The 57,671-nt window shown below is 50.9% G+C and carries 48 protein-coding genes and 1 CRISPR repeat array (1 of these 49 only partly in view); of the genes, 24 read left to right on the top strand and 24 right to left on the bottom strand.

What is annotated here, in order from left to right; all coding sequences use genetic code 11:
- Positions 1–73: 73 nt before the first annotated feature.
- Positions 74–1,792: a restriction endonuclease gene (locus BN3279_RS03045; RefSeq protein WP_059049178.1), complete on the bottom strand. Its 1,719-nt coding sequence runs from the start codon at positions 1,790–1,792 to the stop codon at positions 74–76.
- A gap of 524 nt (positions 1,793–2,316) precedes the next feature.
- Between BN3279_RS03045 and BN3279_RS03040 the strand changes: the two genes are divergently transcribed.
- Positions 2,317–2,898 (top strand): hypothetical protein, encoded by a 582-nt coding sequence (locus tag BN3279_RS03040; protein WP_059049177.1) that lies wholly within the window; start codon positions 2,317–2,319, stop codon positions 2,896–2,898.
- On the opposite strand, the gene BN3279_RS03035 is transcribed toward BN3279_RS03040, so the two are convergent.
- The 13 genes from BN3279_RS03035 to BN3279_RS02975 all read right to left on the bottom strand — a co-directional run bounded on the left by BN3279_RS03035 (position 2,867) and on the right by BN3279_RS02975 (position 16,171).
- Positions 2,867–3,082, bottom strand: coding sequence for a hypothetical protein (locus BN3279_RS03035; RefSeq protein WP_059049176.1), 216 nt, complete (start codon positions 3,080–3,082; stop codon positions 2,867–2,869). The two genes, BN3279_RS03040 and BN3279_RS03035, sit on opposite strands and share 32 nt — an antisense overlap.
- A gap of 26 nt (positions 3,083–3,108) precedes the next feature.
- Positions 3,109–4,170: a sensor histidine kinase gene (locus BN3279_RS03030; RefSeq protein ID WP_059049175.1), complete on the bottom strand. Its 1,062-nt coding sequence runs from the start codon at positions 4,168–4,170 to the stop codon at positions 3,109–3,111.
- A complete protein-coding gene (locus tag BN3279_RS03025) occupies positions 4,167–4,868 on the bottom strand; it encodes a response regulator transcription factor (protein ID WP_148466802.1) in 702 nt (233 codons plus the stop codon). The genes BN3279_RS03030 and BN3279_RS03025 overlap by 4 nt, the downstream gene beginning before the upstream one ends.
- Positions 4,869–5,047: 179 nt before the next feature.
- Positions 5,048–5,707 carry a CPBP family intramembrane glutamic endopeptidase gene (locus BN3279_RS03020; protein ID WP_059049174.1) on the bottom strand — a complete coding sequence of 220 codons (660 nt, stop codon included), beginning with the start codon at positions 5,705–5,707 and terminating at the stop codon, positions 5,048–5,050.
- A gap of 223 nt (positions 5,708–5,930) precedes the next feature.
- Entirely contained in the window at positions 5,931–6,791 is an 861-nt protein-coding gene (locus BN3279_RS03015) for a helix-turn-helix transcriptional regulator (protein WP_059049173.1), read from the bottom strand.
- Positions 6,792–6,862: 71 nt separating this feature from the next.
- On the bottom strand, positions 6,863–7,915 hold the full coding sequence (locus BN3279_RS03010; protein ID WP_316245742.1) for a glycoside hydrolase family 53 protein: 1,053 nt from the start codon (positions 7,913–7,915) through the stop codon (positions 6,863–6,865).
- Positions 7,916–7,941: 26 nt separating this feature from the next.
- Entirely contained in the window at positions 7,942–8,784 is an 843-nt protein-coding gene (locus BN3279_RS03005; RefSeq protein WP_059049172.1) for a sugar ABC transporter permease, read from the bottom strand.
- A gap of 1 nt (position 8,785) precedes the next feature.
- Positions 8,786–10,054 (bottom strand): carbohydrate ABC transporter permease, encoded by a 1,269-nt coding sequence (locus tag BN3279_RS03000; protein ID WP_059049171.1) that lies wholly within the window; start codon positions 10,052–10,054, stop codon positions 8,786–8,788.
- The gene (locus tag BN3279_RS02995) at positions 10,051–11,343 is read right to left on the bottom strand and encodes a sugar ABC transporter substrate-binding protein (RefSeq protein ID WP_059049170.1); all 1,293 of its coding nucleotides are present in this window, start codon (positions 11,341–11,343) and stop codon (positions 10,051–10,053) included. The genes BN3279_RS03000 and BN3279_RS02995 overlap by 4 nt, the downstream gene beginning before the upstream one ends.
- Positions 11,344–11,557: 214 nt before the next feature.
- Complete coding sequence (locus tag BN3279_RS02990; RefSeq protein ID WP_059049169.1) at positions 11,558–13,198, bottom strand: glycoside hydrolase family 53 protein; 1,641 nt, start codon at positions 13,196–13,198, stop codon at positions 11,558–11,560.
- Between the two features lie 191 nt (positions 13,199–13,389).
- On the bottom strand, positions 13,390–14,055 hold the full coding sequence (locus tag BN3279_RS02985) for a ribulose-phosphate 3-epimerase (protein ID WP_059049168.1): 666 nt from the start codon (positions 14,053–14,055) through the stop codon (positions 13,390–13,392).
- Positions 14,052–15,008 carry a ribokinase gene (locus BN3279_RS02980; RefSeq protein WP_059049167.1) on the bottom strand — a complete coding sequence of 319 codons (957 nt, stop codon included), beginning with the start codon at positions 15,006–15,008 and terminating at the stop codon, positions 14,052–14,054. Before BN3279_RS02980 ends, BN3279_RS02985 begins: the two co-directional genes overlap by 4 nt.
- On the bottom strand, positions 15,008–16,171 hold the full coding sequence (locus tag BN3279_RS02975; RefSeq protein WP_059049166.1) for a hypothetical protein: 1,164 nt from the start codon (positions 16,169–16,171) through the stop codon (positions 15,008–15,010). Before BN3279_RS02975 ends, BN3279_RS02980 begins: the two co-directional genes overlap by 1 nt.
- Positions 16,172–16,459: 288 nt before the next feature.
- On the opposite strand from BN3279_RS02975, the gene BN3279_RS02970 reads away from it, so the two are divergent.
- The 7 genes from BN3279_RS02970 to BN3279_RS02940 all read left to right on the top strand — a co-directional run bounded on the left by BN3279_RS02970 (position 16,460) and on the right by BN3279_RS02940 (position 25,806).
- Complete coding sequence (locus BN3279_RS02970) at positions 16,460–17,656, top strand: ROK family transcriptional regulator (protein WP_059049165.1); 1,197 nt, start codon at positions 16,460–16,462, stop codon at positions 17,654–17,656.
- 51 nt (positions 17,657–17,707) lie between these two features.
- Positions 17,708–19,477 carry an L-fucose isomerase gene (locus BN3279_RS02965; protein ID WP_059049164.1) on the top strand — a complete coding sequence of 590 codons (1,770 nt, stop codon included), beginning with the start codon at positions 17,708–17,710 and terminating at the stop codon, positions 19,475–19,477.
- Positions 19,478–19,578: 101 nt separating this feature from the next.
- Positions 19,579–20,877 (top strand): ABC transporter substrate-binding protein, encoded by a 1,299-nt coding sequence (locus BN3279_RS02960; RefSeq protein ID WP_059049163.1) that lies wholly within the window; start codon positions 19,579–19,581, stop codon positions 20,875–20,877.
- 129 nt (positions 20,878–21,006) lie between these two features.
- Complete coding sequence (locus tag BN3279_RS02955) at positions 21,007–21,882, top strand: carbohydrate ABC transporter permease (protein WP_059049162.1); 876 nt, start codon at positions 21,007–21,009, stop codon at positions 21,880–21,882.
- A complete protein-coding gene (locus BN3279_RS02950) occupies positions 21,879–22,727 on the top strand; it encodes a carbohydrate ABC transporter permease (RefSeq protein WP_059049161.1) in 849 nt (282 codons plus the stop codon). Before BN3279_RS02955 ends, BN3279_RS02950 begins: the two co-directional genes overlap by 4 nt.
- Positions 22,728–22,957: 230 nt before the next feature.
- Positions 22,958–24,235 carry a glycoside hydrolase family 125 protein gene (locus BN3279_RS02945; RefSeq protein WP_059049160.1) on the top strand — a complete coding sequence of 426 codons (1,278 nt, stop codon included), beginning with the start codon at positions 22,958–22,960 and terminating at the stop codon, positions 24,233–24,235.
- An 80-nt stretch (positions 24,236–24,315) separates the two neighbouring features.
- On the top strand, positions 24,316–25,806 hold the full coding sequence (locus tag BN3279_RS02940) for a DUF1266 domain-containing protein (protein WP_148466800.1): 1,491 nt from the start codon (positions 24,316–24,318) through the stop codon (positions 25,804–25,806).
- 92 nt (positions 25,807–25,898) lie between these two features.
- Here BN3279_RS02940 and BN3279_RS02935 read toward each other — a convergent pair whose 3' ends face one another.
- Together BN3279_RS02935 and BN3279_RS02930 are read right to left on the bottom strand one after the other, a co-directional pair.
- On the bottom strand, positions 25,899–26,759 hold the full coding sequence (locus tag BN3279_RS02935) for a hypothetical protein (protein ID WP_089153419.1): 861 nt from the start codon (positions 26,757–26,759) through the stop codon (positions 25,899–25,901).
- 132 nt (positions 26,760–26,891) lie between these two features.
- Complete coding sequence (locus tag BN3279_RS02930; RefSeq protein ID WP_059049158.1) at positions 26,892–27,806, bottom strand: LysR family transcriptional regulator; 915 nt, start codon at positions 27,804–27,806, stop codon at positions 26,892–26,894.
- A gap of 171 nt (positions 27,807–27,977) precedes the next feature.
- Between BN3279_RS02930 and BN3279_RS02925 the strand changes: the two genes are divergently transcribed.
- The 5 genes from BN3279_RS02925 to BN3279_RS02905 all read left to right on the top strand — a co-directional run bounded on the left by BN3279_RS02925 (position 27,978) and on the right by BN3279_RS02905 (position 36,131).
- Positions 27,978–29,003, top strand: a complete 1,026-nt coding sequence (locus BN3279_RS02925) for an ABC transporter ATP-binding protein (protein ID WP_059049157.1) — start codon at positions 27,978–27,980, stop codon at positions 29,001–29,003.
- A 24-nt stretch (positions 29,004–29,027) separates the two neighbouring features.
- Complete coding sequence (locus BN3279_RS02920; protein WP_089153421.1) at positions 29,028–30,110, top strand: ABC transporter substrate-binding protein; 1,083 nt, start codon at positions 29,028–29,030, stop codon at positions 30,108–30,110.
- Positions 30,111–30,149: 39 nt separating this feature from the next.
- Complete coding sequence (locus BN3279_RS02915) at positions 30,150–31,835, top strand: ABC transporter permease (protein WP_059049155.1); 1,686 nt, start codon at positions 30,150–30,152, stop codon at positions 31,833–31,835.
- The gene (locus BN3279_RS02910; RefSeq protein WP_232436737.1) at positions 31,835–33,148 is read left to right on the top strand and encodes an MBL fold metallo-hydrolase; all 1,314 of its coding nucleotides are present in this window, start codon (positions 31,835–31,837) and stop codon (positions 33,146–33,148) included. The genes BN3279_RS02915 and BN3279_RS02910 overlap by 1 nt, the downstream gene beginning before the upstream one ends.
- A 262-nt stretch (positions 33,149–33,410) precedes the next feature.
- The gene (locus BN3279_RS02905) at positions 33,411–36,131 is read left to right on the top strand and encodes an endo-1,4-beta-xylanase (protein WP_059049153.1); all 2,721 of its coding nucleotides are present in this window, start codon (positions 33,411–33,413) and stop codon (positions 36,129–36,131) included.
- A 129-nt stretch (positions 36,132–36,260) separates the two neighbouring features.
- Here the strand turns inward: BN3279_RS02905 and ahpF are convergent, their stop codons facing one another.
- From ahpF to BN3279_RS02875, 6 genes are all read right to left on the bottom strand, one after another.
- Complete coding sequence (gene ahpF, locus BN3279_RS02900) at positions 36,261–37,790, bottom strand: alkyl hydroperoxide reductase subunit F (RefSeq protein ID WP_059049152.1); 1,530 nt, start codon at positions 37,788–37,790, stop codon at positions 36,261–36,263.
- Positions 37,791–37,802: 12 nt separating this feature from the next.
- Positions 37,803–38,366: an alkyl hydroperoxide reductase subunit C gene (gene ahpC / locus BN3279_RS02895; RefSeq protein WP_018751773.1), complete on the bottom strand. Its 564-nt coding sequence runs from the start codon at positions 38,364–38,366 to the stop codon at positions 37,803–37,805.
- A 404-nt stretch (positions 38,367–38,770) separates the two neighbouring features.
- Positions 38,771–39,631, bottom strand: a complete 861-nt coding sequence (locus tag BN3279_RS02890; protein WP_232436745.1) for an IS3 family transposase — start codon at positions 39,629–39,631, stop codon at positions 38,771–38,773.
- Positions 39,632–39,642: 11 nt separating this feature from the next.
- Positions 39,643–39,960, bottom strand: a complete 318-nt coding sequence (locus BN3279_RS02885) for a transposase (protein ID WP_059049151.1) — start codon at positions 39,958–39,960, stop codon at positions 39,643–39,645.
- 323 nt (positions 39,961–40,283) lie between these two features.
- Complete coding sequence (locus tag BN3279_RS02880) at positions 40,284–41,123, bottom strand: YitT family protein (protein ID WP_059049306.1); 840 nt, start codon at positions 41,121–41,123, stop codon at positions 40,284–40,286.
- Between the two features lie 214 nt (positions 41,124–41,337).
- The gene (locus BN3279_RS02875) at positions 41,338–41,703 is read right to left on the bottom strand and encodes a DUF2185 domain-containing protein (RefSeq protein WP_198343564.1); all 366 of its coding nucleotides are present in this window, start codon (positions 41,701–41,703) and stop codon (positions 41,338–41,340) included.
- Between the two features lie 202 nt (positions 41,704–41,905).
- On the opposite strand from BN3279_RS02875, the gene BN3279_RS02870 reads away from it, so the two are divergent.
- From BN3279_RS02870 to licT, 11 genes are all read left to right on the top strand, one after another.
- Entirely contained in the window at positions 41,906–42,904 is a 999-nt protein-coding gene (locus BN3279_RS02870; protein ID WP_059049149.1) for a beta-ketoacyl-ACP synthase III, read from the top strand.
- The gene (locus BN3279_RS02865; RefSeq protein ID WP_059049148.1) at positions 42,894–44,324 is read left to right on the top strand and encodes an ATP-grasp domain-containing protein; all 1,431 of its coding nucleotides are present in this window, start codon (positions 42,894–42,896) and stop codon (positions 44,322–44,324) included. Before BN3279_RS02870 ends, BN3279_RS02865 begins: the two co-directional genes overlap by 11 nt.
- A complete protein-coding gene (locus tag BN3279_RS24440; RefSeq protein ID WP_392396824.1) occupies positions 44,321–44,851 on the top strand; it encodes an NAD-dependent epimerase/dehydratase family protein in 531 nt (176 codons plus the stop codon). Before BN3279_RS02865 ends, BN3279_RS24440 begins: the two co-directional genes overlap by 4 nt.
- The gene (locus tag BN3279_RS24435; protein WP_392396831.1) at positions 44,758–45,357 is read left to right on the top strand and encodes an NAD-dependent epimerase/dehydratase family protein; all 600 of its coding nucleotides are present in this window, start codon (positions 44,758–44,760) and stop codon (positions 45,355–45,357) included. Before BN3279_RS24440 ends, BN3279_RS24435 begins: the two co-directional genes overlap by 94 nt.
- Positions 45,351–46,253: an MBL fold metallo-hydrolase gene (locus BN3279_RS02855; RefSeq protein WP_059049147.1), complete on the top strand. Its 903-nt coding sequence runs from the start codon at positions 45,351–45,353 to the stop codon at positions 46,251–46,253. Before BN3279_RS24435 ends, BN3279_RS02855 begins: the two co-directional genes overlap by 7 nt.
- A complete protein-coding gene (locus tag BN3279_RS02850) occupies positions 46,175–47,677 on the top strand; it encodes a F390 synthetase-related protein (protein ID WP_232436736.1) in 1,503 nt (500 codons plus the stop codon). The genes BN3279_RS02855 and BN3279_RS02850 overlap by 79 nt, the downstream gene beginning before the upstream one ends.
- A complete protein-coding gene (locus tag BN3279_RS02845; RefSeq protein WP_059049145.1) occupies positions 47,674–48,966 on the top strand; it encodes a hypothetical protein in 1,293 nt (430 codons plus the stop codon). Before BN3279_RS02850 ends, BN3279_RS02845 begins: the two co-directional genes overlap by 4 nt.
- A gap of 288 nt (positions 48,967–49,254) precedes the next feature.
- Positions 49,255–50,118, top strand: coding sequence for an SDR family oxidoreductase (locus BN3279_RS02840; protein ID WP_059049144.1), 864 nt, complete (start codon positions 49,255–49,257; stop codon positions 50,116–50,118).
- 275 nt (positions 50,119–50,393) lie between these two features.
- Positions 50,394–52,313: a beta-glucoside-specific PTS transporter subunit IIABC gene (locus BN3279_RS02835; RefSeq protein ID WP_059049143.1), complete on the top strand. Its 1,920-nt coding sequence runs from the start codon at positions 50,394–50,396 to the stop codon at positions 52,311–52,313.
- A 116-nt stretch (positions 52,314–52,429) separates the two neighbouring features.
- Positions 52,430–53,830: a glycoside hydrolase family 1 protein gene (locus BN3279_RS02830; protein WP_059049142.1), complete on the top strand. Its 1,401-nt coding sequence runs from the start codon at positions 52,430–52,432 to the stop codon at positions 53,828–53,830.
- A 50-nt stretch (positions 53,831–53,880) separates the two neighbouring features.
- The gene (gene licT / locus BN3279_RS02825) at positions 53,881–54,717 is read left to right on the top strand and encodes a BglG family transcription antiterminator LicT (RefSeq protein WP_059049141.1); all 837 of its coding nucleotides are present in this window, start codon (positions 53,881–53,883) and stop codon (positions 54,715–54,717) included.
- Between the two features lie 77 nt (positions 54,718–54,794).
- On the opposite strand, the gene BN3279_RS02820 is transcribed toward licT, so the two are convergent.
- Positions 54,795–55,661, bottom strand: coding sequence for an alpha/beta fold hydrolase (locus tag BN3279_RS02820; protein ID WP_059049140.1), 867 nt, complete (start codon positions 55,659–55,661; stop codon positions 54,795–54,797).
- Between the two features lie 34 nt (positions 55,662–55,695).
- Complete coding sequence (locus BN3279_RS02815) at positions 55,696–56,028, bottom strand: hypothetical protein (RefSeq protein WP_059049139.1); 333 nt, start codon at positions 56,026–56,028, stop codon at positions 55,696–55,698.
- A gap of 318 nt (positions 56,029–56,346) precedes the next feature.
- Positions 56,347–57,671: direct repeats of the CRISPR family, unit length 32 nt; unit sequence ATTTCAATCCACGCACCCGCGTAGGGTGCGAC; it runs 40 nt beyond the window's last position.

Here is a 57,671-nt window from a genome sequence, read left to right as displayed (position 1 = left end):
GCTGTTACAGTTTTCCCCTTGTTGCTTTTGTAGGTTGTTCTATCATAAATGAAAAGGGCCCCTTAGGACCCTTTCACTTTTCAGCTAAGATTTTTTTAGCTTCTCTTAAATCAATTCTTGCATGGTGGCCGTGCTTTTCCAATAGATGAAGTAAGTTAGAACCGTTAAGTAAAGTTAAGGGCTTAGCTTTAGCAAATTCATATGCATCAGGTCCATAGTCAGCAGTAGAAACAAGAATTCCTTTGGTCGCACCCTCATTGACTACCGAACCGTACAGGTCTCTAACGGCAGAGACGCTCACTGTATTTGTATACCTCTTAGCTTGTATAATTATTTTCCCTCCCCGAATTGGATCAGGATCAAAGGCAATCGCATCGACTCCACCATCTCGACTTGCTTGAGTTACCTTAACTTCACCACCATTAGTCTGAAATTCTTTCTCAAACAATTCACGAATAAGGTGTTCAAATTCTTCCCAATCCATTGCAGCAAGGTTAGTTGTATTATCAAGAGAGCCAACAACAGTATGACTCTCAACAAATCTTTTATCATCTCTACTAATTTGCAATATAGGTTGAATCGGGGTTAATGTACTTAATTTACTACTAGCTACACCTTTGAGATTTTTAAAACATATTTTAGGGTCAACATTTGATAAATCTATTTCATTAAATTCAATTTTATTTGTCTGAATGCTGAGGATACAGTTATTCTCTTCTTTACCTGTTGCTTTATTTATTGATTCAACCCAACCATTAAAGGAAACAGCATCAATGGCATTAGCCACGTCTGATTCAAAGATTTCATGTATCGTTCGCAAGGAAATTTTATACATAGATTCATCAAACATTTTTAATTTTTGACTATCAGAGATATAAAATTCTTTTAATTCTTTTTTCGAAGTCATATACTTAACTTCTTTTAGAGTTGGAAAGCACTCTATGGAGGGCAATTGATATTCTATAATTAAAATTTTGTTCTCTGGATTATATTCCAATTCATAATTTTTTGGAAAATCCCCTGGATACATTGAGTTATCAAGTACCATATCGCAATATTCAACAATAGAATCCGTATGAAGGTTAAAATACATTTGTTTCAACTCATCAATTTTTTTATTATATTCATCTTGTTCATTAATAAATGTATTTCTGTCATTCTCCCAATCTTGAACCTCCACCTCCCATTGTTTCAATTTCTCCTCATATTCACGTTCTACCAAGCTATTATGATCCTCTATTAATTGTTTTTCTTCTTCCCATTCTAGAATCATAGCAGCATTAATGGCATTATAATGAGCTACCTTTTGTTGTTTTCTAGATTTAAAAACCTTATCTATTATTGTAAATTTTGGTTTTTCTTCTTCTGGTGAATTGGGATATTCTTTCTTCTCTCCGTGAATCGGCTTAATTGGTGAACTCTTGGGGAAAGTATCCTTCTTCTTCAAAGTATCCCAATCTACAACATCATTAGTTGTTAGAGTATGTATTAATAAATTTTCAATATCTTGCAACTCCATATCGGCTTCTTCTGTTCTTCTATTCGCTTCTTCAATACTAGCTTCTACCTCTTCAGCGGCTTGACGCTTCTGAACAAAGACTTCCCATTTGTCTTGCCATTTCCTCATTTGCATGTCAATTTTGCTTTGAAGTATATCCTCATCAGGTGCTGAAATTAATTTATGGTCATGTAAACCATTATGTGCAATCTCTATGGTGTATTTTAAAATACGAGTTCCTGCAGAATTCCAAATAGCTTGAACATTACCAAAAGTAACATTCCTATCCCACATATTTGTCTCCTCCAATCAAGTATCCAGCATAAAGCAAGTCCTATATGCTATATTTTATTCAATTAAATGTAGTTCATTCCTCCTATATTCTTTGATATATATTCAATTTTCTTCTATTTCAAACAAATTTCGAAGATATAAGCTATTTTTCTATAAAATCCGGAACTTGCACCAAATTGCACACCCTTTTGAAAGATATTTATATTATGAAAAATTAAATTTTAGTTGAGGTATATTCTAATAATCGAAATAAACGATCTATATAGTCCTTTTCAACCCCATGACTAAAATCATATTAGTTCTTAAAGGATTGTTTTCGACGAATTTCAGGAAAATCCTCCCTAATCTGCACAACTGAAGTAAAATGCTAAGTCATTTAATTTATATTCTTATCAGTGGCGCTAATACAGCTCTTAACTTTGAACTAACGACAAAAATATAATCTTTAAATCTATATATATCGTTTTTAATGTACAATTAATCCATATCTAGTATTCTATTTTAAAACCCGGAGTTGATCTTCCATGATACGATCTCAAAAAAATCGCTATCTACTTCCAGGCTTGGGAATGCTGTTAATTGCTCTACTTATCGTACTTGTTCCGTTCTTGCAAAGGGACTCGTATAGCAAGATTTCTGATCTTCATATTCAGCAGCTCAGCGAACTTGAGGTTCTAGAGGTATTGGATTATAAAATTAACAACGAGATGGACAAACCTATTGCTTATATCTTCTACAAACGGGGTGTGAAGGTCGGAGCATATTGGCTAAGAATCAAGAATGATGAAATGGAGTATGGCGCTGATCTGATGCAGAACGAGAACAAGGAGAAATCCGTTCAGGTCTTTGGAGTTCGGACAGGCTTCCCATATCTGATGATTCAGATCCATGATAAGCAACTACTCCAAGAGGGGAAGTACATCTATGCTACCTTCAATCAGAAGACATGGTATCGGCTGGACATCGAGGAGGGAAAACGAGCCTATACCTTGGCTGGCAACTATGATGAAGGAGCCGAGGGCAACTCCTTCGTCCTTATTTACAATCAGGAGCAACAAATCATCTACGAATGGCCTACTCCTCCTCCAACCTCTCCACGGCCGTGAAAAAAACATCCAGCAGCTCCGTGCCGAACTGAGCACGTACATATTCAGCAATTGCGTCCAATTGGTCAAGGTGCTGGTACTCCAGGCAAGGGCGCCCTTCGCTCCATAGAACCCGACAGGCGAAGTCCTCCAGCACGCGCTCAAGAATATAGTCCATATCTACTGCCTTTTGGGGAATGGTCATGCTCAATAATGCCTCCTGTCTGTATACTAGGGCTGAATTTCTATAATCGGTAAGGTAAAACAAAACGTAGCACCACCACCCGGTGTATCCTCAGCCGTAATCTCACCACCGTGATTTCGAATGATTTTGCGACAAATTGCCAGGCCTAGTCCGGCTCCGCCGTAGGCGCGGGAACGAGATTTCTCCGCGCGGTAGAACTGATCAAAGATGTAAGGCATGTCCTCCGACGAGATTCCTGGCCCGTTATCAGCTACCTTCACCCGCAAATATTGAGAATTTGCTGTGGCCTGCACAGCGATTACTCCTCCTTGCTCACGCAACACGCTTCTGGCATTACTGATCAAGTTATCGAACACCTGGGCAAGCCCTTGTTCATCGGCAAGCAGTGAGACCGCAGGAAAGGGCCTTTCCACCTGTAGTCTCACGGGCTGATCAGCCAACTCAAGCATGATCGGCTGAATGATTGAATCCAGCAGATGCTGCGAATCCCAGGTGCGCAAATCAGCGTCCAGCGGCTTGAGATCCAGTTGGGTATAGTGGAAGAGACTGTCGATCAAGCGGTCCAGACTTTCCGTTTTATTCTTAATCACCGCAATGTAGCGGTCGAATTTGGCTTGATCATGAACGACGCCATCCTGCAAGCCCTCTACATAGCCACGAATGGAGGACAGCGGCGTACGTAGATCATGAGAAATACTGGCCATCAGTTCCTTACGAGAACGCTCAAGCAGTGCCTGCTTCTCCAGAGAAGCCTTTAATTGTGTACTCATCGCGTTGAAGGCTACGCATAAATCTCCCATTTCATCACGTTTGCTATAGTGAAGAGCAGCGTCAAAATTCCCCTTGATGATCTGCCCTGTGGCATGATTAAGCTCCCGCAACGGGGTTAAGATGCGAACGACCAGAAATCGCCCTACTAAGAGAGCACATAAGACAAAGGGGACGAACATCGCCAGAATAAGCGAGAGAACAGGGCCGGAAGATATCCCCTCGGGACTACTCACCCCTGCCAGAAGCACAACTCCTGCAGGAACAAGCAGCATGGCAGAGAACCCGGCCATCACACCTCCTAGCAATCCGATTCTCATCCTTCACTACCTCCAAACTTATAGCCAACGCCCCACACGGTTTTGATATACCTTGGGGAAGCTGGAATGTCCTCTATCTTCTCCCGAATTCGCTTGATATGAATAGTTACCGTATTCAAATCGCCATATTCGGTAACGCCCCAGACCTGATCGTAAATTTGCTGACGCGTCAAGACCTGATTGGGATGACGGGCAAGCAGCCGCAAGACCTCGAACTCCTTGGTCGTCAACTCCACTTCCTCTCCCCTTAATGTTACGGCATAAGCCTTTGGATAAATATTCAACGGGGGAAAGGACATCACATCCTCCTTCTGTTCCCGGACAGAAAGAAGATTGACCCGCCTTAATTGAGCCTTCACCCGAGCCACAACCTCTCCGGGGCTGAACGGCTTCACAACGTAATCATCCGCACCCAGGCCCAGACCCAGAATCTTGTCCCCCTCAGACTTCTTGGCACTTAGCATAATGATAGGGACTGAGGACTCAGAGCGAAGAATTCTGCACACTTCCATACCATCAAGGCCTGGTAACATCAGGTCAAGAATGACCAGCTGCGGCTGATATTCCCGGAACAACTCAAGGCAAGACAGGCCGTCGTGGCTCATCCTCACCTCGTAGTGTTCCCTTTCCAGATAATCCTGCAAAAGTTCGGCAATTTCCGGCTCATCATCTACTACCATAATCCGAATGTTCTTCAATTCCAAACTCCTTTCAACTCATTCCCTCCGTCACCGTTGACCTCAGCGACTCTCCGTGCTCCTGAATGGAACAGGTCACTACATCTACTCCCTATCTTAGCAAATAAATGCACTCTGACGTAACGGGAGGAACGCGTCGATAGCGGGTGGGGCCGGTAGTTCGTTGTTCCCTCAACCCGTCAGTACAGGAGTACCGGAATTAATCCGCTAAGATTATTGAAAACATGGAACAAGATGGGGAGCAGCAAATTATAGCGGGATTTCACATACAGCGTTCCCAGGACAAGCCCCATCACCATATACGGAGTCACATGGACCAGGTCGGCAAGATGATGGATATGAAGCAGCCCGAACAGCGTGCTCGACAATAAGACACAAAGCCACACCGACAAACGCGTAGATAAGCGTCGAATTAGAAGATAGCGGAAAATAAACTCCTCAACGACAGGTCCCATTACGCCCAAGATAGGCAACGTCAGATAAGGCGGCAGTGTAACCATCAGCTCATATACCTTGAGGTCGTTGACGCTTCCCTCGTTCACAGGCGAATCGAATAGCATATAGGTCAGGGAACTAATCAATACGAAGGCTAAGTAAACGCCAGCAAGCAGCAACAAGTTGCGTAAGATGCGCCCCTTAAGCTGCCCCCAACTGTCAAGCAAAGGCTTTCTGAACACAAACAGGCCCATAAGAAACAAAGCCGGGTATACCGCGTATCTGGCCGAAGCAAATCCGTCCAGCCAAGACCCCACTACAGGTAGCTTTCCGAGCAGGATAAATAATAAATATAGAAGCAAATAATACAGATTCCAGCGAGGTTGATGCGTCTTCAAGTTCATGTTGGTTCCTCCCCCATAGTCTTGGTCAAAGTCATTTTTCTTAGTATGAAGGAAGAACATGAACCCCCGATTCTATAAAAATAAACAGGCGATAGTATAAATATGAACAAACGATAAACAGTAGCTATTCCCGGCAATGATATGAACACTAGAAAGCACCGCCCCAAGAAAGGGCGATGCTCATAATATAAATCTATAAAGTTGGTTCACTTCTTCTGATATTCTATTCTCCGTCTCCCGCCTGTTCCGCGGTCACATGGAGCTCCCGGTACTTGCCGGGCGTGATGCCTTCCTTCTTGCGGAAGGTCGCTACAAAGTGGCTGACATCGTTGAAGCCGGTCTGCTCCGCTACCTCGCGCAGCGCAAGGTCGGGATGAAGCAGCATAATTTTCTTCGCCTCCCGCAGGCGCAATTGAATCAGATACGAGTAAGGACTCATGTCGAAGGCTTGCTGGAACAGCTCGTGCAGCGCATTCGTGCCAATCTGAGCGTGCTCGGCAATCTCCGGCAGGCCGATATTTCCAGCCAAGTGCTGCTCCATGAAGTACATGATAGGCTGAAGCTTACGGTAGTATTGAGACAACGACGGACCGTTGTTCAGCATGCCGAACTTGCGAAGCTGCATAAGGAAATAGTAAAGGTCGGTAGACACTTCGACATCATTATGAGACTCAGCTTGATCAATCCGCCGGAAGAGATCATTGAATAATGCGCCGAAGGATTGATCATCATCCTCTTCATACAGGATCGTCTCATCCATGTTCAGGGCTTCCATAATCGATGCGGCCGAAGCACCGCCAAATGTAATATAAATCGTGGACCAGCGGTCCGACGCCGGATAATAGCTATGGGGCGTGAAGGGCTTGAGCAGGACACCTTGTCCCTTGGTCAGCCTGACGGATTCGCCGTGCAGTTCAAAGCGTCCCTCTCCCTCCAGCGTATGCAGCCAGTGATAATAGGGATAACCTTCAGGTCGCTGGAAGATGCGCTCCCATGCGCTATAACCGATGGATTCCAAATATAGCGGCAACGAACGTTCAAGTGAAGAGAATACATATCGGATATTATCATTTCCCCAGTCCATGAGCTACCACCACCTCGGTGTTGATAGCTCTATTATGAAGGATAGCTTGCCAACTGTTCAATGAGGAAGCCCTACTTCTCCAAAAATACATTCAGAGAATCGAGCTTGTTGCCTTGATAATCAAATAGCGTCAGATTCGACCAGTTATTCTCATGCCCCACCGACCACTCCGGCTTGGACGGAATCCAGCACGGCTCCCAGTAATATAACCCAAGACCAAGGCCGTTCGGAACTTCCCGAATGCGCCGCATCAGCTCTGCCAGCCATTGCCGCTGCCCCTCCACCGTTGGCGGATAGCCTGGATACACCCACTCTTCCTTGTTGAAAATCAGCGGCTGCTCATCGGGCGGGGTCATCGTCCAGGGATAAGCCACTTCTACGACCACAATGGGCTTGCGATAGTGAACAGCCAGGTCATGCATATTATCGGTAAACTCCTCCAGCGTGCCGTGCCACCATGAATAATAGGAAAGCCCGATGATATCATAATCAAGATCAAACTCTACCAGCTTGTCGTAAAAGAATCGGCTGCCCGCGTTATCACCGCCACGGTCGATATGGATCATCACCGGGATTTGCCCGGACTCAGGGGTGGCCTTCCGTACTCCGCGAACGCCCGCAGCGATTAACGCAGCCAGCTTCTCCCACTGCTCGGGCGTATTATGGTCGCCGTCGACCCGGCCAGCCTCCCAGATCATCCCGTTCGTAATCTCGTTCCCTACCTGAACCATATCGGGCAAGGCGCCTGCTGCTGCCAGATCTCGCAAGATCGAAGCCGTGAAAGCCTCTACCTCCTCAACCAGCTTCGGGAACTCAAGACCTTCCCAGGCCTTGGGCATATGCTGCTTGGCCGGATCAGCCCAATAATCGGAATAGTGGAAATCGAGCAGGAAGTGCAGTCCCTTCTCCTTCACCCGCTTCGCCATCTTAATCGTCTTCTGCGGATTACAGTAGTCAAACGTAGGATTGTTCCACAAGCGCAGGCGCGCTGAATTTACTCCGCTGTCCTTCAGGATATCCAGCACATCCCGGGCCTGAACCTGCTCATAAAAAGCCCCGCCCTCACTTTCGATTTCGTCCACAAATGAAATATCCGCGCCTTTAATAAAATCCAAATTCATCATGATGATCCACTCCTTTGTCTCAGCCGTTAGCCTTTCGTGCCTCCCGCTGCAAGTCCTGATATGAAGTATTTTTGCAAGAATAGATAGATGCCAGCGATAGGAACCGCGATCAGAATCGCACCCGCCGTAAACACCGTAAAGTTACTGGAATATTTCTCGGTGACAAAATGGTACAAACCGACCGCCAGCGTGTATTTGCTCTTGTCATGCAAAATGATCGACGGCAAGATAAAATCAAAAATCGGCAACATAAAGTTGGTCAGAGCGACTATCGCCAAAATCGGTGTAATCAGCGGCAGCAGAATTCGGATGAACAGGCGAATCGGCCCCGCTCCATCAATCTTCGCCGCATCGTCCAGTTCCCGGGAGATCGTATCCAGATACCCCTTCACCAGCCAGGCGTTAAAAGGAATCTGACCGCCCACATAGATCATAATGAGTCCGATCAAGGTGTTCAGCAGGCCAATCAGGTTCAGGAAAATATAAATCGCCACCATCGCCATCATGACCGGGAACATCTGTAGCAGCAGGAAGGCGTACATCCCGCTTTTGCGGCCGACGAACTGAAATCTAGACAGCGCGTAAGCCGTCATCGAGGTGAACAGGATGGACAGTACGCTGCTGACCGTCGAGACGTACAGCGTATTTCTATACCACGTCAGATAGTTGCTCTCCGGACTGGTGAACAGCCAGCGGTAATGCTCCAGCGTAGGCTCTTTGGGAATCATGCTGGACGAATACAGGCTGGTCCCCGCATTGAAGGATAAGCCGACCGCCCAAGCCAGCGGATAACAGATCACGACCGTCATCAGGCCGATAATCAGATAAATGCCGGTGACCTCCAGCCTTGATTTCATACGTCCTCCCATCTTAATGATCACGCTCCTCTTTGAACGACTTGGTCCGCCTGAATTGGAAGAAGGCAAAGGCGATGACAATCACCCCGATAATAAGCGAGATCGCCGCAGCCATATTGTAGTTGTTCGTCGTAAAGGTAAGCTGATACACCCAGGAGATCAGAATATCCGTACCACCCGCCGTCTGTCCGCGAACTGCCGGTCCTCCGCCATTAAACAAATAGATGATATTAAAATTATTGAAGTTCGCCGTATATTGGATAATGAGCAGCGGCCCGGTGGCAAAGAGCACATGCGGCAGTGTGATGTAACGGAACTTCTGCCAGCGCGTCCCCCCATCCACATCTGCGGCTTCATAAGCATCATGAGAGATGCTTTGCAGTACCCCAGTGAACAGGGCGAACAGGAACGGAAAGCCAAGCCATACCTGTATGCCAATCAGCGCGAGCTTCGTGAACAGCGGATCGGTCAGCCAGGGAATGGGGGCCATTTGGAACCAATCCCTTAGCGTCCGGTTAATCGCTCCAAATTGATCGTTGAACAACGCAGAGAAGATCATGATCGTCACGAAATTCGGAATCGCCCACGGCAGAATCAGGATCGTACGAATGATCCGCTTGAAGCGGACGCGTTTGTCATTTACCAGCACAGCCAGCACTAGCCCCAGACCGATTTGCAGCGTGGTTGACACTACCGTCCAGACCAGCGTCCAAGACAGCACCTTCATGAAGGACTGGTTCCAGATCGGTACCGTAACCAGACTGACGAAGTTGTCGAAGCCCACCCAATCCACCAATTGACGGGGCGGAGAATGATATAGGTCATAGTTGGTGAAGGCCAGCGATACGGCAAAGAGCAGCGGGAATACCACCACAAACAGCAGTAAAATGAACCCTGGTACGGATAACACATACGGCATACTCGTCATGTACGCCTGCTTCATCCGTTCCCGCAGCTTTGGCCGCTCCCAGCCGCTGGCAAGCTGCTCCGCTTCCTTCTTGGCATCGCGCACATTTAGAACATAGATCATGCCTGCGATGGCCAGCATGATCAGGGACAAGAGCCCGTACACCAGCAGGAAAATCGAATGATCCAGCTTGGGGATCGTCCCCAGCGTGGCAATTCCCCACAAGCCCAGCCCGATAAAATCGGCAAAGGTGATGATAAATGCCAGCTCCAACATGACCAAAATGATTCCTTTGATATAACTACGGTTATATAGCTGCCCCAAGCCTGCGAACAGCAGGGACAGCCCTACAGCAATCCAGGGGCGGTGCTTCATCGTCCGGATGCCTTAATCTGAGACGCGATCTGCTCGGTCGTCTCATCCAGTACAGACTTGGGGTCCTCTCCCTGCACGATAAAATCAACCGCATCATCCATCGCCCAAACGGTACTCATTTCCGGAATATTCGGCATCGGTACACCACTGTCGAGCTGCTGCACAAATCCGTCATACAGCGGATCGGCAATACTTTGCTGCGCATCCGGCCGAGCGGGGATTTCTCCCGTCTGCTCATAATAGACCTCGGAGCTTGCCGCATTGGTCAGATGCAGCGCAAGCCGCTTGGCCCATTCGGGATGCTTGGAGTAAGACGAGATGAACCAGGACTTCACCCCAACGAAGGATGGCGCAGGCTCCCCGTTTACCGTGGGCAATGGCGCAGTTCCAAGATCATCGCCCAATTTCTCGGCGTAAGGCTTCATGGCCCATAACCCGTTCACGGTCATTGCTGCTTTGCCTTCCAGAAATAAGGTGTCCATCACGTCCGTTGTCATCGTAGCGGGAATTCCCGTCTCTTTCACAAAGCTGGCATACGCGCTCATCCCCTGAACGGCTCCCTCATTATTCAGCCCAAGGTCAGAAGCATCGTATTTACCATCCTGCTGCCCGAAGATATACCCGCCGTAGTTCATGATAAAAGGAATGGCGTAATAAAAATCCGGCACCATCAGGAAGGCATAACGGTCTTGGCCTGCATCGGTCAGTGAGGCGTAGGTTCCCGCGATGTCTTCCATCTTCACCGGCGGTTGATCGACCAGTGCTTTATTGTAATAGAGGGCATAGGTCTCAATTGAAATGGGGAAGCCGTAGGTTTGCCCTTCATACTGCACAGCATCTAATGCTGCGGCGCTGTATTCGGCCCTTTCCTGCTGGGACAGCTCGACGGCTTCGGCCAATCCTTGGACAGCCAGATCCCCCAGGCGATCCTGCGGCTGATAGAACAGGTCAGGTCCATTGCCCGCCGGAGCGGCCAGGGATAACTTCTGCACCTGCTCAGAGCCACTAACAGGCACCACCTCCACCTGGACTCCCGTATCAGCGGCAAATTCGCCGGCTAGCTGCTCTACCACTTTTAAGTGCTTCGCATCATCATTGGACCAGATCACTAATTTGTCAGGTTGTTGTTGCCCGGTACCATCCGAGTTCACGGAAGCTTCGTTATTACTGCTAGTACCGTCGTTGCCCCCTTCCCCAGCACCACCCAGTTGCCCTGATCGGTCAGGCGCACAAGCTGTCACTCCAAAGAGCAGTATGCAGAGACAAGCCAATATCCATGTCTTTTTCATTCAAGTCCCCCCCTTGTTAGTTGGCTATTCTAAAATACATCAGCCCTTACTCTCAATATAAAACGCTTTCATTAAGCTTGAAATATAAAAAACCTTTAGCAGGTGTATAATAATTCTCCTGCGCAGGCAAAAAAAGCAGCCCCGCCAATCCCATCACTGCTCGCTAGAGCTGATCATAGGGCTGACGTGAGCTGCTCACCTAACCTTCATAAGCTCAATTCTTATACAGCTTCACATGATCCAGGTTCATCCAGTTCTCCGCCTGAGCATCAGAATAGACTCCAATCTCAATTTCACCGTTAGTGACAATGATGTTCTCAATTTTCACCTTGACCCATTTCTCAGGACTCGTTGGCAAATCAACAGAGAGCTCGGCGCCGCCGAAGTTTTTTGCATATAGTTGCAAGGTGTTCTGGCCCCCACTGTTAAGGACCCAGGCCGATAATGTATACGTACCTGAGCTTAGCCCCGTAATATTCTGGTACGTGGATGCTTCATATTCGACATCGCTCCAATGTGTTAGCTTATAGCCACCGGTAATCCCATTTTCCTCTACCTTGATGGCATCATACGACGCATCATCTACAGCCCAGAGATTCCATGATGTGGGCGTCTGCGTCCAGCCATCCGCTTCAAAGCTTGGGTTAGATACGAGATTCAACGTCGAACCTTCCGTAAAGACCGATACGGTAGATAGTAAATTGCCGTCAAAATCAAACAACGTCTGGTTATCCCATGGGTTGGACAACAGGCCGGTATCGTTATTGTACAGCTTGCCTGCCTCACTGCCCCAATGCGCCCCTTCTACTGGCAACCAGGTTGGCTCCCACCAGAAGATTCCGCGGCCATGATTGTTCGGTACATCCTGCAGGATCTCTTTTAAATCCCGCAGATACGCCGTTTGTCCCGCCACCGATGCCGGATAACCACCGATGCTCTCCTCTGTGGTATAGAAGGAGTTACCCAGGCCATCACCATCATCCAACGTGAAGCCGTAAGAGGTCTCCACAATCATGACGTCCTTATTGTAACGACTACTGATGGCATTCAAGTTGTAAGCGAGCTCGCCCATCGTCCCATGCCAGAAGGGATAATAGGTTAAGCCAATAATATCGTAATCCACACCCTCTGCCTCGATTTTGTCAAACCACCAGGTATACAGATTATTGTCTCCCCCATGGTCCAGATGCAGGGCAATTTCTACATCCTCACCCGGCCCTAAGGCGGCATGAATTCCGTTAATCGCTGAGGTCAGCAGATCACCAAGCTGGGTAAAATCATCAATACCTCCGCCCACCTTGCCATCATCCCAAAGGATACCGCTGCTCGCCTCGTTCCCCACCTGTACGATATCGGGGAGAGCTCCAGCCGCCTTCATTTCGGTAATCACGTTGCTGGTGTAGTTGTACACTGTCGTGAGCAATTGGCTATGACTCAAGCTTTGCCAGGCCTTGGGTTTATTTTGCTTGCCCGGATCGGCCCAGAAGTCGCTGAAGTGAAAGTTAAGCAGTACATCCATGCCCTGTGCCTTTGCTCGCTGAGCAAGCGAAATCGTGGTCGCCAAATCATTGGTCCCGCCACCATACGGATTACCCGCAGCATCATAGGGATCAACCCACAGCCGCAAACGAACCGCATTCATGCCATGATCACTAAGAATCTCTAATGCATCCTTCTTCACACCCTGGTCATAGAACTCGCCGCCTCGCTCTTCTACCTCATGAAGCATCGACACATCCCCGCCCATGAGGAAGCTCCCCGCTGCATCCGCCTCGGGTACAAAGCCCAATCCAGGGGCTACCAAAGCAACCGCGCAGACACAGGCAAGCATTCTGCCCTTCCACCACTTGCTCATAACTATCATCTCCTTCTCTAAAATGATATAGTAAGCACGCTTAAATTATAAAGCGCTTACATTTTGTTGGATATATAATAATCCTTGGAATTTGATATAAAAATAGTCCCTGTCCTCCACAAATAAAAAAGCGACACTCATCCTCTCAGGAGAATAGGTGCCGCCTTATTTCTAAATAGCCTATTTTATTGTCACTGCACCGGAACATCCAACTTGTCACGGAACGTCTGAATTTGCGCTTCATTGATTTGCTGCTGGCTATAGGCTACCGAGGTGCCCAGCACGAAGACGTTGGCTCCGTACTCGCGGCAGAGCTGGGCACTATCCAGGCCAATGTTGCCATCAACCATAATGTCCTTATCCGGGCCGATCAGTTCGCGAATTTCCTTGATCTTCAGCGCGGTATGCTCCAGGAACTTCTGTCCCGCAAAGCCAGGCTCCACCGTCATGACCAGGACGTAATCGACGTACTGATGCAGATGGTGCAAGAAGTCGATAGAGCCGTGTGGATTGATGGCAATCCCGGCCTGCTTGCCGCTCTCGCGGATTTGGCGCAGATAGCGGATTGGCGTATGAGTAGCTTCAATATGGAAGCAGACATGCGTGCACCCCGTGTCCAGCACCAGCGGAATGGCCATATCCAGATTGCTGACCATCAGGTGAGCATCCACCGGGACGGACGAATTCTCGGCCAGCATCCGCAGTTGATCGAAGCCTAGCGTAATGTTATGCACGAAGTTGCCATCCATAATATCCGCATGGATGAAGTTCGCACGAATGTCCGCCGCATCCTCCAGCGCCCCCTTCAGGTTAAGCTGATCCGCACACATAATGGATAACGATAGTTTGTTTGTCATTTGACGTAACCCCCTTGCTGAGCTTTGGCGAACATTGCATCCGCCTCTGCTCCTGTTGGCAGCGAAGTAGCCGCGCCTGAGCGGGTCACCGCGATAGCCGCTGCCACGTTTGCATAATAAATGGCCTGATCCAGCGGCATCTTGCGGGCCATGCCTAACGTCAAAGCGCCCATGAAGCAATCTCCTGCTGCCGTGGTATCCACCACTTGCCCCGCCTCGCGGTAGGCAGGGAAGTTCCGAAGGTCCTGACCGTCATACAGCATCGCGCCATGCTCTCCACGCTTGAGCAGCACCCGCTTGCTGCCCGTAGCCTCATACAAGTAGCGGCAAGCCTCGCCCGCCGCTTCCTCCGTATCTACAGCAAAGCCCGTCCACTGTGCCGCCTCCGTCTCATTCGGGCTGAATATATCTACATCCCGAAATTCACCAAGCTCAATTTCACGTACAGGCCCTGCATCCACGATGATGACCTTGCCCTGCTTGCGACCGTGATATAGCAGTTGCTCGATTAAGGCAAGGCTGCATTCCAGCTCCAGGGATAGGAACGAGAACGAAGATAGTTGATCCACAATCTCGTTAATATCCGCCTTGGTAAACGCATTGTTCGCGCCCAAATAAGATAAAATCGTATTCTTGCCGGTAGGTTCAACCATGATATAGGCCGTTCCCGTACCGACATGCTCGTCCCGCTTCACCAGCCGGGTTCCGATTCCTTCAGCCTGTAGCGCACTGAAGACAAGATCGCCACTGCTATCCTGTCCCAGCTTGCAGCAGAACTGTACATCCAGTCCCAGCCGCCCCAAGGCAATGGCCCGGTTAGAGCCCTTGCCGCCAAGTCCGGTACGCTGCCCGGCTACCACCAGCGATTCGCCTTGATGCGGCGTGCGAGGAACCTGGAGCATGATATCGATGTTGGCACTTCCAGCCACCAGCACTTGATGCCGGGCTGACATTAGAGCTGCTCCAGCTCATCCACCGCTTGGATGAAGGACTGTGCTTGCTCCTGCACCAACCGTTGATAGGCGCCGTGCACATTGGTCGCGCTAACGACAAAGCTGTCCAGCTTGCTGTAGCCTTCATTCAAGCACTCGAAGATGCCATCATTTACGAAGCTGTCCGCCACATCCTTCAAGGCTTGGGCCGCAAGCTTGCCATCCTTCTGAGCCAGACACCAGATCACCCAGCCGCTGGCCGTCGCCCAATAAGCCCCATTCTGATATTCCTCATGCGGTACATCGATGAGCAGACGCTCCCAGTATTCCCCTTGCAGCAGATGACGAATTTGGCCCTTGTAGACATATTTCTCATAGTTGTCATGCAAGAAGGTCAGGAGATCCTCCCGGAGATCCTCCGCCGGGAAGCCAATGTACAGCAGATAAGCGATACCCCAGATGTCCAGTTGCTTGCACTCTCCGGTAGCCGCATAGAAGCCTTTACGAGATGAATCATAGAGCTTGAAGATACTTCGTTCAATCGCAGCCGCCTGCTCACTATATGACTTAGCTACAGCCGCTTGCCCGTACTTCTCGTGCAATTCCTGCAGGAAGCGACAGGCCCGCCAGAAGAGCAGCGATTCCATGAACAACTCGCCCGTTTTACCGATGGTATCCGTGAATCCATACGGAGAATGCGGCTTGGCCGGATCATTGTAGACAAGTCCATCGTTACTCAGCGGAATCAGCGACATACCTTGGTCCAGAGCCCCGGCCCATTTGCCGAACAACTCACGAGCTTGCCCTTCTTCCAGAGATTTAAGATAGAAATACACTACATAAGCCAGGAACGGGGTATTATCCAGGTTGGCTTCCCCTACCGGCTTCTCTACCACACCTGCGGCATATACGCCTAAGCCGTCCGCATAAATACGGTCAGGCAGCCAGCCGTCCTCGCGTCTCCCTCCAATAACGAAGTCAACCGCAGCCCGGATATCCTCCGGCTGAATGAACTCGGAAGCGTATTCAACCATATAAGCAAAATCGCGTACCCACAGCGCATCATAACTAGCAATCCCGTCAGGGGTAAACAGCTTCGTACCATCATGAGCCACCTTGATACAGCCTTGAATTAATTGATCGGATTTCTGCGCAAGTAATTGCGCCAGTTTGTGATTACTCATCTAGTCACCGTCCTAATGATAGCGTTTTAAGCCTTACGAGAGTCATTGTAACATAAACGAAATAGTTTTCAATAACACATTTAAAAAACACTTTAGTAAAATGTATTTACAAAACTTTTTGTTCTTGCTATACTGGCATCATCAAGCCCGATCAAACACAATGCCGCAGCAAGAAACGAACAAATGAAAGCGTACCTAAAAGCGAAAAATAATGCCTGCTCTATTAAGAAGAAGGTAGATTTGCTTATAATTAAGAGGGCGTATTATTTTTGCAAAGGGTGAAACGGATTGGGAAAGAATAATTCCAAAATTTTAAAAGAAGCTAATAAGTATTTGGTCTTGCAATGTATATCCAGCTACCAGCCAATCACCGTTGAGGATATTGTGAAGAAGACGAACTTGAGCCGGCCTACGGTTATTAATTCGGTCAAGGAATTAACCGACGACCATATCATTATCAAGGGCGGACTTGCCGAGTCCACCGGGGGCAGAGCAGCGGCATTGCTCGCTATTAATTCAGATGCATACTACGGCATCGGGGTTGACTTTGAATTCCCGCAGGTGCGGATTACGATGGCCAACTCCAATGGCGAAGTTCTGGCCGCGCACCAATATCATTATCCGCTCGATAGCTCGGTGCAATACATCACCGATCGCCTATCCGATGAAATCGCCCGGTTGATTGAAGAATCCGGCGTAGATCGGCTGAAGATTGAGGGTATCGGCATCGGGATGTCCGGTGTAGTGGACAAGAATAACGGCTTATCCATCTTCATTGAACGGATTAATGATTGGCATAACGTGGACATCAAGTCCATTCTGGAAGATCGTCTTGATCTGCCGGTGTATGTACGCAACGATGTTCATTTGATGGGATTGGTAGAACAGCGCTTCTATCTATCTGCCGAGAATCAGGACTTCATCTATATTGGGCTACGCTCAGGCATAGGTAGTGCGATCTTCATGAAGAACGGGATTTATGGTGGAGAGAATGGCAACGCAGGCTTCATCGGTCAAATGATCCTGGATGTCAGCGGACCGGAAGGGCTTGGTGGTCCCAAGGGCAGCTTAAACGTATTTGCCAGTGAACTCAATCTGATTCGCCGTTACCATGAGGGCAGAGGAAATACCGCTTCATCTGAGCCGTTCCCGCTTCGGTTGGAGAATTTGGTTCAGTTGGGCCAAGAAGGAGATGAGCTTGCCTCCTCCCTGCTACAAGAAGCCGGGCATTACCTGGGACTTGCGCTGGTGAATCTGGCACGCATCTTTGAAATACCTAACTTTGTGATTGGCGGTTGTCCTAACCTGGAGGATTCGATTTTGCTTAAGTCCTTGCAAGACACGGCCAGTGAATTATTGAAGGAACACTTTAATCGGCTAAGCATCGTGCCTGGTCAATTACTGGAACATGAGTATGCGTTAGGCGGCTGTTACTTGGTGTTTGATCATATCTTCCATAAACCTAGATTGAAGCTCCAAATATAACCGTGCGTTATATTTGGATGCTGACCTAACGACAGCAAGGAGACATCATTGATGGATAACAGAATTCGGATCGGTATCAGACCGGTCGTTGACGCCCGAATCGGCAACGTCAGAGAAGTGCTTGAACCGCAAACAATCTCAATGGCTCAAGCGGTGGCCCGGCTGCTGAGTGAGCAGCTTCACTACAGCGACGGTTCCCCCGTAGAGTGCGTCATCGCCTCTACCTGCATCAGTAGCATCAAGGAGGCCCGCCAAGCGGACGAGCAGTTCCGGCTCGAAAATGTAGGCGCTACCATCTCGGTAACCCCAGCGTGGGCCTACGGCAGTGAAACCATCGACATGGACCCGCATCGCCCGAAGGCGATCTGGGGATTCAACGGCTCCGAGCGCTCCGGTGCAGTGTATCTGGCCGCAGCACTTGCCGCTCATAACCAGAAGGGCCTGCCTGCCTTCGGCATTTACGGCCGCGATGTGCAAGACAAGGATGACGACAGCATTCCCGAGGATGTACAAGCCAAGCTGTTACAATTCGCTCGCTCGGCCATGGCTGTTGCCCAAATGCGGGGCAAATCTTATCTAGCCATCGGTTCCGTCAGCATGGGAATCGCCGGCTCCATCGTCAATGAGCCCTTCTTCCAGCAGTACCTGGGCATGCGTAATGAATACGTGGATATGAGTGAGATCAACCGCCGTATTCAACTGGGAATCTTCGATCAAGAAGAATTTGAACGCGCTCTGGCTTGGACCCGCCAGCATTGTCTGGAAGGCACCGATTACAACGAAGAAGCAACTCAATTCTCCCGCGAACGTAAGGATGACGTATGGGCGTTTGTGGTGAAGATGACTTTGATTATGCGGGATCTGATGGTAGGCAATTCGAAGCTGGCGGAAGCGGGCTTCACGGAAGAAGCACTGGGACATGAAGCCATTGCCGCAGGGTTCCAAGGGCAACGTCACTGGAACGACTATATGCCAAATGGCGACTTCTCCGAGGCGATTCTGAACAGCTCGTTCGACTGGAACGGCCGCCGCGCTCCTTATGTTATGGCTACTGAGAATGACAGCCTGAATGGTGCTTCCATGCTGCTGGGGAATTTATTGACCCATACCGCACAGGCCTTCGTGGATGTCCGGACCTATTGGAGCCCGGAAGCTGTGAAGCGGGTCGCCGGATATGAGCTTGAAGGCTTAGCTGCTGGCGGCGTCATTCATCTGAAGAATTCGGGCTCGGTGGCGCTGGACAGCTCCGGCGAACAACAAATCGATGGCCAGCCAGCCATGAAGCCACACTGGGACATCACCGAGGAAGAAGTAGAACGCAGCTTGCAAGCAACCACCTGGCACGCTGCCCATCAAGGATATTTCCGTGGCGGTGGATTCTCCAGTCGCGTGCTGACCAAGGGTGGCATGCCGATGACCTTCTACCGGATCAACCTGGTTGCCGGATTAGGTCCAGTGCTGCAAATTGCCGAAGGTCATACTGTGGACCTGCCGGAGCATGTACACGAACTGCTGGATGAACGTACCGATCCATCCTGGCCTACCGCCTGGTTCGTTCCTAACCTCACAGGAAGCGGAGCTTTCCGCGATGTGTACGCTGTTATGGATAACTGGGGCGCCAATCATGGCGTATTCACCTACGGGCATATCGGCAGCGACCTGATTACCCTTGCCGCCATGTTGCGTATTCCGGTCAACATGCACAATGTGCCGGAAGAGCGGTTGTTCAGACCAAGCTATTGGAAAGCCTTTGGCCTGGAGAATAGCTCGGTGGGCATGGACTATCGTGCCTGCTCGCAATTAGGACCTCTTTACAGCTAAGAAGTTGATTATCACGGTGTATTTTGCGGGCCAGCGTATCGGCCGAGCGTAGCCCGCAACTCACATATATGCTTTGCTCATAAAAAGGGAGGAATCGCATCATGAAGAAATGGTTATCTGCACTCGTTGTAGTTATGCTGACCGTCACAGTGTTAACTGCATGTGGAGGCAACAGCAACAACGCTGCTGAACCAGGCAATAATCAGGGCACACCCAGCAATGAGAACGTCAAGCTTGAATTTCTGTCTTTGAAGCAAGAACAAGCAAGCCAAGCAGCATTCGCAGAGATTATCAAGCGATTTGAAAGCGCAAACACCAACATCAAAGTCGAGATTCAAACGATGAACGCCGATCAACTGAAGACGACGTTGCGTGCCAGAGCCGCTTCCGACGAAATGCCGGACCTCGTAACCTGGATGAAAGAAATCGATACCGACTATCTGCTCGATCTGAAGGGCGATAGCTACCTTAGCAATCTTAACACCGAGAGTATTCAAGCTGCCAACGCCATTTATAATGACCAAGTATATGCGATGCCTATCGATAATGGATATATTGGTTTCTATTACAACAAGACTGTACTTGCTGATAACAACCTGGAAGTACCAACTACCTTGACTGAAATGAAGCAAGTGGTTGAGGCTTTGAAAGCCAAAGGCATTCCTGCCTTCGCTACAGGCTCTAAGGACCTGTCCGTAGCTTATATGCCACTGATCGCCTTGTTCTCCGAGACCGTCTTCGGACGCAATCCGAACTGGTCGACAGAACGTGACGCCGGAAGCGTAAGCATCGCAACCGACGAAAGCTGGAAGCTGGCATTTGATCTGCATAAGGATTATGTATACGGATACAGTGATGTTAATGGTTCCTTCAACATCGGCTACGACGATGCCAACGCTATGCTCGCTCAAGGCAAAGCCGCTTTCTATGGCAACGGTTCATGGGCGCTGGAGCCTATTCGTCAAGTGGGACCTGATGCGGATATCGGTCTGATGGCCTTCCCGATTTCGGACAACCCTGATGAATCCAAGCTGCTGGTATTCCCGGACACTTCCTTGTCCATCATGAAAGATAGCAAGAACGCGGATGCCGCCAAGAAATTCCTGGAGTTCGTAGCTTCGCAAGAAGCAGGCCAAATCTGGTCTGAAAATGTAAAAGTGTCTTCCACCGTCAATGGCGTTAATGTAGATTATGATCCAATCGCCGCTGATATCAACCAATACATCTCCAGTGGTCAATTCACTCCGTATGGTGACCGTGTACTGCGTTCCGTCTTTACCGACAAGCTGTGGGAGGATTTCTCCAAGTACATGCTGGATAGAACGGACTGGGATACGTTAGCCAAAGATTTGGATGCTGCATGGGACAGAGCCAAGGAAGTTGAAGCTTCCGGACAATAAAATTACAACAACACCATGTTTGCGCGGATGCCTTCCGGGGGACGGACCAGCTTCGTTCTTCCCCTCCCCCGGGGCATTCAGCTTTAAGCCACGCACAAATAACTCCCAGTGGCAAAAGGAATGATACTGATGAAGCTAAAAGGCCCAAATATGTTTTACTTTCTCATATTGCTGCCCGCCTTATTGCTGTTTACTATCTTTTTCATCATCCCCGTAGTACAAAGTCTAGCCTTGTCCTTCACGGACGCTTACGGCATGAGACCCAACTACAAGTTCATCGGCTTGGACAACTATATCGCTGCTTTCAAGGATAGAAGCTTCATCGATACGATTAGCGCAACGCTGAAATTCACCATCACTGCCGTTATTCTCGGCAATGTGGTATCCCTCATTCTGGCCTTGTTGCTGGATACGAAGATTCGTGCCAGAAGCTTCCTGCGTTCTATCTTCTTCATTCCGAACGTGATGAGCTTGCTGGTGGTAGGTTATGTATGGTCGTTTGTGTATAGCGATGCCTTGCCGGACCTGTTCGCCGCGCTGCAATTGCCAGCCTCGTGGCAGGCTTCGATTCTGGGCAACCCCGACATTGTTATCTATGCGCTGGCCGTTACGGCGGTATGGAACGTAGCCGGTTATTACATGATCATTTATCTGGCAGCGCTGCAAGGCATATCCGAAGACCTGATGGAAGCTGCTAAAATTGACGGAGCCCGTACCTCGGACATCCTATTCAAGATTAAGCTGCCGCTCATCTCGCCGATTATCGTGATGTGTTTGATCTTGTCAACCGCAGCTCATATCAAAATATTCGAATTGCCGTTCACCATGACCTCTGGTGGTCCGGCTGGCTCTTCGATGACTATGGTGCTGAAAATATACAATACGGCATTTAGTGCCAACCAAACCGGGCTTGCAACAGCGCAATCGACCATCTTCTTCCTTCTGATTGCCGGTATTACCTTGATTCTGACCAGACTGATGAAATCCCGGGAGGAGAAAATATGATGAAAACTGCCGGCGAGAGCAAGAAACAAGGATGGCGTAAAGTTGGACTGTACGCGCTGGTATGGCTACTGGCGATTCTCTTCTTCGCGCCTATCGTCATCGTGGTCCTGAATTCCTTCAAGACCAAGCCGGAGATCATGGTCTCGACCATCGGACTACCGGAGAAGCTCAATTTCGATAACTATATTATGATCTTTACCAACAATGATTTTCTGTCTTCCCTGTGGTTCAGCCTGATCGTGGTGGCTGCTACCACCACCCTGACCGTTGTGGTCTCATCGCTGGCAGGGTATGCGCTGGCCCGTTGGAAGAGTAAATTCTCCAGCGGCATCATGCTCGTCTTCATGACCACCTTGTTCGTACCCTTCCAGGTCTATATGGTGGCCCTGATCGTCATTGCCCGCCAGCTCTCGCTCACGGGTTCCCCTGTGGGGCTAGTCCTGATCTACATTGCCCTCGGTATGCCTGTCCCGATCTTCTTGTACCGCAGCTACGCTGCCACGATGTCCAAGGAGATTGAAGAAGCTGCCGCCATTGACGGATGCAGCCGCATTCAGATGTTCTTCCGGGTGGTCTTCCCGCTGATGAAGCCGATTACCGCCACCGTAGCTGTATTGAATGCACTATGGGCCTGGGGCGAATTTCTGGTCGCGTTCCTCGTCTACGGCAACCACAAGCCGATGACCATCCCGCTGTCCCAGCAATACTTCTACGGCAGCTATAATCAACAATGGAATCTGATCATGGCCGGGTTTGTGGTATCCACCATCCCGATTATCATTTTCTACATTCTGATGCAGAAGCATATTGTCAAAGGCATCGCCGCTGGCGCGGTCAAGGGGTAAATATATAAGTTGAACTAAACGATAGGCATATCAAGCAAGAGAGAAAATGATTCTGAAGAAGCGGAGCGTTCGCCTTTGGGATTGGATTTCTACCTCATAAAGAATTTATTAAATTAGAGAAATCCATGAGCAACAGCGATCGTAAGAACATTTTCTCGTCTGCTTCTTTGCCTAAATCATTTGTTCAACTTATATAGCACTTAGAGTAAAGACAAAAGGAGAGAACACCGATGTTCAACGCTATTACGCGTCAGGTGGAGAAGACCGTTGCCGAATTGCAGCAGATCAAACCTGAACTGGCCGAGTTATTCAAAAATGGCTACAGCAACACTCTGGATACAACCGTAGAACGTATGGAGGATGGAACGACCTTCGTCATTACCGGCGATATCCCGGCCATGTGGCTGCGGGATTCGTCGGCACAGGTAAGACCTTACATCCGCTTGGCTCACGAGGACCAGGAGCTGGCGGAGATGATTCGCGGCTTGATCTGGCGGCAGGCCCGTTGCCTGCTGCTGGACCCTTACGCCAACGCCTTCAATCGGGAGGGAAACGGACACGGACACCAGCAGGACCGCACCGAGATGGGACCGTGGATCTGGGAACGCAAATTCGAGCTGGACTCGCTCTGTTATCCCGTGCAACTGCTGCAGGATTACTTTGAAGCGACTGGCGATACCAGCGTATTCACCGAAGAAGTTCATGCGATGCTGAACGTCATCGTGCGGACGATGCAGACTGAGCAATATCACGATGAGCGCTCTCCTTACAGCTTTGAGCGCGATGATATTACCTTGCCATCGGATACACTGCCCATGGCAGGCCGAGGAACAAGAACGAACGTGACAGGTATGGTATGGTCGGGCTTCCGTCCCAGCGACGATGCCTGCAAGTTTGGCTACTTGATTCCTGCCAATATGTTCGCAGTGGTGATTCTGCGTCATTTGGCCAGCTTCGCCGAGACGTACTATGCCGATGCCAAGCTGGCTGAACGCGCACGCAAGCTGGAAGCTGAGATTACCTTCGGTATCGAAACCTACGGAATGGTGGAACACCCGCGCCACGGCACGATTTATGCCTATGAAACCGACGGCTACGGCAATTATAATTTGATGGATGATGCTAACGTTCCAAGTCTGCTGTCCATGCCTTATCTGGGCTATTGCAGCTATGACGACCCTAAATACTTACGTACGCGGCAATTTGTACTTAGCGAAGACAACCCTTATTACTACAAGGGACGTCATGCCGCAGGGGTAGGCAGCCCGCATACGCCGGAGGGTTACGTCTGGCATATTGGACTCATTATGCAAGGCCTGACCTCGACCGACAAGCAGGAGCAGCTTGACTTGCTGGATCAACTGCTGGCGACTACTGCCGGAACCGGCCTGATGCACGAGAGCTTCCATCCGGATCATCCCGAGCAGTTCACTCGCGAGTGGTTCGGCTGGGCCAACAGCCTGGCGGGACAATTCATTTTGCAGTGGCTGGAGCAGTCGAGCAAGTAGTTCAAATTGAAAAGAACTAGATCAGAGAAAGCCATGATTTCGGGGCAACAGACGCCCGAGGTTATGGCTTTTTGGGCGCTTTGCAGCTTCCGAAGGTAATCAGACCGTTCACATATACCGATATAGACCAGGACATCATTATTTATGGAAAGGATCGAATTATGCAAAATCAATATGTTATTCTCACTGCCATGTACCGCTATGCGCCTACCTTCTTCAGCGATCATCCCTCACCGGAGAAGCTCAGCGCCAAGCTGCTCTCCTTCAATCCTCATACCATTCCCGGGGCAAAAGCGCTGACCAAAAAGGCACTTGAAAGCAACTATGGAATAACCAACCGTAGCCAGCTTGAAGCGACCATTGACGAGTTGATGCTCTGCAATGTATGGGAAGGACCCCTCTATGCAATTCTGATAGACCTGTTCCTGGAGAGTCCGGAGAGATTCAGTCAGCTTCGCCCGCAGGATGTTGAACAAGCCTTAAATGAACAGTCCAAATTAAATACATATCTCTCCCGCTTCTCTCCGGCGAATCAAATGCTGAATGATTCCGAACATAAGCAAGAATATACGAAAGAACTCGTATCTAACGTGGCCGCTTATTTCACCGAGGATGCCAAAGCCACGCTGGAGGCATTAGAAGCATTATTTCGTCATAATCAAGCCTGGCTGCATCATACCGACGGCACGTCTTGGGCTGCCTTCAACTACTCCCGGGCCATTTCAATTATCGCTGACGGCGCCATCTGTGGCTATCTGACTGAGGAAGAAGCCGGTCAATGGTGCGACAAATATGGTTCTATGGCTGAGCGCCTATTCCGCAACTGGCAGACTTTCCTGTTCAGTGCCATCTTGGGCAAGCAGCTAATGACACCTGCCCAGGACCGCTTCATCCTGGGTGCCAATGATTATATTGAAGGGTGCTATAAGTTGGCTGTAAGCCCATTGAAGCCGCTTGAGATTTCGGGAATTTGGCCGGGCAGCAACCTGAGCGCGCTCATTCAAGCCTATGAAGGACAATATTCGAATGATCCTAGCGTGAACGTGAAGAAATCCGGCCCTATTGACCTGTACGAACGCACCGTTCTCCCCATCTTCCGCAAATACAAGGTCGACTATTTCCTCCTGGAGAAGAAGGGGAATGCCGTATTTTATTACTCACCCACGGAATCCGCTCAGAGTGGCGACGCCTCTTACTTTGACATGTACCTGGAGGATTTTGAGGGGGAGCTTGAGCCTGGGGAAATTCCGTTCCTTACTACCGAGAAATGCTTGTTCACGAATAAGTACATCCGCATTCATGTCAAAAAGCTATTCCGCAAGAAGCAGAAGCTGGCCATACCGTGGAACGGAGCTGTGGAGTTGAAATGGGAGCCTACAGGGCTTCAGGATATCCGGCTTAACGTGAACGGACAGGCCGCTCTGGACATACGCCCTAACCTGGATCGGATCGGGATGACGACCTCCCAAACACTGGGATTGAGCAAAAAAGAAACCCAGGAGCTTTACGCTCCCGATTTGGAGAACCTGAATCAAGCTATTCGCGAGTTAAAACAAACTTTCTCTGCCTAAACAGGCTATCGGGACAGAAACAAGCCCGGGAATTTCCGTATAATCGGAGTTCCCGGGCTTTCTTAGGCTTGTATCATTCTTATATCATTCGCTTAATATCTTTCCAGAATCGTCTGCGTCTTCAGGCCATCAATCGGAAGCAGCCAGCCCCCGAGTTCCATGACGTTCATGAGTTCAGGGCGAAGTTCTGCCGCAACGTCATGATCATCGGTTTTGAAAGAAATCTCCACTAGGTTTTCGATCCCTGTGCCTGTACTATTCCGAATCGGCCACACTTCCAGGGTAAGCTCCTGGCCTTCCCATTCTCCACGATAACGCTCAAAGACCAACGGTCCATGGGCCCGAGATTGAGACAATACCTGTTCTCCCCAATTGGGAGCGGACCATTTGTTCAGCTTGCCAGGCAGCTTATCAAGCAGAAGGGACAGCATCTCCTCATCCGAGGGAAGCTCCGGACCACTCACCTTCGTCTTCTCCTTCTTCGTGTTCGAGAAGCTTAATGTCTGCTTGCTGTAACCCCAATCTATTTCCGCTTCATAGTTATCATCTGATGCATCGAAGCCTTCCTGATTAGCCAAAGTCAGCGCAGCATCAACATCTCCATTCAAAATCGGGTAGCGTTTCTTGTAAGTTAACTCGTAGTTGCTCTTGTCTTCCTTCTTACGGAACCGCACATTCCAACCTTCCTCATTCAGCGCAAGACTATCCGTGTCATAATAAGCTACGCCAATCAACTCAGGGGTTGCTGGGAGATTGAATTGCTCCCTGACACTCGCTTGCACTTGTCCCTCCGGTGTTAAGACGGCTTCAGGACTGGCAATAAACTTCACCTCGTACGAAGGGACAGCATTAGGTGCCGCGGACACAGGCTCCAGTACAGCACCGGAAAACATACTTCCCCATGTCGTAAAGCCAACCACCGCTGCCAACATGATGCGTTTCCAAGCTTTCACAATTCATCACTCCTTTGGTGTATTGAATACAAATTCACTCTAAAGGAGAAGTACAAGCACGCTGTTAAAAGAAAGGGAAATATGCATCAAATTTCCATAGATTTTATGAAGGGCAACCTCTAGTTTTTGTTGTTACCATTCCCTCTGCCCCAGCTCTGCCTGCGCACCCGCCTCTCTTAATACCTCACAGAAGCGGCTAACCTGAACCGATGGCAAGCGGTCCACATTATGTACACTATAGATATGCCGGGAGGTCTGGTGACCCGGAATCGGAATAATGTGTAACCATCCCTCCTCCATTTCCCTCCGCACAGCCATACGTGACAGAAAGGCTACATGATACCCGAGTAATACCAACTGCTTGATCGCCTCCAGCGAATCCAATTCGACCGTGCTGCGCAGCTCCAGCCCATGCCGCTCCACCCATTGGTCCGTCAACTGCCGGGTGCTTGATTCGGCTCCGTGTAAGGCAAATGGCGTACGAGCAATCTGCTCAGGCTCCAGCACCTCACCCTTTGCCATTGGATGATCGGGGGCACACACAAGCACCAGATCGTCCGAGCACAAAGGCTCGGCCAGCAAGTTCTTGTCGGAGAATAGCTCCGACGAGGTGACTCCAAGGTCGATCTGATGACGGGCAAGCATGTTCCGAATCACGAGCGAAGGCTTGACCGACAACGAGATACGAATGCCGGGGAATTCCTGAGAGAAGGCATTCAGGATTCGAGGCAGCAGATACGTTGCCGGAACATAACTGGCTCCGATGTGCAGGGTGCCGCGATATAGATTGTCGTATTCCTTCACAATTCGCTTGGACTCTTTGGCCAGCGCATTCATTTTAATCGCATAATGCAACAGAGCTTGTCCGGCTTCAGTGAGAAAGGTCTTCCCGTTACGCGACTCGAACAGCTTGACCTCCATCTCCTTCTCCAGAGACTTCATATGGAACGTCACCGTTGGCTGCTTGATCCCAAGTATCTCGGCCACGCTGGTCATATTATGATGTCGATCCATCAACTCAACAATGCGCAATTTCATCAGGTTCATGTCGTCACTCTCCTCAATCTATCCTTTATATAGGACCTCACTATAGATTTACTCTATGAACATCAACAGAATTCAAACAAAAAGTTAATTTCTCGTTTACATAAGTCTAATACTTAGCTTGAACCCAGCCGTTACACTGAGAAAAGTTCAATAAGACAGGCGGGGATCAGGATGGAAATCGAAATCAAAGGGGTCCATAAAGCATTTGCAGGCACGACCGCGCTGCAACCTACAGATTTGACGCTTGCGCAAGGCGAGTTTACGACATTGCTGGGCCCGTCCGGCTGTGGCAAAACCACCCTCCTGCGTATGATTTCCGGGCTAGAGCAGCCCGATGGCGGGGAGATTTACTCAGCAGGAACATGTATCTACTCGGCAAGCCAGCGCATTGACGTACCTGCGCATAAGCGCAAGTTCGGCATGGTGTTCCAGGATTTTGCCTTATGGCCGCATATGACGGTATTTGAGAATGTCGCCTTCGGCTTGAAGGCGGCCAAGCTCCACCACAACCTCAAGGAAAAAGTTACCGAAGCCTTGGCCATGGTTCGGCTCCAGGGAATGGAGGATCGTTATCCCCATCAGTTATCTGGCGGACAGCAGCAGCGAGTGGCCTTTGCCAGAGCCGTTGCCATTCGTCCAGCACTTGTGCTGTTTGATGAGCCCTTAAGCGCCCTCGATGCTGTGCTACGTGAGGAAATGCGCGTAGAGATGATGTCCCTGGTCAAGGACATGGGCCTGACAGCCCTTTATGTCACCCATGATCAGATCGAAGCCATGTCGATGTCGGACAACATTGTCGTTATGCGTAAAGGTGAAGTGCTGCAACGGGGAACGCCGGAATCCATCTACAAAGCGCCAAGCCACCCGTTTGTTGCGTCCTTTATCGGGAAGTCCAACTGGATCGAGCCAGACAAAGCCATGTTCCGTCCGGAACAAGCCCGGTGGCATAGAACCTCAGACCATGACCTGAGCTACTCCGCTACCGTCCGGCACATCAGCTATGTCGGTGAGCGCTATGAAATTCGTCTTCAAGTGAATGAACTTTTGGAATGGACAGCTTACTCGCAGCACCGAATACCCGTTGGCGAACAAGTTACCTTGTATGTATCCCCAGAGTCCGTGTGCTGGGTGCAAGGCCGTAGTACTGCTGAAAATGTCGATCAACAACTCGGCAATGAGCTTATAGCCTTAGGCTAACTAATAAGAAGGAGTGATTAGATGATGAAGACAAATTTACGTAAAAGAGGGACGATGCTGCTGCTGGCATCCCTGATGAGTATTAGCCTGTTCGGATGTGGCAACGCCTCTAGCGGCAACTCCGCAGTTGAACCTGCTACTAGCGGACAAGCTGCACAAGCAAGTTCGGAAGCAGGCACAGAGAAGACCGATACCTTAGGCGGAAAGCTTGTACTGTATAGTGCCGGACCACAGAAACTGGCGGATAATCTCATCAGCGGATTTGAGGAGAAGACCGGGGTCAAGGTCGAGATGTTCCAAGGAACAACAGGTAAAATTCTGGCCAGACTCGAAGCGGAGAAAGCCAATCCCGTGGCAGATGTGATCATCCTTGCTTCCCTGCCGTCGATGCAATCCATGAAGGCTGAAGGACTGACGCTACCTTATCCGGAAGCGCTGAATAGTGACAAGCTGAACAAGGAATGGTCCGACGCTGAAGGACATTATTTCAGTACCAGTGCCTCGGCCCTGGGTATTGTGTACAATACGAACCTGGTATCCACTCCGCCCAAGAGCTGGAGCGATCTGGAGCTTGCTGAATGGAAGGATGCCGTAAATATTCCTGACCCAACGCTATCTGGATCAGCGCTGGACTTCATTACAGGCTACTTGAGTGTAAATGGCGAAGAAGGGTGGTCCTTGTTCGAGAAGTATAAGGCTAACGGTGTTGCCATGGCTGGAGCCAATCAGGAGGCGCTGGACCCGGTAATTACGGGGGCAAAAAGTGTGGTTGCCGCAGGCGTGGACTACATGACCTATTCCGCCAAAGCCAAGGGTGAGCCAGTAGATATTGTCTATCCGACAGAAGGAACCGTTGTCAGCCCAAGACCGGCGGCTATCTTGAATACAAGCCAAAATGTAGAGAATGCGAAGGCATTCATCGACTATCTGCTGTCTGAAGATGCGCAGAAGCTGGTTGCGAAGGCTCACCTCATTCCTGGTCGTGAAGACATCGAGGCTGAAGGTCGTACGAACCTGAAGGATATTCCCTTGCTGTCTGTTGACTGGAAGTGGATGAACGATCATGGCGATGAGACCGCAGCCAAGTTCTCCGAAGTATTCAAATAAGCAACAACAAGTGAGGGAAGGCAATGTGAGGTGAGCATGATGAGGTCTGGCTTCAAGGAGAGTCCCGGAATTTTTCGCAACATCGGAATAATACTTGCTCTATTTCTGCTAATCGTGGGTATTGTAGTACCGCTATTGATGATCTTCTGGCAAAGCATATCTACAGAACAGGGATTGGACCTGTTAGGTCCAATCCGAACGATTGCGGGACATGAACTATCAGGTGTGCTTATGCATACGATCTGGCTTGGGGTATGTGTAGTAGCAGGGACGACCCTGCTCGCTCTCCCCCTTGCCTGGATTATGTCCAAGACAAGGCTCGGACAACATCGCTGGATTGATGTGGTGCTCATGATTCCTTTCATGACCCCTCCCTATATCGGTTCGATGGGCTGGATTCTGTTTATGCAAAGGGGAGGTTATCTACAGCAATGGCTGCCGGGAAGTGTTGCCGTGAGCGATGCCTTCTTCGGCTTCGGGGGAATGGCGCTGATTATGTGCCTGCATCTGTTCCCTTTCCTTTATTTACTGCTGCGCGATGCAATCATACGAATCGGCGGCAATCTGGAAGAGGCCGGTGCCGTTCATGGAGCGAGCAGCAGCTACCGCTTCCGGAAGATCATGCTCCCTCTGCTGCTATCCTCGTATGGCATGGGGGCAATGTTGATCTTCGTCAAGACGATCGCCGAATTTGGAACACCCGCCACCTTTGGTCGGCGTATCGGTTATTACGTGATGACCTCAGAGATTCATAAATATATATCTAGCTGGCCTATTGATTTTGGCAAAGCCACCTCCCTCGCCTCCGTGCTGATGTCCGTATGTCTGGTGATGTGGTATATGCAATCTGTCATGAGCCGGCGGTTCACCTACCGACTCGTAGGGGGCAAGGGGCAGCGCAGCAAGCGCTACGCCCTACGTGGGTTTGCTGGTGTAGCAGCGATAGCTTATCTGGCACTGCTGCTCGTCTTCTCGGTAGGCATCCCTTATTTTTCAATCATTGCCGCCTCTCTTATGAAGCTTCGGGGGGCTGGCTTGGCCTGGGATAATCTGACGTTGGAGCACTATCAGGAGCTATTGTCCTGGGGCTCGGTAAGTCTGAAGGCATTGTGGAACAGTCTTGGCTTATCGCTCGCTGCATCCACCATCGCCGTTGTACTCGGTAGCGGCTTTGCCTTGGTCATTGGCAAATCGCAGCGGCGAACACAACGGTTCGTTGACCTGTTCAGCCTGTTGCCCAATACCGTTCCAGGCATCGTTATGGTCGTAGGTCTAGTGCTGTTCTGGAATTCCCCCTGGTTGCCGGTGACCCTGTATAACACTTATGGCATCGTGGTGCTCACGTATGTGGTCCTCTTCCTGCCTTACACCGTGCAATATGTGAAATCGAATTTCACTCAAATTGATGGAGCACTCTTTCAGGCTGCTCAAGTATTTGGGGGTAACCCTTGGCTGATTGCCCGGCGCATACTGCTGCCGTTAATTATTCCGGGAATGCTGGCGGGCTGGATTATGACCTTCACCATCTCCGTAAGAGAACTGGTAGGTTCCTTGCTGATTCTACCTCCCTCTATGCAAACGTCGGCTACTTACATCTTCGCTCAGTTCGAGCAGGGGCAAGCATCGCTCGGGATGGCGATGGCCGTCGTCTCTGTCGGAATGACTGTCATATTACTGCTCATTGTCGAAGCTCTTAAAACGAACAGAAAGTGGAATGCATCATGATGAAGCTTAAGATTTGGGGCGGCGCTGGTGAACATGGCCGCTCCGCTTATGTACTCAGCAGTAGCCGAATCCATCTGCTACTGGATTGTGGCGTCAAACGAGAAGGCACCGGAGAATATCCGCTGATGGAACCGGAGCTGGTTCCCAGGCTGAACGCTGTATTTCTGTCACACGCTCATGAGGATCATTCGGTAGCGATTCCGATCTTATACCGCATGGGCTATCAGGGAGAAGTCTGGACGACACAGGAGACAGCAGCCCAGGTAGAAGGCTATTTTCATAGCTGGAGTACGTTTGCCAAGCAATGGGGTGCTTCTCTTCCCTATGAGGATACAGACTATCGTTCCATCCGTTACCGCTTCCTGGACCGGGAGGCCGATAAATTAACATGGTTCGAAGCGATCCCCGGGGTTCAAGCGATGTGGGGACGCAGCGGTCATATGGCCGGATCGGTCTGGCTGCTGCTCCGGGTCGAGGGGAAAGTTATCTTCTACTCGGGGGATTATACCGCTGAATCGATGCTGCTTGGGGATGACAGTCCAGGTTCATCAGCCAGTTATGCCGATTTGGCAATTATTGATGCGGCTTATGGCACAGACACAGAATCCCAGCAGGACAAGCTGAATACACTGGAGACCACGATTAGCAGCACCCTCTTGCGCGGAGGCAAGGTTCTCCTTCCAGTACCGACGACAGGACGGGGTCAAGAAATGCTGCTATGGGCATATAAGACTTACAGAGATTACCCCATTGTTATCGAGCAGGGGTTGCTAGGCGGTATGGAGCGGCTGCTCCACCATCCCGAATGGCTACGTCAATATGCTGACTCCACCGGACAGGAATTGATAAGCCAACTGGAGCACTTCCTACGTCGGGACGATCTGCTCGTTCCAGATAGCGAAGCCCAGCGAATTCACTGGTTAAGAACTCTGGATTCCTCCATCTGGTTCATCACCGACGGCATGATGCAATCCAGGCTTGCCCGTTGGTATTATGATCAGCTACGTGCGGATTCTCGCAATCTGATATTGCTGACAGGTCATGCAGCCAAAGGAACCTTCGCCGACCAACTGCTGCAAGCACCAGAAGAGTATGGGGCCTGTGAAGTACAAAAGCGTAGGTACAAGGTCCATCAAGGCTATGAGGATGTGCGACGGATGCTCTCAACCATTCCCGCACGGCACAATGTGCTGGTTCATGCGGCCAAGGAAGAAACGGACCAGCTAAGACATCAATTGCTGAATGACGTTGCGGCCCGGAATGTGCAAACACAAATTCATTCACTGTCGGCTAGCGAGGAGCTATGGTTCTAAGCATTGGATCAACCTCCCCCTACTCGCATTCAAGCAGAAGCCTCCCCCACCTTCATTAAGTGGATAAGGAGGCTTCTGCTTTGATTTGGGCAGCAACCCGCATGATTCCCCTTATCACCTAAGAAAAGCAAGGGTTCACCTTTAATCTGTAGAAAGTCTACCAATCTATAAAATGGTATCATTTGGATATAAAGGAGGGATGCTTTAACAAAATGTAAGCGTTTTATTTTGTTTAATCCAATAATTGAGGGGAAGTGAGTGAATGTTGAAAAGCATGAAGCATGCCGTCTCGCTATTACTCGCCGCAGCTTTGCTAATTCCATCAGGATGGCTGGCTACCGTGGCCCAGGCCGGGACGGACCTGACCCTAAGTGACACGACAACGGTGTATCATGAAGACTTTACGGGTGGCAAAGGCGTTGCGGTGCAGTCAGGCGGAGCCGCCTTGACCGCAGTCACCAGCAAGTTCTATACAGGCAATGAGGACGGAACCGCCCTCCATGTGGGCGGGCGAGCTAACAACTGGGATGGTGCTGACTTCCGGTTCGAAGACATCGGGCTGGAACATGGAAGCACCTATACCGTCACCGTGTCCATCTATGTAGACGCGGATGTCAGTGTGCCGGACGGAGCGCAAGCCTTTCTGCAAACCGTCAACAGCTACGGTTGGCTGGATGGCAAGCCCTTTGTTGCTGGCAGCCCTCTGACACTGAGCAAAGAATTCACTGTAGACACCGGTAAAGATATCGCACTGCGGATTCAATCCAATGACGCCGGAGCCGGGGTGCCCTTCTATATCGGGAATATTCTGATTACTGCCGAGACAGGCTCAGGTGGAGAAGAACCCCCTAGAGAGCCGGCTTTACCGTTCGAAGCCATCACCTTTGAAGATGGAACCACCGGCGGCTTCACGGGGAGAGCCGGGTCCGAGATGTTAACCGTCACCACGGAGGATAATCACACGCCGGGCGGCTCGCGGGCCTTGAAGGTGGAAGGACGGAGCAGTACCTGGCACGGGCCGGCGCTGCGCGTAGAATCCTATGTGAACCTGGGCGAGGAGTACAAGATTTCTGCGTGGATCAAGCTGATTGAGCCTGAAAGCTCACAAATCCAACTGTCCACCCAAATCGGTAACGGCAGCTCCGCTAATTACGTAGCTTTGGCAGCCAAGACCATCCGTACCGCTGACGGTTGGGTCCTATATGAAGGAACATATCGATACAACAGTGTGGGAGGGGAATTTTTGACGATATATGCCGAAAGCTCAAACAACGCCACCGCCTCTTTCTATATCGATGACATCCGCTTTGAGAGCACGGGCGCTGGGCCGATCGACATCGACAAGGACCTGCTTCCGCTTAAGGAGGCTTACGAAGATGATTTCCTGATCGGTAGTGCCATTTCGGCAGAGGATTTGGAGGGAGTACGCTTAGAACTGCTGAACATGCACTACAACACCGCCACGGCGGGCAACGCCATGAAGCCGGACGCCTTGCAACGGACCCAAGGCAACTTTACATTTGCCGAAGCCGACGCCATGATCAACACGGTAAGGGGCGCCGGGATGAATATGCATGGACATGTGCTGGTATGGCATCAGCAATCCCCTGCCTGGATGAATACAACGACCAATGCGCAAGGTCAAACCGTCCCCTTGGGGCGTGCGGAGGCACTTCTAAATCTACGAACCCATATCCAGACCGTCATGGAGCATTTTGGCGATAACGTGATCTCCTGGGATGTGGTGAATGAAGCCATGAATGATAACCCGCCTAGCCCAACCAACTGGGAGGCAGCGCTCCGCACATCGCCCTGGTACCAAGCTATTGGCCCGGACTATGTAGAGCAAGCGTTCCTCGCCGCCCGGGAGGTGCTGGATGATCATCCTGAGTGGGATATCAAGCTATATTACAACGACTATAACGAGGATAACCGGAACAAGGCCGACGCCATTTACAGCATGGTGCAGGAGTTGAACGACCGCTATGCGCTAACGCACCCCGGCAAGCTCCTGATCGATGGCATAGGTATGCAAGGACACTACAACCTGAATACAAATCCGCATAATGTCAGGCTGTCTCTGGAGCAGTTCCTTTCCCTGGGCGTAGAGGTCAGCATCACTGAATTGGATATTCAGGCAGGCAGCAACTACGAATTATCCGAGCCTCTGGCGAACGCTCAAGGCTTCTTGTACGCTCAATTGATGAACCTTTTCCGGGAGCATACGGACCAGATCAGCCGCGTGACCTTCTGGGGACTAGACGACGCTACAAGCTGGCGGGCTTCATCCAATCCGTTGCTGTTTGATAAGAACCTGCAAGCCAAACCGGCTTACTATGGCGTCATCGACCCGGACAAATTCATCGACGAGCATCAGCCCGAGTTGCCGGAGGCGCGCCAGTCGACGGCCAGCTACGGCACCCCGACGATGGACGGAATTGTGGACGCCATATGGAATGCAGCCCCGGCTATCCACATCGACCGCTATCAACTGGCCTGGGAAGGCGCCAGCGGAACGGCCAGAGCTCTATGGGATGACCAGTATTTGTATGTACTGATCCAGGTAAATGACGCACAGCTAGACAAGACTAACGCTAATGCTTGGGAGCAGGACTCCGCCGAAATTTTCCTGGACGAAAACAATGCCAAAACCCCGTTCTACCAGGCCGACGATGGACAGTACCGGATCAACTTCGATAATGAAACCTCCTTTAATCCGGTGAGCATTGGAGGTGGCTTCCTCTCGTCCGTCACCGTGTCAGGCACAAGCTATACGGTCGAAGCAAGAATTCCGTTCCGGTCGATCTCCCCGGCCAACGGCGTGGAAATCGGCTTCGACGCCCAAATCAACGATGCCAAGGATGGTATGCGCCAAAGCATCGCCACCTGGAACGACACGACCGGCAACGGATATCAGGACACTTCGATTTATGGAGTTCTGACCTTGACTGGCAAGCCGGCCCCCGGGAATTGTGGCTCGTAAAAGCATGATGATGAACCTCTAGATGTACGGACTGATAAAAAAACGGCGGTGCCGGGGATTGCTCCCCACACCGCCGTTCCTCTTGCTATATCGTTCATCCGAACATGGAAGACCTGATCTGCTTATCGCTTATTGGTTGCGAATCATATAGTCGAACGCACCCAAGGCCGCTGTTGCGCCAGACCCCATGGAAATAATGATCTGCTTGTAAGGCGAGTTAGTGCAATCCCCTGCGGCAAATACGCCAGGGATTGTGGTTGCCCCGTGGTTGTCTACGATGATCTCGCCCATCTTCGTACGTTCGAGCGCACCATCCAGCCAATCCGTGTTCGGCACAAGACCGATCTGCACGAACACCCCTTCAAGCTCGATATGCTTCTCCTCACCACTTTCACGCTCAACATAGGTCACGCCATTCACCTTGCTGGTGCCGGTGATTTCCTTAACTTGAGCGTTCTTGATAACCGTAGTATTGGACAGGCTATTCAGACGATCCTGCAAGACCGAATCCGCCTTCAGTTCTGGCATGAACTCCAGGACGGTTACATGCGACGCCACACCGGCCAGGTCGATAGCCGCCTCAATACCGGAGTTGCCTCCGCCCACGACGGCTACATGCTTGCCTGCGAATAAGGGACCATCACAATGCGGACAATACGCCACGCCCTTGTTCTTGAACTCTGCTTCGCCAGGAACACCGATGTTGCGCCACCGGGCCCCTGTGGAGATAATGACCGTCTTGCTCTTCAGCACCGCGCCATTTTCCAATTCAAGCTCCACGAGTTCCTTCTTCTCCAGACGTTTGGCAAGCTGACCCTTCATAATGTCGATGTTGTATTCCTTCGCATGCTCTTCCAGGCTTGCCGCCAGCTTGGGCCCTTCCGTATACTTCACGCTAATGAAGTTCTCAATACCGAGGGTATCATTGACTTGACCGCCAAAGCGTTCAGCAACGATCCCGGTACGGATGCCTTTGCGCGCTGCGTAGATCGCCGCACTCGCTCCAGCCGGACCACCGCCAACTACCAGCACGTCATACGGCTCTTTATTGTCAAATTCGGAAGCATCCGAAGTTCCCAGCTTCCCCAGGATATCCTCGATGGTCATCCGTCCGTTACCGAACAGTTCCCCATTCAGATGAACCGTAGGCACGGCCAGAATTTCCTTGCTCTCGACTTCTTCCTTATAAGCCGCCCCATCAATCATCGTATGGGAAATGCCCGGGTTCAGGACACTCATCAGGTTCAGCGCCTGAACGACATCCGGACAATTATGGCAGGACAAGCTTACATAGGTCTCAAAGCGGTATTCGCCTTGAATACCCTTGATTTGGTCAATCACACTTTGCTCCACCTTTGGTGGTCTGCCGCTGACTTGCAGCAAGGCCAGCACCAGGGAAGTGAATTCATGTCCTAACGGAACACCGGCAAAGGTAATCCCCATATCCTCGCCTTGACGGTTCACGCTAAAGCCTGGAGTTCTGGGCAAGGAGGCGGTCTCAACCGTGATTCTACCTGACATGCCGGCCAGTTCATGAACCAGGTCCAACATGTCCTGAGATACCGAATCGCTTCCTGCACTGACTTTCAGCAGAATGTCGCCTTCCAGAAGCTGAAGGTATTGCTCCAGTTGTTGTTTGATATCCGCGTCCAGTTTCATAGTAAACTCTCCTTAAATTTTGCCAACAAGGTCAAGGCTTGGTTTCAGGGTTTCGCCGCCCTCTTTCCATTTCGCCGGGCATACTTCTCCTGGATGATTATGAACATATTGAGCAGCCTTGATCTTGTCGACCAATGTGCTAGCATCGCGACCGATGCCGCCAGCCGTAATTTCAATCGCTTGAATCACACCGTTCGGGTCGATGATGAATGTACCGCGGTCAGCCATACCGTCTTCTTCGATCAATACGTCAAAGTTGCGGGAGATGACGTGGGATGGGTCACCGATCATGATGTAAGTTACTTTACCGATCGCTTCCGAGCTATCATGCCATGCTTTGTGCACGTAGTGGGAATCGGTGGATACAGAATATACTTCAACGCCAAGCTCTTGCAGCGTTGCATATTGGTCTTGGAGATCCTCCAGTTCCGTAGGGCATACAAAGGTGAAGTCAGCAGGGTAGAAGCATACTACGCTCCATTTGCCCTTGAAGTTCTCCTCGGATACCTCGATAAACTTCCCATTGTGATAAGCAGATGCGTTAAACGGCAATACTTCTTTTCCAATCAAAGACATAAAATAAACTCTCCTTTCGGAACATTTGGTTTTTTGTTTATAATCATTATATTATACCAATGATTATCGTTATCAATATATTTCATCAACTCTTCATCTAAGTATTTACAGAAAAGCGTGCTTTCGTACATACAATTTTCATATTTTGCTAAATAAAACTGCATGGATGCAGGTGTCGAACACTGATTTTAAAATTAAGCAAGGCTAGTCGAATCAAAACAACAACCCGAGGTTGGCATGAGCCTGCCATGGAGCAACTCAAAACTCGAAAGACCCATGCACCTCTATCGCCCTTTAACATTTATAACCCTTTAACAGGAAATCCTCCTGCTAATCCGTCTGTATTTCACCAAATATCATATATAGCTGGAAATCTGGACCTCTGTCAAGAAAGTGGACACTCTTTAGCCGACTTTTCTCTTATTGAACTGTGCAGCAAAACGAACCGGCGATAAATAACCAAGTGAACCGTGGATACGTTTACGGTTGTAGAAAAACTCAAGATAGCGGTAGATTTCATCGTAGGCTTGTTGCTTAGTCTTGAATCGCTTGCAGTAAATAAGCTCTTTCTTGAGAATGCTGTGAAAAGACTCTATACAGGCATTATCATAACAATTCCCTTTGCGGCTCATGCTGGCCGTCATGTGATACGTGTTGAGTTGTTCTCTGTACTCGTGAGAGGCATATTGAGCCCCGCGATCCGAATGGTGGAGTAGCCCCTTTTGGGGCTGTTTCGCTTCATAAGCCGCTTTCAGCGCATCCAAAACAAGTCCTGTCGTCATTCGGTCATACAAACGCCAACCTACAATCTCACGAGTGCATAGGTCCATGACGCTGGCCAGGTACAATCGACCTTCTCTACAAGGAATATACGTAATGTCGGTCACCCAAACTTGGTTCGGTTTCTTCACGTGAAACTGCTGGTTTAAGAAGTTAGGAGCAATCGGCAAGTCATGGGTAGAATCCGTCGTTTGCACCTTGTATTTCCGCACCACACAAGCGCGAAAACCAAGTTCTTGCATGTACAAACCCACGGTTCTCTGCGTGACAAGTAGCCCTTCCTGATTCAGCATATACGTAATTTTAGGAGCCCCATAACGCTGCTCGGAATCATGGAAATGGTAGGCTATTCTTTTTAGCAGGTGTGCCTTACGCAGCTTCTGCTGGCTTGGCTTGTTCTTCCGCCATTTGTAGTAACCGCTCCGGCAAACCTGAAATACCTTGCACATCTTCGCCAAAGAAAACTCGGAGCGATGATTGTCTATAAAACGAAATCTTAGCTCTTTGGTTTGCTGAAGATGTGCACTGCTTTTTTTACAATGGCAAGTTCTTCTTCCACATCAGAGATACGTTCCTGGCTTTTAAGGAGCTCTCGTTCCTTTTCTTTCAAGAGTTGTTCCAATTCTCGAACCCGTTCTACACTGGAGATGGACTCGTTCTTAAACTCGCGATATTTGGCTTTCCAGACATGTAACGTCTTTGCGGGAATGTCCATCTCTAAGGCAATTTCCTCCACCGATTTCGTCTGTTCATGGAGATATTTGGCCGTTTGTCTCTTGAATTCTTCGTTATAGCGATTCCGTTGCTCACCCATGTGAACACCTCCTCAGTTAGTTTTATTATCTTTTTCTCTTAACGAGGTGTCCACTTTTTATTCTAGCTCTAATCTCATGTTAATTTTAGGCTTTCCCCCGTAAATCGACCATTTCACAATAATTAGCATGAGGAAATCCCTATAACCCCCCGATTTTGGCGGATATGAGCGATTTAGCGGGAGTTTTTCCCTATAAGTAGGAAAGTCCCCAACAGAACTCGGGAAATAGCGGTGAGAACTGGGGGACTCGGTAAGAGCCTAGCAACAAGCGATATTCAGCTAATTGTTAGATTATTTTTAGAGTAAGCCGGTTATTCTTCATTTTATTTGGAAATGTCCAGAAAGCCTTCACCGAAGACGTCACGCACATCATGAATGGTGAGGAACGCAGCCGTATCGATCGACTTCACGATCTTCTTCAATGTGGACACCTCTTGCTTGCTAATTACAATATAGAGAACTTCCTTCTGCTTCTTCGTGTAATAACCATGTCCGGATAACACCGTTACGCCGCGATCCATCTGCGTGATAACCATCTCCGCAATACTGTCCTGCTTCTCGGAAATGATCATAACCGCTTTCTTGGGATTCAGCCCCTCAATCATAAAGTCCATAACCTTGGTGCCGATGTATAAACAAACAATCGTCAGCATCAGCTTCTCCGGCCCAATAATGAAGTAAGACGAGAACGCAACAATCAGGTCGAAGAACAGCAGCCCATAGCTGATATTCCAGTCGAGATATTTATTGGTGATTCGCGCCAAAATAACCGTTCCTGCTGTCGTGCCTCCCACGCGTACAATCAGACCGATACCGACCCCCACCATAACCCCGGCGAACACGGCATTAATAGTAGGTTCGTGTGAATCAATCGTCCAGCCTTCGGTTACATGCAGGAACAGCGAGTTGAACGCAACGGCAATGATTGTGTACAGCGTGGTCTGCCGATCCAAAAACCGATACCCAACAAGCAACAGCAATCCGTTAAGCACAATATTGACGATGGATGGTGACCACTGGAATAAGTAGAACAAAATAATCGTGACCCCGGTCACGCCGCCCTCCCCGAACTCATTCGGGATGATGAATAGATTGACGGCCAACGCGAATAAGAAGGCCCCCAATATAATGATTGCGATATCCGCTAATTTCTTTTTTACCATGACCATGATCCTCTCTAAGCGTGTCTCCCCGCAAGAATGAGCACAGGACAGGCCTCTGCCCGACTCCCACTCCCCTGAGCGAAAGTAGTCCTTACGGAAGTTACGAGCATTCCGCAACCAGATCATAGTATCCACATACTTCCCTAAAGTCAATACGGCTTTGACACTTTACTTCGGCATCCCATTCACTGGGAAAAGGGCTTTCCGGCGCTGATTAATCCTCGGCTCCCTGCCACTGCGTATCCAGCACAAGTACATCGTCCTCATCACGGATGTAGGCCGTCCCCGGAGGAGCCTCAAGAAACGGGATGATGTCCCGGTCATAGTTGCAAATTGTGTTCACCTGATACACCCCGTGATTGCCCGGGTTATCCATATAAGCCTCATCTTCGTCGCCCGCCATAAATCGCCAGCCGCTGTCAGGGTACTGACTGCCCGTCGTATCCTCTCTGTACATGAAGCCTACCTTGCACCCATCGACCGTAATCCGATCTGTAGCGATGCAGCCTTCGGTTGATTGAATCAAAGCGACGATCTGATCTGCCGCTAGCGCATATTTCTTTGCAGGTTGATTTGCCAATTCCATTCACTCCTGTCGTAGGGGATGAGTAGATGTCTTCGACAACTTTCGTCAAAAACCTCTTCTTTCCTCTAAGATCACTGACCTGCTAACCAGGACCTTTGATCGTTGTATTTGAACAACGAATTCTATAGGCTAGGATTAAAGCATCAAATGCCCGGGATTGCTTCCGGACACAGCCAGAGTACGGGAGAGGATTAACATGGACGATCGTAAAATTAAAATATTAGGCACCGGAAAATACTTGCCCAGCCGCATTGTGACCGACGAGGAATTAGATCGACGTTTAGGCGTACAGCCAGGTTGGGTACATAAGATAACCAGCGTCGGAATACGCCATTATGTTAGTGATGGAGAGACGGCCTCGTTCATGGGAGCCAGAGCAGCCGAGGCCGCGCTAAAGAATGCCGGGCTGCGGTTCGAAGATATCGATTGCCTGGTCTGTACCAGCGGAACCAAGGAGCAGCCGCTGCCGTCCACGGCGGTGTGGATTCAGCGGGCGATGGGCCAGGACATGTCTGGCGTGCCAGCCTTCGATATTGATGCGACCTGTCTGAGTTTCCTCACTGGACTGGATGTGATGTCCTACATGGTTCACGCCGGCAGATACCGGAATGTGCTGCTCGTGGCGACGGAAATCGCCTCCGTTGGCTTGAACTGGAAGGACAAAGAAAGTGCTGCCTTGTTCGGGGACGGTGCTGCGGCGGTCATTATCGGACCCTCTGGAGCACAGGAAGCTTCACGTATCCGCCACGCTTCACTCCGTACCTACAGCAAAGGGGCTCATTATTCAGAAATTCCGGGCGGGGGAACCAAATACCACCCGGACCAACCGATTCCGGTGGAGGACCCTTTCAAATTCCATATGGACGGTCAAAGCATCTTCCGTCTAGCCTCCAAGCTGCTGCCTGGATTTGTTGATGAGTTGCTTGACGGCTCGCATATAGATATGAAGGAGTTCAAGGTCGTTATTCCCCATCAGGGAAGTGCGATGGCTATGCGTCTGCTGCAAAAGAAGCTGGGTATTGCCCCTGCCCAATTCATGAATATTACACCGGGCCACGGCAATACCATCGCTGCGTCGATTCCAATGGGGCTGCATGAGGCCATCCAGCAGCAGCGGATACAGCGTGGCGACCCCATGCTCCTGATTGGCACGGCCGCCGGGCTGACATTGGGAGGCATGGTTCTTGACTACTAAGCGAGCCACTAGCGAGATAAGTCAGGAGCCAGCACAACCGAAGAGTAGGCAGCGAATCCTGATCACCGGAGGAAGGGCCCCGGTTGCTCTGGAACTGGCCCGGCTCCTGCATCGTGCCGGGCATACCGTGTATGCAGCGGAAAGTCTGGAGCATTATCTATGCCGCAGTTCTAACGCGGTGGAGGGCACGGCAGGGCTGCCTGCCCCAAGGCAGCATACGCAGGCTTTTCTGGCAGAGTTGCAGCGGCTGGTTGTCCAGTGGCGTATCGATCTGCTGATACCGACCTGCGAGGAGATATTCTATGTCGCCCAGGGGCTAGAGCAACTACGCCCCCATTGCCGGGTGCTGTGTCCAGAGCTTGCGGTGCTGCACCGCCTGCATCACAAGGCTGAATTTATAAACTGGGCTGCCGAGCTTGGCTTTCAAGTGCCTGCTACGGCACTCCTTGAAGATGAGGCCACATGGAAAGACGTGGAGCAACGCGGAGCTCAGGCTAAGGCTCGGAGAGATAGGGTTGGAAACGATACGCCCTCCTCTCCCGTGCCCGCTCACCAATTGATGGACCTGAGGCGGTCGGCTTCTCTCATGCCACTGCCGTTGGTGTTCAAGCCTGCTTATTCGCGGTTTGCCTCGCGGGTGATTATCCCAGAGAGAAAAAAACAGAAACCACTTGATAAGAGAAGCCGCTGGATGGGTAAACAACAAGATACGAGCTTGGGGCAAATGCGAAGGTTAAGCAGAAAAGCAGCCTTCTACCGAACCGAGGCCATACAAGAGTTATCTCCTTCCAGACCCTGGGTCGCTCAGGAGTTCATAGAAGGCCAAGCTTGGTGCAGCTACAGCATTGTACATGAAGGCAAGCTGATCGCACATGCCGCCTATGCTTGCCATTACCGCACGGCACAGGCCGGGGCTTGCATTCATTTCCAGCAAGCGGAGCATCCCGCTTTATTGGACTGGGTGAAGCGGTTTACAGCCGAGATCGGCTATACAGGCCAAATCAGCTTCGACTTCATCCAGGCCGAAGATGGCACGCTGTACCCGATTGAATGCAACCCCCGTGTTACCAGCGGGGTGCATTTGTTTGAGCCGGAGGATGGGCTGGCAGAAGCCTTGACCCAGCCAGGTTTAGCGGCCCTTTCTGGCCGCATCGTGATCCCGAGGACGGGATCAGCGGCTATGATCAAGCTGGCTATGCTAGGCAGCGGCTTCAAGTATGTCCGTGGAACGCGGACATGGCGTCGATGGATGAATGCGCTGCGCGAAGCCCGCGATGTGATTCGTCGCCCCGAGGACCCTGGGCCCTTCACAGAGCAGCTTCGTATGATGTACGACGTATGGCGGCGGAGCAGGCGGCATGGAATTACCGTGACCCAAGCCTTGACCGAAGATATTGAATGGAATGGTGATTCAAAATGACAAAGGCACTAATAACTGGAGCAACCGGATTTCTGGGAGGACACGCCGCCCGCAGACTGGCCCAAATGGGCTGGGAGGTGAGCGCCATGGGCCGTTCCCTGGACGCGGGAGGTGAGCTGGAACGCGGTGGCATCCGCTTTGTTGAAGCGGATTTGCGGGATGCCGCCGCGGTGGAGCGAGCTTGTGCAGGACAGGAGGTTGTCCTGCACTGCGGCGCTTTATCTGCGCCGTGGGGGACATACCGCAGCTTCTACGAGTGTAATGTAAAAGCTACGCGTCACGTGCTGGCGGGATGCCGCAAGCACGGAGTTCAGCGGCTCGTCCACATCTCCACGCCAAGCGTGCTGTTCGATTATCGTCCGCGCCGCGCCGTCCGCGAGGATGCTCCGCTGCCGCAGCGGCCCCGCGCCGCGCCGTCCGCGAGGATGCTCCGCTGCCGCAGCGGCCCGCGAACGCCTACGCCGCTACCAAGCTGCTGGCGGAGCAAGAGGTGCTGGCTGCCTGCCAGGACGGGCTGCCAGCGTTGATCCTGCGTCCGCGGGCTATCTTCGGCCCGCAGGACCATTCGCTCTTCCCCCGGCTGCTGGAGGCAAATGCCCAGGGAGGCGTCCCGATGATCAGCGACGGTCAGGCCATGATCGACCTGACCTATGTCGACAATGTCGTGGACGCCATGATCCTCGGCTGCCAGGCGGGTCCGGAAGCACTCGGGCGAGCCTATCATATCTCGAACGGGGAAGCATACACCTTCCGCGAGCTGATGGAGAAGCTATTTGCTATGCTAGACATCCCTCTGCATACACGTAAGCTTCCCTACAAAGTCGCCTATAGTCTGGCTGCGCTACTGGAGCTAGTCTACACCGCCCTACCGCTAAAGGGTGAACCTCCACTGACGCGCTATACCGTTGGTTCCATCGGGGTGACGCATACGCTGGACATCTCGCTAGCTCGCCAATATCTTGGCTATACACCGCAGGTTTCTGTCGAAGACGGCTTGCGCCGCTTTGCCGATTGGTGGGTGAAGTCATGCTGACCTCCCTTCCCTTGAAGCTGATGATTCGCTCTGCCGGCTATTGCGTGCATCCGGAATGGCTGACTCTGAAGGGGGGCAGCCTGCGTCCGGTCAAGTTCCCGGCAGGCTACGCTTGCCTGCTGCACCCGGTGCATGGGCCAATCCTGTTCGACACAGGCTACAGTGCCCGGTTCTTCCGGGAGACCGCTACGCTGCCAAACGCCTTGTACCGCTACATTACCCCGGTGCATTTCCGGGAAGAGGACAGCGCCGCGGCTCAGCTTCAGCAAGAAGGCATCGCCCCGGAGGACGTGCGCTACATCATCCTCTCCCACTTCCATGCCGACCATATCGGCGGTGCCAGGGACTACCCGAACGCCCGCTTCATTTACTTGGATAAGGCCTATGCCGCTGTCCGGAAGCTGGGCAGGTTCGCGCGGGTGAAGGCGGGCTTTCTGCCGGGGCTGCTGCCAGCGGACTTCGCTGAGCGCTCACTTCCGGTGAGCGCAGCAGCCACCATCGGCGGGCTGGACAGCACCGCCAAGCCCGCTGCTTCCTGGGCTGCTTCGTTCAGCCCGGGAGCCCCGCTTACGCCGGAGTCGGTCTACGACTTGCTCGGCGACGGAAGCGTATTGGCCGTCGAGCTATCTGGCCATGCCGAGGGAATGATCGGCGTGTTCGTCTCCACCACCGCCCACGATTATTTGCTATGCGCCGACACGGTCTGGTCGAGCCGGGCGTTTCTGGAGCAGCGGCCACCTCATCCAGCCGCCGGACTAATCATGTCGGGCCGGCTGGACTATAAGCGAAGCTTCGAGCGCCTGCAAGCGCTGCGGGCATGGCATCCTGGCTTGCGCATCGTTCCCAGCCATTGCCGAATCGCTTTGGACAACTGGGGAAAGGGTGTGCTGGAATGAAGCTGCATCAGGTCATCTATCATTACCTCCGGATAAAATATTTGGAACGGCGATTTACCCAAGTGAGCCCTCAGCCTTCTGCCGGACGAGCAACGCATGGCAATCACCGTTCTCCCAGCCCTGCCACCCTCACTGTCCAGCCCTCTTCCAATCATCAGGCAATCCTGCGGGATCGCCTGGCACGTTGGCAGGAGAAGCAAATCATTCGCCATGTGCAGTGGGTGCGTGGGGCGTCCCCTTTTTATCGAAAATTGTGGGATGGGCGGCCTGCCGAGGATTGGCACACCTTCCCCATCATCGAGAAATCCGACATGATGGAGCATTTCGATGAGCTAAATACCGTTGGCATCCACCGCAAGGAAGCGTTGGGGCTGGCCGCCCGCGCCGAGCAGACCCGGGATTTCAAGCCCCTGCTGGGCGGTGTGACCATCGGCCTGTCCTCCGGCACCTCCGGTAACCGGGGGCTATTCGTGGTAAGTGCGCGTGAGCAAGCCGCGTGGAGCGGAACCGTACTCTCCAAAATGCTGCCGGGCGGGCTGCTGCGGAGAGAGAAGATCGCTTTTTTCCTGCGTGCCAACAGCAATCTGTATGAGTCCGTCCAGCGTGGACGCTTGCAGTTTCAGTATTTTGACATGCTGGAGCCCATAGAACGTCTGATCAAGCGGCTGGAGGATTACCGTCCGGGCATCTGGATTGCCCCTCCCTCCATGCTGCGCCTGTTGGCTGAGGCCGTTGTCTCCGGCAGATTGACTGCGCGCCCCCACAAGCTGATCTCGGTAGCGGAGGTGCTGGACCCACTCGACCGCAAATATATCGAGTTGGGCTTGGGTCTGCCTGTGCATCAGGCGTATCAGTGCACGGAGGGCTTTCTCGGCTATACCTGTGAGCATGGCACATTGCACTTAAATGAGGACCTAGTTCTGGTGGAGAAGGAGTACCTGGATACCGAGTCCCGTCGCTTCGTACCAATTATTACGGACTTCTCCCGAACCTCGCAGCCGATTGTCCGTTACCGACTGAACGATATTTTGACCGAAGCGGCGAAGCCTTGTCCCTGCGGCTTGGCCTATACGGCTATCGAACGGATCGAGGGCCGTTGCGACGATATCCTCTATCTGCCACATTCCGTGAGCGGCGAATTCGTGGCCGTGTTTCCGGACTTCATTACCCGCGCGGTCATCGGGGCTTCGCCCGATATTGAGCATTACCGCGTGGTACAAACCGGCGCGGAGCAATTCGACATCTCGCTGGTGCTGCGCGCCGGGCGAGAACAGGATGCCGCCCTGGAGGCAGCTATCCAGAGGGAGCTTGCTAATCTATGCGATCGGCTGGGCTGCAAGCCGCCGAAGCTGACTTTTACCCCATACAATGTTGTCCCTGGAATAACGAAGCTACGGCGGGTAGAGAGGAGATGGCAGATGTGAGTGGCGCGGTGGGGATTCATTTTTACGATGAGAAGAATATCTCTGATCTGAAATGGCCGGATACGGAATACGGGCAATATGCCAGGAACTATCTGCTCCCGCTCCTGCTTGCCCCCTCGGTGGAACAGTACATCAATAATGTGCGCACCCGGCTGCTGGTGGTCACTGTGGATGGGGTGCCGCTGCCGGTGACCGTCAATGACGAGGAGTATGGCAATTCCTATGTCTGCTCCCCGTACACTCACTTTGTGACGTATGCGCGGGAAGAATTGGCTTTGCTCGGGAACCGTCCTGCCGAAGCCGTGCTTGGCGGCCTGCTCAGCGGAATCGGCTCTCTGCTGCGGCGTGTTCACTTCAACCGGGTCGTTCAGGTGAACAATTGGCTGGTATCTACGAATCTCTTCCCGCCGGTGTCGCCAGAACGGCTAAAGCAGCTTATGCAGGTATTGCAGCAGCGTTACCCTCTTCATGTGTTGATCTGCCGCTCACTGAACGATGCGACGACCGGGCCCTATCTGACGGCGATGCGCGAACAGGGCTGCAAGCTGATCCCCAGCCGACAGATTTATTTGCTGCATGGCTCGGGACACCAAGCCGCTGCCCTTGGGGAGGCTAGTGAAGCTGCTAGTGTGGATGCTGATGAGGGAGCTACCGGAAGGACGAGCCAGCCGAGTTCTCTTCAGAAAGGGAACACAAGCGCCGGACATACCCTTTCCCTTCCCCCCGTCCCGGCCAAAGCTCGCTGGCTGGTGAAGCGCGACCGGGCGTTGATTGCGAAGCAAGGTTACGTCGTATGCGGCCCGGAGGATATGTGCCCTGAGGATGCCGCCCGAATCAAGGAACTGTACGATATGTTGTACATTGACAAGTATTCAGCCTGCAATCCACAATTAAATGAAAGCTTCATCCATGCAGCCATCGTTACAGGAACGTTGGAACTGCATGGACTACGTAAAAATGGCCGATTGGACGCCATTCTTGGCTTTTTTGCGCGGGATGGGGTCATGACCGCCCCCCTCTTCGGCTATGACACCTCCCAGCCCCAAAAGCTGGGGTTATACCGCATGCTGTCCGCCGTGCTGATCGGCATTGCCGCAGAACGCAGCCTGCTGCTTCATGAGAGCTCCGGAGTTGGACAGTTCAAGCGTAATCGCGGAGCGGTGGCTGAACTGGAAGTGATGGCGGTGTATGACAAGCACCTCTCCTTAGGTGTCCGTATGTGCTGGACACTGCTGGAGAAGCTGCTGCACGTTATCGGTGTGCCGATTATTCAGCGGATGAAACTATAAGAGGTTGTTCAAAAAGTCGTCTTCCCAGAACGAAGCTGTTCGAGGAGTGGGTTCGACATCGAATCTTGAATTCACCCGGGCCTAGCGTAGGCTTCCGTAGTATGTTTCTTGCAGAAACATTTGAGGTGCTCACGTACCCACTACGTACGCTCCACTCCTCAGTGCCTAGCTTCATCCAACCCAAGCGTTTTGAAAAAACGCACATCGGAAGCATAAGCTTTGGTCCTAGAAATTCGTCTTTTTAAACTCGCACTATGAGCTCTGAAAGCTCAAAAAGGAGAGATTTAAATGATGGTTGCAGGCTCACCTCCCACAGAACATCCTCTCGTCGCGCTCATCACCGGAGCCTCCAGTGGCTTTGGGTTACTGACGGCCGTAGCGCTGGCCAAGCAAGGGTATCAGGTAGCCGCCACCATGCGTGATCCCGGCAAAGCCGGAGATCTCCTGGAACTGGCGCGGAAGGAACTGGTCGCTAATGCGGTGATCCCGTTACAGTTGGACGTCACCGACAGTGAGTCTATCCACCAAGCGGTGGAAGAGATCATGGCCCGGTTCGGCCGAATCGACCTGCTCGTGAACAATGCAGGCTTTGCTGTGGGTGGATACATCGAGGAATTATCACTGGAGGATTGGCGGCAGCAGATGGAGACGAACTTCTTCGGTGTCGTCGCCATGACCAAGGCCGTTCTTCCGCAGATGCGGGAACGCGGGTCAGGCTGCATCATTAATGTGGGCAGCGTTAGCGGTAGAGTTGGCTTCCCGGGATATGGTCCTTATGCCGCATCCAAATTTGCCATCGAGGGCTACAGTGAAAGCCTGCGCCATGAGATGTCTCCCTACGGCGTACGAGTCGTGCTGGTAGAGCCGGGGGCTTTCCGCACAGCGATCTGGCATAAAGGGCTGGCTCGAATCGTCAGCCATGAGAACTCGCCTTACCGCGAGCGGCTGGAGGCCGTGCTGCGTTACTCCAGGCTGGCCGGGCAGAAGGCCCCCGATCCTGGGCAAGTGGCCCACTTGATTGCCCGCATCGCCGCCAAACGTTCCCCCCGCCTACGCTACCCGGTGGGCCAAGGTGCAAGAGCTATGCTTTGGGGGAAGGAGCGTCTGCCTTGGAAGTGGCTGGAGTGGATTGTGGGACGGGCGCTGAAATGAAATATCCATTTTCACCCGCCCTATTCTCCATCTTTTTACAACGCAAGATGTTAGGTTGACACCGCTTTCTTTCCGTGTTATCGTAAACGCAGAAGACAAGTAAATATCCAATACGGACGTGTGACTGGTCAAGCAGGCAGGATCCATTGAGTAAGGCAGGCAAGCCTCTTTTTTGAGGGTGTGCTCTCCTTTTCAATTGGGTCTTTTTTTGTGTTCTCATAATAAACGAAGGGCAGAAGCCTTGTCTTGCTGCCCATCGCTTGGAGGAATGGAACATGGACAGAAGCCAGCTTGCAGAACGAATCTTGCACCATGTGGGCGGCAAGCAGAACGTAGCCAGCCTGATTCACTGTATGACGAGACTACGCTTTACGCTGAAGGACTACGACAAGGTAAATGCTGCTGAAATCAAGCGTTTGCCAGGAGTCATAGGTGCAACGGAGAACGGCGGCCAATATCAAATTATTATCGGCAACGATGTGCCCAAGGTATATGCCGAAGTCGCCAAGTTGCTGCCTGCTCAAACGACAGCACCTGAAGGAAATGAAGAACCGAAAAAGAAGATGAATCTCTTTCTGAGAATGGTGAATGTTCTATCTTCGACGATGGCGCCGATTGTGCCCGCTTTGGCAGGAGCAGGGATTATGAAGGTGCTGGTATCCTTGCTTGTCTTGACAGGCGTACTTAAACCAGAGGATCAGGTCTACTACTTCCTCTCCTTCTTTGCCGATGCGGTGTTCTTCTTCTTACCCTTTATGCTCGCTTTATCGTCGGCCAACAAGTTCAAGGTGAATCCCTATTTGGCCTTAGCTGTTGCCGGGATTATGCTGCACCCGAAATGGACTGAGCTTGTGGCCAATAAGGAACCGGTCTCATTGTTAGGTATTCCAGTCACTCTGGTCAATTATAGTTCAACCGTTATTCCGATCATTATTGTTGTCTGGTTGATGTCTTATGTAGAACGATTCGCCGAGAAGGTGTCTCCGGGCGTTATCAAGGTCTTCTTCAAGCCGCTGATCGTTATACTTGTCATGGCTCCGGTAGCCTTACTTGCCGTTGGGCCACTGGGTTATCATCTTGGCAACGGTCTGGCTGTCGGTATTTACTTTATCCAAGAGAAAATCGGTTGGCTTGCCCTGGCCATTTTGTCCGGGTTCAAGCCTCTGTTGGTCATGACCGGTATGCACTGGGCCTTTACCCCTGCTATCATTACGTCGATTGCAACCTATGGCTATGACGGGCTAATGGCCGTGAGCTCTCTGTCAGCGATCTTCTCCTTAACCGGAGCTTGCTTCGCGGTTGCTATCAGAACGAAGGACAAATCCATGCGTCAAATTGCTATTTCTTCAGGTACTACGTCGTTGCTATCGGGCGTTACTGAGCCGGCAATCTATGGCGTTGTATTTAGACTCAAGCGTCCGATGATCGCCAGTATCATTGCAGGGTTAATCTCCGGCGTATTTGCCGGGATCGTCAAGCTTAAAATCTTTGCCATGGTCTCTCCTTCGCTGTTGAAGCTCCCGTCCTTCGTCAGTGATCAATTTCCGAGCAACTTCTTGAACGCCATTATTACAGCAAGCATTGCCTTGGTCCTTTCCTTCGTTCTTACGCTCCTCATTGGCTTCAAGGATGAGAATGTAGATGGGGATTCATCAAATAAGGCAGGAACTCCAAATGACAGTAATCATTCGTCAGGAGTTAACAATCAGCCGGTTGAGGCTGCAACAGCGGTTCACGCCAAAAAGCAGCTTCCCATCTTCAGTCCCCTTCAGGGAAAAGCCGTCCATCTCTCCAATGTCGACGACAAGATATTCTCCGACGAGTTGATGGGCAAAGGCATTGCCATTATACCGGAGGAAGGCATTCTGGTGTCTCCGGTTAACGGGACCGTTACCACGCTGACTAAGAGCAAACACGCCATTTCTGTCACCTCTGATGAAGGGGTGGAGGTGTTGATGCATATCGGGGTCGACACGGTCCGTCTGAAGGGACAGTTCTATGATAATCTCGTACAAGCCGGAGATAAGGTGAAGGTTGGTGATCCTCTGATTCAATTCAGTATTGAGGAGATTCAAGCCGCGGGGTTCGATATCATCACCCCAGTGATTATTACCAATACCTCAGATTATCTCGACGTTATCGGCAATGAGAATCAGCAAATTCGCCCAGGCGATGAACTCATTTCCGTGCTATAAGCTCATCTCGCTACGATATGGATGTGCATTCAACTAGACTAAGGAGGACGATCATCATGAGGAAAATACGCGAGTAGTTCCCCCCGGATTTTCTCTGGGGAGGTGCAACATCCGCCATTCAAATTGAGGGTGGATTTAACGAGGGAGGTAAAGGAGCTTCCACTGCCGACCATGTTACTGTAGGTAGCCGTACTTCTAAACGCCGGGTTACTCGCACGCTTGAAGAAGGAACCCTTTATCCAAGCCATGAGGCTATCGATTTCTATCATCGGTATAAGGAAGATATCGCATTATTTGCGGAGATGGGCTTTAAAATTTTTCGAATGTCGATATCCTGGACGCGTATATTCCCGACAGGCGAAGAAAGTGAGCCTAATGAAGAAGGGTTGCAATTTTACGATCGGGTGTTTGCCGAATTACGGAAATATAATATTGAGCCCTTGGTGACACTTTCCCACTATGAGCTTCCCTTCGTGCTTAGTGAAAAATATAATGCCTGGGAGTCACGCCAATTAATTGATCTATTTACCAAATATGCGGAAGTGGTCTTCAACCGTTATAAGGATTGCGTCAAATACTGGATTACCTTTAACGAGCTCAACTGCCTGCTCAAGCCTTACGGTACGTACTTTGCCGGTGGCATGCTTCTGCCGGAAGAGAATGGTGAGCTCTACTTCAAGCCGCAGAATGATGACGTCCAGAAGAGACTTCAGGCTATGCACCATCAGCTTGTAGCAAGTGCAAAGGCGGTAGCGATTGGTCGACGCATTAATCCTGATTTTCGCATCGGCTGTATGATTACCTACCATTCACCATACCCTTATACTTGTCATCCTGACGATGTGATGCTCGCGCAGGAAGAGGATTTGATCAATAATCTGCTCTGTTCAGATGTACAAATTCGCGGTGAGTATTCAGGACCAGCCATCCGCTATATGCATGATGCAGGAATCAAGCTTGAAGTGGCTGATGAAGATGCGGCGATTCTTCGAGCAGGCTGTGTGGATTACTATACGTTCAGCTATTACACGCCATTTACCTTGAGCACTGACCCAAATCTGGAGAAGACGGCCGGCAACATGGCCCGCGGAATCAAGAACCCCTATATTCGCACTAGTGATTGGGGCTGGCAGATTGATCCGCAAGGACTTCGCTGGGCGCTGAACAATATTTATCATCGCTATCAAATTCCAATGATGGTGGTGGAGAACGGGCTGGGCGCGGCAGACACGGTAGAGCCGGATGGATCTATCCACGACGATTACCGAATCGATTATCTTCGGGAGCATATCAAAGCAATGAAGCAAGCGATTCGCGACGGGGTTGACCTGATTGGCTACACAGCATGGGGCTGCATTGACCTGGTCAGTATCTCTACCGGTGAGATGGCGAAGCGATATGGCATGATCTATGTGGACAAACATGACGATGGAAGCGGAACACTGGAACGTTATCGTAAAAAATCCTTTGGGTGGTACAAGCAAGTGATTGCCTCCAATGGCGAAGAGTTGGATTAATTCTTCGGTAACCTTGTGCCGCAGGCGGGAGCAAAGAAGGTGGAGACAGAATGCGAATCATCAAGAAGCTGAATAATAGTGTAGTTATCGCCTCCGACGATACGGGTCAGGAAGTGGTCGTCATGGGCAAGGGCATCGGGTGCAATTATGAGATGGGCAATCTTTTGAGTCAGGATGATTATGAGCGTGTATTTGTGCTCAAGGATGAGCAGGCATCCAGTGATGTCATTCGGCTCTCCCGCGATATCCCGGACGTATATTTCGATATCTCAAGCCGCATTATCGCTTATGCCAAGGAGACGCTTCAGGTTGAACTTAACGAGCATATCTATGTGGCACTCACCGATCATATTTACTTTGCAGTGCAGCGGCTACAGCAGAATGTTAATATTCAAAACCGCCTCTTCTGGGAAGTGAAGCGATTCTATCCGGAAGAGTTCAAGGTTGGCAAATATGGCCTTAATCTACTGCTAGAAGAACTTAATCTCGTCTTCCCCGAAGAAGAGGCGGGCAATATTGCCTTCCATCTGGTGAATGCCAGGCAGTCCTCCAATAATATGTCGCAAAGCGTCAAAATCGCTGGTATCATCAAGGACATCATGAACATCGTCTCGTACCAGTTCGGTGTAACCCTTGATCACGACTCGCTCAATTATTCACGCTTTGTCACCCACTTGCAGTATTTTGCTCAGCGTCTGCTGGATAACATCAGTATGGAGTCGGACGATGGCTTTCTGTATGAACAAGTTCAGACAACTTACGTGAAGGAATTTGAGTGTGCCGTTCGGATTTACAAGTATATTGAAAAAAACTATCAACGTACCATCTCCAACAGTGAGATGATCTACCTGACTGTTCATATTCACAGGGTAGTGAATCGAGCTTAAGTCGTAGTTACATGACTTGAAAATCGGAAAATGCTTGGACAAGTCTATGTCCAAGCATTTTTTGTGTACCCTTGCCGCTACTCATCTCGTATCATTTGGAGCACGACTTCTATTATCAACTCCGGTTCGGTGTTGACGATCATATGTCCTGAGCGTGGGGCTTCTACATGCCGGGCATTTGTCAGAAGCGACACACTCTTGCGGTGGGCGGCAATGAGGGCTGGGCGCGTTCTTCGCTCCATCCTCGTTATCATCGTGCCGGACAGAATTACCACCTCCAGATGGCCCAGTTCGGCCGGGTGATGGCGTAGTTCCTTCAGATCCTTCAGAAACGTCGTCATCTCGGCAACCGAGGCCTTGGCTGCCTGTAAGGTGAAGTCCTCCCGCAGATGCTCCTCCCTTATATCCTGAGGCAGGTTCTTAGGAGGGGCACCAGACATGCGCCGATATAGTCCCAGTCTGGCAATGCCGGGCAGCAACTTGCCTAGCAGGGCAAAGTTGAGCGCTGCCGCCTTGGAGAAATATAAGTCTACGTGCTCATCCGAAGGATCAACCAGCACCAGACCTTGAATAGTCACAGAAGAGGAAGCGAGCAGCTTCTCTGCTGCCCGGCGCACTATCGGCCCTCCCCAGCTATGACCCACCAGAATAAAGGGGCCCGGCCCAAGCTCGCCTAACAAGGCTAATAAATCACCAGTAATCCGTTCAAGGGTACGAGGCTCGTTATCAGCATCACTTCTGCCGAGTCCGGCTCGGTCATAGACCACGGTACGAACAGCTTGGGCAATCGCAGGCTGCACCAGCCCCCACGCCGCCCTCGAAGCTCCCATCCCTGATTCAAAAACGACCGTAGTCGTCCCCTCACCCTTCACCATATAATGCAGCTTACGGCCTGCGCCAACATCCAGATAATGACTGGTTCCAAAAGTGTGCGTAGTAGGCAAAGTTGATAGATACCTCCCTATTCTCTAACCAAAACTACCCCGACGAGTCCAACGGGTAGACCTTCGTACAATCCGCTAACTCGGCTACTTCGTCCGTGCTGATATAAAGCTCAGTGCAATGTAGCAGATCATTATTCAAAATCAGTTGCTCCTTAAAGCACTCCAGCACCTTCAAATAATCACGCTCTGCATTCATGCAGCTCAGCCAAATTCCAATGCTATGGCTAGCATCATTCAAATAATCATAGCCTTGGTCCATAATGCTCTTATCCGTATAAGCCTCCAGCGTATCCGGCAAAACATAACGTATATCCAAATCGGGATTCTTCATCAGCATAGGATTCAATTTAACAATAATCGTCTGCACAGCTTCTCCCCTCACCTTCAGAAATTCTATTCCAAAAACGGGTATCTGATGTTATTGATATTTTAGCACAGCCACACTCCTATGGGAGGTGGGCGTGTACGGTATAAGGCCAGATGGGGTTTAATTTGTGTGCCTGCGAGGGGAGTGCCCAAAATAACACAGCGTAGCCAACAACATAGGCTAGCGATTTCAACCCACGCACCTGCGTAGGGTGCGACAACTGACGATTAACGCCCAGGTGTACTACTACTGATTTCAATCCACGCACCCCGCGTAGGGTGCGACCAAAGGTTTCAGGCTTGATCAATATGGATCCCAATTTCAATCCACGCACCCGCGTAGGGTGCGACTCTTGAGTCGCCGACACTTGGCTCGGATGTCGTATTTCAATCCACGCACCCGCGTAGGGTGCGACCTTATCTCTGCAGCCTGCTCCCGAAATACCTCAGTATTTCAATCCACGCACCCGCGTAGGGTGCGACAACGAGATTATTAATCTTGGAGTAACGCAGGAGCATTTCAATCCACGCACCCGCGTAGGGTGCGACTTATAAGACGTAAGAGGTGATGAGATGATGGAAATGATTTCAATCCACGCACCCGCGTAGGGTGCGACGTAAGTGCAATCATTACAGCGGACCCTAAGAACAATTTCAATCCACGCACCCGCGTAGGGTGCGACCACATACAAAGCATTGACTTGAGCCTGCGTCATATTTCAATCCACGCACCCGCGTAGGGTGCGACAATAACTTCATTAATGCTTACATTAACCTTATTAGAATTTCAATCCACGCACCCGCGTAGGGTGCGACTTTGCCGTGCTGCTTTATTAGTAGCATTGGAGGCGGATTTCAATCCACGCACCCGCGTAGGGTGCGACGCTGTTATCATATGATGTCGAGTACGTACGGGAATTTCAATCCACGCACCCGCGTAGGGTGCGACAAGCAGCGATACAGAAAGTTCAGCAGCGTGTCAACATTTCAATCCACGCACCCGCGTAGGGTGCGACCAATAAGTCAAAGGCTTGGTCTCCCGAAAACTTAGGATTTCAATCCACGCACCCGCGTAGGGTGCGACTGCTTGTGAGCTTTTGCTACAACTGCGGCGCGGGATTTCAATCCACGCACCCGCGTAGGGTGCGACCAAGCCCGATTTCATCAAAGCCAACACCATTGCATTTCAATCCACGCACCCGCGTAGGGTGCGACGAGGATCAGGAAAAAAGCTACCTAGGTCAACCGGAAATTTCAATCCACGCACCCGCGTAGGGTGCGACTTATACGATCTCCAAAAAGTAAAGATCAGAGCAGATATTTCAATCCACGCACCCGCGTAGGGTGCGACTACCCTCGAGCTTCAGCAGCAGGTCAACGGAGTTTGGATTTCAATCCACGCACCCGCGTAGGGTGCGACGTGCAAAGATTGAAGCGCTGGAGCGGGATTTGTTTATTTCAATCCACGCACCCGCGTAGGGTGCGACGCCGAATATGACCGCATTAGACGGAGTCTGGAGATTTCAATCCACGCACCCGCGTAGGGTGCGACAATAAGGGCGGCACCGTTTTTCACCTCTCTGAATGATTTCAATCCACGCACCCGCGTAGGGTGCGACATGATGTCCTTGCAGATGCTTTGCG

The sequence above is a fragment of the Paenibacillus senegalimassiliensis genome (assembly GCF_001486585.1).
GTDB lineage: Bacteria > Bacillota > Bacilli > Paenibacillales > Paenibacillaceae > Fontibacillus > Fontibacillus senegalimassiliensis.
Note: the sequence above shows the minus strand (reverse complement) of the source record. Positions and strands in the feature narration are given on the sequence as shown.

Excerpts from the sequence above, each read along its gene's own strand:
- BN3279_RS03045 (WP_059049178.1), bottom strand. The coding sequence starts at position 1,792 with ATGTGGGATAGGAATGTTACTTTTGGTAATGTTCAAGCTATTTGGAAT.
- BN3279_RS03040 (WP_059049177.1), top strand. The coding sequence starts at position 2,317 with ATGATACGATCTCAAAAAAATCGCTATCTACTTCCAGGCTTGGGAATG.
- BN3279_RS03035 (WP_059049176.1), bottom strand. The coding sequence starts at position 3,082 with ATGACCATTCCCCAAAAGGCAGTAGATATGGACTATATTCTTGAGCGC.
- BN3279_RS03030 (WP_059049175.1), bottom strand. The coding sequence starts at position 4,170 with ATGAGAATCGGATTGCTAGGAGGTGTGATGGCCGGGTTCTCTGCCATG.
- BN3279_RS03020 (WP_059049174.1), bottom strand. The coding sequence starts at position 5,707 with ATGAACTTGAAGACGCATCAACCTCGCTGGAATCTGTATTATTTGCTT.
- BN3279_RS03015 (WP_059049173.1), bottom strand. The coding sequence starts at position 6,791 with ATGGACTGGGGAAATGATAATATCCGATATGTATTCTCTTCACTTGAA.
- BN3279_RS03010 (WP_316245742.1), bottom strand. The coding sequence starts at position 7,915 with ATGATGAATTTGGATTTTATTAAAGGCGCGGATATTTCATTTGTGGAC.
- BN3279_RS03005 (WP_059049172.1), bottom strand. The coding sequence starts at position 8,784 with ATGGGAGGACGTATGAAATCAAGGCTGGAGGTCACCGGCATTTATCTG.
- BN3279_RS03000 (WP_059049171.1), bottom strand. The coding sequence starts at position 10,054 with ATGAAGCACCGCCCCTGGATTGCTGTAGGGCTGTCCCTGCTGTTCGCA.
- BN3279_RS02995 (WP_059049170.1), bottom strand. The coding sequence starts at position 11,343 with ATGAAAAAGACATGGATATTGGCTTGTCTCTGCATACTGCTCTTTGGA.
- BN3279_RS02990 (WP_059049169.1), bottom strand. The coding sequence starts at position 13,198 with ATGAGCAAGTGGTGGAAGGGCAGAATGCTTGCCTGTGTCTGCGCGGTT.
- BN3279_RS02985 (WP_059049168.1), bottom strand. The coding sequence starts at position 14,055 with ATGACAAACAAACTATCGTTATCCATTATGTGTGCGGATCAGCTTAAC.
- BN3279_RS02980 (WP_059049167.1), bottom strand. The coding sequence starts at position 15,008 with ATGTCAGCCCGGCATCAAGTGCTGGTGGCTGGAAGTGCCAACATCGAT.
- BN3279_RS02975 (WP_059049166.1), bottom strand. The coding sequence starts at position 16,171 with ATGAGTAATCACAAACTGGCGCAATTACTTGCGCAGAAATCCGATCAA.
- BN3279_RS02965 (WP_059049164.1), top strand. The coding sequence starts at position 17,708 with ATGGATAACAGAATTCGGATCGGTATCAGACCGGTCGTTGACGCCCGA.
- BN3279_RS02960 (WP_059049163.1), top strand. The coding sequence starts at position 19,579 with ATGAAGAAATGGTTATCTGCACTCGTTGTAGTTATGCTGACCGTCACA.
- BN3279_RS02955 (WP_059049162.1), top strand. The coding sequence starts at position 21,007 with ATGAAGCTAAAAGGCCCAAATATGTTTTACTTTCTCATATTGCTGCCC.
- BN3279_RS02950 (WP_059049161.1), top strand. The coding sequence starts at position 21,879 with ATGATGAAAACTGCCGGCGAGAGCAAGAAACAAGGATGGCGTAAAGTT.
- BN3279_RS02945 (WP_059049160.1), top strand. The coding sequence starts at position 22,958 with ATGTTCAACGCTATTACGCGTCAGGTGGAGAAGACCGTTGCCGAATTG.
- BN3279_RS02930 (WP_059049158.1), bottom strand. The coding sequence starts at position 27,806 with ATGAACCTGATGAAATTGCGCATTGTTGAGTTGATGGATCGACATCAT.
- BN3279_RS02925 (WP_059049157.1), top strand. The coding sequence starts at position 27,978 with ATGGAAATCGAAATCAAAGGGGTCCATAAAGCATTTGCAGGCACGACC.
- BN3279_RS02920 (WP_089153421.1), top strand. The coding sequence starts at position 29,028 with ATGAAGACAAATTTACGTAAAAGAGGGACGATGCTGCTGCTGGCATCC.
- BN3279_RS02915 (WP_059049155.1), top strand. The coding sequence starts at position 30,150 with ATGAGGTCTGGCTTCAAGGAGAGTCCCGGAATTTTTCGCAACATCGGA.
- BN3279_RS02910 (WP_232436737.1), top strand. The coding sequence starts at position 31,835 with ATGAAGCTTAAGATTTGGGGCGGCGCTGGTGAACATGGCCGCTCCGCT.
- BN3279_RS02905 (WP_059049153.1), top strand. The coding sequence starts at position 33,411 with ATGTTGAAAAGCATGAAGCATGCCGTCTCGCTATTACTCGCCGCAGCT.
- ahpF (WP_059049152.1), bottom strand. The coding sequence starts at position 37,790 with ATGAAACTGGACGCGGATATCAAACAACAACTGGAGCAATACCTTCAG.
- ahpC (WP_018751773.1), bottom strand. The coding sequence starts at position 38,366 with ATGTCTTTGATTGGAAAAGAAGTATTGCCGTTTAACGCATCTGCTTAT.
- BN3279_RS02885 (WP_059049151.1), bottom strand. The coding sequence starts at position 39,960 with ATGGGTGAGCAACGGAATCGCTATAACGAAGAATTCAAGAGACAAACG.
- BN3279_RS02880 (WP_059049306.1), bottom strand. The coding sequence starts at position 41,123 with ATGGTAAAAAAGAAATTAGCGGATATCGCAATCATTATATTGGGGGCC.
- BN3279_RS02870 (WP_059049149.1), top strand. The coding sequence starts at position 41,906 with ATGGACGATCGTAAAATTAAAATATTAGGCACCGGAAAATACTTGCCC.
- BN3279_RS24440 (WP_392396824.1), top strand. The coding sequence starts at position 44,321 with ATGACAAAGGCACTAATAACTGGAGCAACCGGATTTCTGGGAGGACAC.
- BN3279_RS02855 (WP_059049147.1), top strand. The coding sequence starts at position 45,351 with ATGCTGACCTCCCTTCCCTTGAAGCTGATGATTCGCTCTGCCGGCTAT.
- BN3279_RS02850 (WP_232436736.1), top strand. The coding sequence starts at position 46,175 with ATGGCATCCTGGCTTGCGCATCGTTCCCAGCCATTGCCGAATCGCTTT.
- BN3279_RS02840 (WP_059049144.1), top strand. The coding sequence starts at position 49,255 with ATGATGGTTGCAGGCTCACCTCCCACAGAACATCCTCTCGTCGCGCTC.
- BN3279_RS02835 (WP_059049143.1), top strand. The coding sequence starts at position 50,394 with ATGGACAGAAGCCAGCTTGCAGAACGAATCTTGCACCATGTGGGCGGC.
- licT (WP_059049141.1), top strand. The coding sequence starts at position 53,881 with ATGCGAATCATCAAGAAGCTGAATAATAGTGTAGTTATCGCCTCCGAC.